Genomic DNA, 57,671 nt, shown 5'->3' on the forward strand with positions numbered 1-57,671 from the left:
GCCGGTGAACTCGATGACATCCTCGGACTCATCACCTCCCACGGCCACGAACAGGTGCTCACCGCCCTGACCAGGGCGGTGGCGTTCCGACGGTTCAAGGCCGCCGATGTGCGCTCGATCCTCGATGCCGGAGCCGGCATCCCCAACCCGCGACCGGCCGGCACAGCACTGCTCGGGCATCTGCCTACCGCGCCCACCCGCTCGCTGGATGCCTACAAACTCGGCGCCGGCGACAAGGAGGTGTCATGACCACCACAACATCGAAACCCGTTGCACCCCAGACAGTGCCACCGCTACCGGCCGACCTTGACCTGGCGCTACGCCGATTGAAACTGGCCTCGATCCGCCGTAGCGCACCCGAGGTCCTACTCACCGCGAAAACTCAGCGATGGACACCCGAAGAAGTGCTGCGAACACTGGTCGAGGCCGAGATCGCCGCCCGTGATGCCTCCAACATCCGCAACCGACTCAAAACTGCCGGGTTCCCAGTCACCAAAACCTTGGAATCGTTCGACGTGGCCGCATCCTCTATCCCGGCCAACACTTTCGACTACCTGTCGTCACTGGAATGGGTTCGGGCTCAACATAACCTGGCCTTGATTGGCCCGGCCGGGACCGGTAAGAGCCACACCCTGATCGGGCTGGGGATCGCCGCAGTGCACGCCGGGCACAAAGTGCGGTACTTCACCGCCGCCGACCTCGTGGAAACCCTGTATCGCGGGCTGGCCGACAACACCGTCGGTAAAACCATCGACACCCTACTGCGCCAAGACCTGATCATCCTCGACGAGATCGGATTCGCCCCACTCGACGACACCGGCACCCAACTGCTGTTCCGACTCGTCGCAGGCGCCTACGAACGCCGATCACTCGCGATCGCCAGCCACTGGCCCTTCGAACAATGGGGACGATTCCTCCCCGAACACACCACCGCCGCCAGCATCCTCGACCGGCTCCTGCACCACGCCACCATCGTCATCACCGACGGCGACTCCTACCGCATGACACACCGAACGGAGGTACCGCCAACCTAAGAACATCCCGCACAGGGTGGGGACTTTCACCTGGCCACCAGCGGGGACATCAAACTGGCCGTTGACACCGCCTGTAAACGCGGCACGATCGCGTGGGGTGGTACTGCGCCATGACTAGATTCAACCGATCGACTGAAGCGCTCACTCTGTAGAAGGCTTCAAAAAGCTCGGGGTCGGTGCAGCGAAATTCTTCGCCAGTGCCATCGAAGGCGAGTTCACCGTGTGACCACCACATGTACTCTGCGCCGGACAGTTTCTCTCGGGCCTCGCCGCCCGCCCCGCTTGTCAAATCCTTATGGAGTTCACGGGCTTCTATGTCCGTAGAAGCGCGCACGTTCACCAGCCAAACTGCGAAAGCCACCAAGCCAGAACTGCATAGGCCGATTACACCGCTCGCTATTAAGGTCGCGAAGTCACTCACAGAGTCGCTCCAGTCTGTGAGCTGTTCTGACGCAAGTCGAGCCAGAACTGTGGACTTTCTCAACGTTCGATGCTTGGTTGCCTGATATAAAACAGCTAGGTCAGCATTTCAGGGAGTCGGTGCGACGAGCCGCTGGCGGACGTCCCGGAAGATCCCGTTGGCCACGCTGGTGCGGCTCACCGCATCGGCCGCCAGGATCACAGCCGCCGAGGTCCAGCAGCTCTTCTCGACCGGCCAGCGTTTGCCGTCGGCGAAAACCAGTCCGGTCCAATACGATCCGTCCGGGTCGCGCAGATGCTGAATCGACGCGATGAGCTCGATGGCATCGGCGGTGTCACCGAGGGCATCGAGTGCCAGTGCCAGCTCACAGGTCTCGGCGCCGGTGACCCAGGGACGATGGTCGACGCAGCGAACACCCTTGCCGGGCACCACGAACTGTTCCCACCGCCGCGCGATGAGTTCCTGCCCGTCGCGTCCGCGGACGGCGCCGCCGAGGATCGGGTAGTACCAGTCCATGGAGTGTTCGGACGGCGGGGTGAAGGTCTGCCACTCGTCACGCGTGACGTCGGCACGGATCGCGTCGCCGAGCACACTGTGCGCCGCGATCCAGTCGGCGTCGGGCTGATCCATCTCACCGGCGATCCGGATTGCGCAGTCCAGCGCTTGGAAGATGCTGGCGTTCCCGGTGATCAGCGCTTCACCGAACATCGCTCCGGTCCGGTGGTCGCCGCCCCAGCGGAACGCACCGTCCTCACGCTGGAAGCGCAGCACGCAGTCGATCGCCGACCAGACCACCGGCCACATCTTCTGCAAGAAGGCGTCGTCACCGGTGATCAGATAGTGATGCCAGACCCCGACCGCGATGTAGGCGCAGAAGTTGCTGTCGGTGCCGGCGTCCTCCACCTTTCCTACGACGGTGCGGATCGGCCACGACCCGTCGTCGCGCTGTTTACGCCGCGACCACTCGTAAGCCGCCTCTGCCTCGGAGTGAAACCCGGTCACGGACAACGCCATCGCCGATTCGATGTGGTCCCATGGGTCGGTCTGCCCGCCCGGGAACCACGGCAACGCACCGTCGGCCTCCTGCATGCCGACGATCGCGGCACCGGTGGCCCGCATCTGCTCGGCCGTGACCACACCGGGGATCGCCGGGACGGCCGTCATGGGGCTCCCGTCCTGGAGGCCCCCGTCATGAAGACGCGGTGGCGGTCTCGGGCTTGCGCAGGTACAGGGCCACCGACTTGCCGATGAGCGGGTTGAGCACCTGCTCGCCGACCCGGGTCAGCCACGGCTTGCTCATCATGTCCCAGACCAACAGCTGGTGGTAGCCCTTCACCAGGACATTGTCGTTGTTCTCGACTCCCACAGCGCATTTCAGCCACCAGTAGGGGGCGTGCAGGGCATGGGCGTGGTCGGTGCCGGTGACCTCGAGTCCGGCTCGCTGCAACTTGCCCGCGAGCTCGGAGGCCTTGTAGATGCGGACGTGTCCGCCCTCGACCTCGTGGTACTCGTCCGACAGGGCCCAGCACACCTTCTCCGGCCAGTACCGGGGCACGGTGACCGCGGCGACGCCACCCGGCTTCAGCACGCGCACCATCTCACTGATCGCGCCCTCGTCGGTCGGGATGTGCTCGAGGATCTCGCTCATCAGGACGACGTCGAAGCTGTTGTCCGCGTACGGGAGTCGAAGCGCATCCCCGACCTCGGCGCGCGCCTTGGCCGACGCGGGCACGTGACCCTCCGCCATCATGGCGTCGAACATCTCACCGACGTCGGACATGTCGCTCTCGGACATGTCGAAGGCGATGACCTCCGCGCCACGACGGAACATCTCGAACGAGTGCCTACCCTGCCCCGCCCCGATGTCGATCGCCTTGGTGCCCGGTCCAACGCCAAGCCGGTCGAAATCAACTGTGAGCACTCGATGTCCCTTCTGTTGCCCGCCGATGTCCGGCGAGCACGGTTTCGTAGTGAGCCGCAGTCTTCGCGGCCACTGCTGCCCAGCTGTAGTGCTCCTCGGCGCGTCGACGACCACCGTCGCCGAGACGCGTCCGCAGATCGGCATCGTCCAGCAGCCGGCCGATCGCCTGCGCCAGGCGTCCGGAATCCCGCGGCGGCACCAGCAACGCCGCCTCCTCAGCGGTGCCGACGACCTCGGGGATCGCACCGGCCCGGGTTGCCACCAGCGGCGTTCCGCAACTCATGGCCTCGACCGCCGGCAGCGAGAACCCCTCGTACAACGAGGGCACACACGCCACCTCGGCGGAGGCGAGCAGGCCGGCGATCTCGGAGTCCTCGAGGCCGGACACCACCGAGACGCGATCGCCGATCGCCAGATCCTCGATCATCTTGGCGGACGGACCGTTCGGGTCCAACTTGGACACCAGTACCAATTCGACATCCCGCTCGGAGGACAGCTTCGCGACCGCCTCGAGCAGGTACGAGACACCCTTCAGCGGCGCGTCGGCACTGGCGACACACACGATACGTCCGGGAACGCGCGTGGCGGCCGGCGTGAAGATCTCGGTGTCCACCCCCAGCGGGATGGTGGTGATCCGACCCGACGGGATGTCGAAGGCCTTGCGAATGTCGACCTCGCTGCTGCGGGAAACGGTGAGCAGCTCGGGGATACGGCGTGAGACGCGCCCCTGCATGCGCAGGAACGAATGCCACCGCCAGGCACTGATCTTGCGCCACCCCTTGGCCGCCTTCACCGCCAGTGTGCGGTCGCGGGTGATGGGGTGGTGGATCGTCGCGATCAGCGGGAACCCGGCCTTCTGGATGTCGAGCAGTCCGTAACCGAGGCACTGGTTGTCGTGCACGATGTCGAAGTCGTCGCGGCGCTCTTTGAGAAGGCGCGCCACCCGGAGGCTGAACGTGAGCGGTTCGCCGAAGCTCGCCGTCCACATCGAGCCGACCTCGAGCACGTCGATCCAATCGCGGTACTCGCCCGGACGAGGCGTCCGGAACGGGTCCGGCTCGTCGTAGAGACCGAGGCTCGGCACTTTGGTGACGGTGACCCCGGCGTCGATGGCCACCTGGTCCAGTTCGGGGTAGGGCTGCCCCGAGAAGATCTCGACGCTGTGCCCCAGCAGTGCCAGTTCGCGGGAGAGGTGGCGGACGTAGACGCCCTGGCCACCGCAGTGCGGCTTGCTTCGGTACGAGAGCAGTGCGATGCGCACGGTCACTGCGCCCCGGCGGTGGCAGCCGCCTCGAACTCGGAGATTCTGACGAACTTCGTGCGGACCCGGCCGGTGGCCCTGCCCGCGGACTTCTCGGCGGCGTCGATCGCCTTCCAGCCCGTGAGGTCGATGCGGTTGGCGCCGCGGTCGGCCACGAGTGCGGCGACGTCGTCCCGCGAGGTCGAGGGGTCGTCGAACGCGGCGGCGACGAAGTCCGCGATGACCGCCTGCGCGGTCTCCTGACCGCAGATGCGGTTCATGCCGATACCCCCTGTCGCTCCTCGCTTGATCCAACCCGTGACGTACAGGCCGGGCATCACATCGCCGTCGGCCGCGGTCTGGACCCGCCCCTCGGTGTTGGGGACGACGCCGTGCCCCTCGTCGAACGGTAGGTCGGTGACCGGCACGCCCCGGTAACCGATGGCCCGCAGGACCAGTCCGGTCTCGAGGTCGAACCGATCCTCGGTGGGTGTCACCGCGACTGTCCCGGTCGCGTCGGCGTAGGCGTTGCGCACGCACGTAAGCGTAGCCACTTCCCCGTCACCGGCAATTTCGACGGGAGACGTGAGGAACCGGAACACAATGCGCTTGTTGCCCGGCGTCTGCGGACGCTCGGCGAATTCTCGGGCGAGACGCACCTTGGTGGCGATCGTCGAGTCGAGCGTGTCGTCGGACTGCGCCGCCTCCGAGGCCGGGTCGAGGACCAGCTCGTCGGGGTCGATGACGACGTCGACACCGTCGACGTCACCGAGTGCCAGGAACTCGCTGTTGGTGTATGCCGCCTGCGCCACGCCGCGGCGGCCCAGGAGCACCACCTCGGAGATGTTGGATTCACGCAGCTTCGCGAGGGCGTGGTCGGCGATGTCGGTCTTGGCGAGCTCGTCGGGGTCGGTGACGAGGATGCGCGCGACGTCGAGTGCCACGTTGCCGTTGCCGACCACGACGGCCCGCTCGCCCGACAGATCGACGTCGAGGTCGGCGAAGTCCGGGTGACCGTTGTACCAGGCGACGAACTGGGTCGCGGCGACCGAATTGCGCAGATCCTCGCCTTCGATGCCCAGCCGCTTGTCGGTCGCGGCGCCGACCGCGTAGATCACCGCGTGGTAGCGGGCGACCAGCTCGTCGTGGCTGATGTGCTTGCCGACCTCGACATTGAGGTAGTAGCTGAAGTTCTTCTTCGCCGCGACCGAGGCGAAGGTCTTCTCCACGCCCTTGGTGGCGCTGTGGTCCGGTGCGACTCCGGCGCGCACGAGTCCGTAGGGCGTCGGCAGCCGATCGAACATGTCGACCTTGATGGCCGGTTTGCGGACGAGCTCCTCGGCGGCGTAGAAGGCCGCCGGCCCGGCACCCACGATGGCCACGTGCAGTTCCTTCTCGGGCAGCTTGGGTGCCTTGCGCGGTGGCACGAGGCCGCCCTCGACGTCGTGGTCCTTGTAGTAGTCCGCGTTGATCTGGAGGTACGGCTCGTCACGCTCGTCCAGCTGATCGTCGGGGATGATCGCCTCCACCGGGCACTCGTCGATGCAGGCGCCGCAATCGATGCAGGTCTCCGGATCGATGTAGAGGGCCTCCGCCGTGAGGAACTCCGGCTCGTCGGGCGTGGGGTGGATGCAGTTCACCGGACACACGCTGACGCAACTGGCATCGTTGCAACATGGGCGGGTAATCACATGCGCCATCTGCTGTTTCCTCGTGATCCGACACGTAGAACGTGTTCTATTTTTCCGATTGAATGTATCTTAGCCGCAAAGATACCGGCGACCTATTGGAGGGACTCGAGTGAGCCAGGTTACGCCAGCAGTGTCGGTTGCATCACTCCCGGATCGCAAGCCTGGTGCCCAGTTCTACGAGGTGGGCTATCGCGTCCGCACCGGCGACGTCGATCAGGACATGCGTGTGCGCCTCGATGCGGTGGCCCGCTACCTGCAGGACGTCGCCAACGACAACCTCGAGGCAACCGAGTTCAGCGCGACCGACCCGTTCTGGATCGTTCGGCGGACCATCATCGATGTCATCGAGCCCATCACCTGGCCGGGTACGGTGACCGCGCAGCGCTGGTGCGGTGCCCTGTCGACGCGCTGGACCAACATGCGCGTGCGCCTCACCGCCGAGCACGAGACAAACCGGTTCAACCCCCGACCGCGTCCCGCGGGCCTGATCGAGACCGAGGCGTTCTGGATCAACGTCAACGAGCAGGGCGTGCCGTCACGCCTGTCCGACGACGCCTTCGCGATGCTGTCGGCGATGACCGACGAGCACCGCCTTCGCTGGCGGTCGATGAACCCCGAGAAGGCCCCCGACGCCGCCGACATCGACTTCCCCGACCGTGAACACGTTCTCCGGATCACCGACTTCGACCCGTTCAAGCACCTCAACAATGCCGCCTACCTCGAGGCGATCGAGGACGAACTCGTCGAGCATCCCGACCTGGTCGACGCTCCGCACCGGGTGGTCATCGAGTACCTGCGGCCCATCGTGCCGGGCACGCGGCTGGTCCTGCGCCGGGTGCGCGAGGACGACCGGCTCACCGTGTGGTTGATGATGCCGGGCACCGGCGACGAACTCGTGGTCGCGGCCAGCGTCGTCGTCGGGCCGCTCCCGGGGTGAGCAACTTCTACTGACCGCCCTGGAGCAGCAACTCCATCAGCTTGATCGGCGCCGCGCACGGATCGCCCTGGGGCGCGCCGCGAGGTTCGACGAACCAGGTGAAGATGCCGCGGCTCGGCGCGCGGGCGGTCACACCGCAGACGCCCGGCCGGTCGGGACTGCGCTGGGTGAACGCCGACTGGCTGGCGACCTTGATGTTCTCGGTCTGGAAACCGAGCTTCTTGGCCGTCTCCTTCTCCACGTTGACGTTGCCCCACTCGAACCAGTTGAACGTCACACTCACCACGTCGGTGGTGCCGGAGACCAGCCATCGGCAGATGGCCCCGCTGAACGACCGTTCGGCGAACCCGCCGCCGGCGACGACATCGGCGATCATCGCGTCGGGTAGCACATCGCATTCGAGCAAGAGCCGGTCGAACTGGTCGGTGTCGATGTCGCTGCTGCCGGACTGGTCCGCGGCCCCCAACGGCACCGCCTCACCGTCGACGGTGCGCGCACACCCGGCCAGGGCGGTCAGTCCCAGCAGCACCGCGGCGATCACGATGAGGGCGCGCTTCACGACGCACGCTCTATCGACAGCGTCGCCAGCTCGCGTGCGGCGTCACAGATCTCTTCGATCGGCCGTGGTGTCGCCGCGTCGCCGCGGATCGACCATTCGAAGAAGTCCGCGCCGAAACCGATGCCGACCTCACAGATCTGACCTGATTGCGTGTAACCGATGAATCCCTCGTGGCCGTCGATCTCGAGTCTGTTGGTGACGTCGCGCGACAACTTCACGTTCGCCTCCTCACGACCGATCGGCGATCCGCGATACCAGTTGAACGAGGCGACGGCACCCGTCCTCGAACCGGTCGTGTCCCATTCGCACACCGAGGTGTTGTTCACGGTCTCGGTGAGTCCACCGAACCCGGTGATGCGGACCACCTCCTCGAGGGACACACCGCCGCATTCGCCGAAGAACGGTCCGGAACCGGCCTGGGCGGGCGCCTCGGGCGTGTTCGGAGTGTTTGGATCCGACGTCGGCTCGTCGTCCGAGCAGGCGCCGACGAGAAGCGTGATCGCTGCCAGTACCGCGATGAGCAAGGTGCCGTCGCGCAGCCGATCCAGTTGACGCCGTTCACGTTTCGTCGGCCGACCGGCACCGCGGTCGCGGCGCGGCTGACTCGCGAGGATCTCCTTCGGCGGCGGCGGCGGAGACCGGTCGATGAAGCACTCGGCGGCCATCGGCGCCGACACCCGTTTACTGATCGTCCTGGTGACCTCGACGATGCGCTCGCGTCCGGCGAGCCGTACGCGGACCTCGTCACCCGGCACCACCGGCTGGGCCGGTTTGGCGGTCACCCCATTCACGCGGACGTGCCCGCCCCGACACGCGGCGCCCGCCGCCGATCGGGTCTTGGTCAGACGGATGGCCCAGATGTAGGCATCGACGCGGGTGGACATGGTCAGCCGCCCAGCCGACTCGTCCGCAACCCGGGAGTCCGTCCGGCGCAGGCGCCCCGACCCGGTTCAGTGCCCACGACGCCGACTCCCTTCACCGCGCTTTCAACCCTGCCGGGTGCTCGTTGGGCACCACTGTAGCGGGGTCGCCCAGCCCGCCGCGGGTGCTGAACAGGCGACACCGTCAGCGCTTGCGCGTCAGCAGGTATGCGCCCCCGCCGACGGCCAGGACGAGGAACAGGATCGCCAGGAAGGTCTGGTCGAGCAGCAGCAACGTCACGAACACCGCGATGCCCGGTGACACCGCGACCAGGCTCATCGCCGGGTGCTGACGCACGACCTCCGACACCGCTCTGCTCTTGTCCCGATCGATGGCCATGATGCCCTCCCTGGTCGGTTGCACCCGGACCGGTCCGTGAACGGCCCGGGGTCGTGTGCCCAGGGTAGTCGCGTATCGCGACAGGCCCGGACAATCGCCCCCGTTCCGGTCAGGGACTCTGCGGCCTGACCCCTGCTCTCAGCTCATCGAACTGCCCGCGAAGCGAATAGCCATATCGTCAGCCACACGCTCCGATGTCGGCAGATGTTTCTGCCCGAGGAGTCGGCCGGGACGTCCAACGCGAACGTGTGAGGGCTGGCGAGGATGCCGGTGACCGCGGCGGAGCCGGCACCGATGTCGGGTCCACCCGATCATGTCTACTCCGTCTGACATGTCTATGCCGTTCAGCGGCTTCAATTCTGGTGGAATGTGGAGGGCCGCGGTTTCTACTTCTTGCTTCGCTCCGAAGTCTGGTCTGACCTGGTTCACCTGGGAAGTGATCGACTGCATACTGCATCAGATGAGACGCCTCGGCGTTCTCACAAAGGATGGCCGCGGCAACCCCGTCCGGCGCATAGTCGTGGCATGCTGCGTTTCTGTGCTGACGTCTCAGCCGCGGACTGGATCACACGAAGTCGCGACGCGACCGACGACGTCGCGTCGGGCCAGGCTTGGAAAGCTCTAGCGCTGTTCGGCCCTCCTGAGTTCGAGGCCTACGCGCGGGTCCGTTTCATACCGGATCCAGACCGTCCTCACCAGAGCGTTCCGAGCCAGGACTTCACACAGCCCGCCTATGAGGGCTACGAGCACGCCATCGTCGCCAGGACGTGTAGAGCCCTGGCTGCGGCGACGCGCAGCTCCGACGAGTGCTACTTCGCGATCTGGGCCCGCTATTCAGGTGTCGCGTCCCCTCTACCGGGTGGCCCTCGGATGTACATCCCCAACCGCGGCTACCACCTCTACGTCGGCACACTGTCCGACCTCAAGGCGTGGGAGGAGCCCTTGACACACGAAACGCCTGCGCTATTTCACGACCCGCCGGCCTTTGTATGGCCCGCTGACCATGCCTGGTGCCTGGCAAGCGACACCGATCCTCACTGGGCCGGGATCGGGGCGAACACAGCCACCATCCGCGACCTCACATTGCGAGACGACATCGATGTCGTGACCGCAGACCGCTACGGTCGCCAGCCGTTCTACGACTAACGCACAGAACCGAGGATGGATGAAACAAACGTCGCGGATTCCGACTACTGACCGTAGGTGTATCGCAGGTTGGCGTTGATCAGGTGGCCGATCCGTTGGCACAGATGACGGAGCTGGCGGTCTTCCGAGTCGCGACCCGCTTTCGTCTGCCGATGCGGTGCGACTCGGCTGGGCTCAGGGAACATGCGCGGGCAGTCGGCTGTTTCGTTGCACATCCTCGGCGTTGTACCCGCTCCTGTTGTCGGCTGCGTAGTGGTGATGACAACCCTGTTCGATCAACAGCCTGCGACTGTTGGGGTTTCTGTTCACCACGGTTCACTGCGGTTCACCACTGATGTTCTTGTGACATAGGTTGCCGCACAGCTCGATTCGACGGCAGATAGGTTGTGGACAAACCTCGTCGTCGAACGTTTTGGCGAGTACCTTGGTCTCATGTCCTCGATCACCGAGCTCCGCGACACCCTCATCGGTCTGCAACCCCCACCCGACGACGGGAGTGGTCGCGCGGCGGTCGAGCGACTCGACGAACTACGCGTGCTACGCAACGTCCTCGATCACCAGATCGCCGTCCACATCGCCCTGTTGGAGGATTCGGGAGCACCGGCGCGAGCAGGGTCGACGACCCGATCCTGGCTGATCGAGATGGGCCTACCCCCGACGGCCGCGCACCGCGGTGCACGGATCGCCGCCGGACTGGGATCGTTACCGAAAGTCGCTGACTGCGCCGCCGACGGGTATCTGTCTGCCGAGTGTGTTGACGCGATGGTCCGCGGCATCGCGTCCATCGACAAACAGGCAGCGCCCGCGCTGACCGACGATGACCGGTCGGTGTTCGAGAGCGAGCTGCTCGCGCAGGCGTTCTCCGGGGCCACCCCCGCCGAGATCAACACTCACGCCCGCAGTATCGCCATGCGGGTCGCCGTTGACGATCCGCACGCGGTTGCGGCAGCCGATGATGCGTCGCTGAACACTGTGCACACCAGGGTGACCGACGAAGGCCGGGTCGCGATCACTGCAGACGTAACCGCAGTGATCGGGGAGAAGTTCCTGTCGATGATCGACGAACGCTCCTGCCCGCGCCCCGAACCCGACGGCGCCGACGACCGCCGCGATGCCGGCCAACGCCGCGCGGACGGTCTGGAACTCCTTCTAGACCAGGCTGCGATCGGTGCAGCGATGACCACTGCGGGCGCACCGCGAACGCAGTTACTCATCACCATTCCTGCTGATGGCGTTGGACAGGCAAGGTTGCCGTGGGTCGGAGCAGTGACAGGCTCGACAGCACAACAACTCTCGTGCGACGGCGCGGTGGCCGACATCGTCCTCGACAGTGAGGGGGTGCCGTTGCGGATGGGAACGACGAAGCGGTTGTTCCCGCATCACCTGCGGCAAGCGATCGTCGTGCGGGATATGTGTTGCGTGAAGTGTGGTGCCCCAGCGGCACATACGCAAGTTCACCATCTGATCCCCTGGGCTGATGGTGGCGCTACTGATTTGGACAACGGGTGCCTGCTCTGCCAGCGCTGTCACACCCAGGTCCACCACCACGGCTGGCAGGTCGTGATGGGTCCCGACCGTCATCCCTGGCTCATCCCGCCCGCTGACATCGACCCGAAACGTCTACCCCGGCCGGCCTACAACCGGCGCACCATGCGACTCGACGACGCACTCGCGTAACCGCCTTTGCCCCACAGGCCCTCCGGCATCGACCCCGACGCCACACGACCCTTGACAACTCCACAGTGTTAAAACAAACCCCTGCCCACCGGGGCACTGTCGCGGAAGATGATCAGTAGCAATCTCTTCGCGAGAGATCCCTGGGGTCCCGGGGGGGGATCGAAGCTGCACTTGAGATCAACCGTTCCCGCCTTCACAGCAACCAATAGCCAGGCGGTGAGTCAGCCCCGGCCCGGCCCCCTCCCCTCAGAGCGCAGCGAGCCTGGAACACTTTCGGATCAGGCCGCGGCATCTTCGGAATCGCTGCCGGAATCGGAATCGGCGCTCGAGTCCGAGTCGCTACCGGAGTCGTTGCCATCGGAATCAGAGGTGTCGGGATCAGCGGCGTCGGAGTCCGCGGCGTCGGAACCGGCTCCGTCGGAATCCGAAGTGTCAGGATCCGAGGTGTCGGAGTCCGCGCCGCCGGACTCGGGCGCGTCGGAGTCTCCGGCATCCGAATACTCGACGCCGCTGTCGTCGGAAGCCTCAGGCGCCCGGTGCTTGCCGACGTAGGAATCCTCCGCCGAGCGGTGCTTGCCGACGTAGCTCCCGGCCTCGTCGGCCTTGTCGTCGGTGGCGACCGGCTCCGCAGACGCATCGACGATCGACATGATCGTGCGCGCCACGGTGTTCGACGCCCCGGAGCCGATTGCCTCGTTGCCGATCGGTTCGGTCGCGGGCAGACAGAACGGGAACTCGTAACTCGGGATGCGGATAACGGGGACGAGTTCGCCGGTGTCGAGTTGCCCGAACTCGATGACCGGCAGGCCCAGCCGATTCGGCCGGAGCTCGCCGTTGACCTCGACCAGCGGCCGGAAGGTGACGGTTGAACCCAGCCAGTCGACGGTGATCGGAGCCGTGAATCCGTAATCGCTTGTCAGCCGGAGGAAGTTCCCGCTGAACAGGTCGTAGTCGCCCCCGATGCTCAGGCGGGCGAAGTCCTTGGAAAGCGACATCCAGTCGCCGTCGAAGTCGATTCCGGAACCACTCAGGGCGCCGGCGAGCAGACCCTCGAGAACGTCGGCGCCGAGTCCGCCGAGAACCCCTCCCGGATCGGCGATCAGCGCTGTCGGGTCAGTGAGCGCGAACTGGAGTTCGCCGTTCGGTTGCTGCCACCGGAAGTCGAAGGTGCCCAGCACGTTCGCGCAGGCTCCGACGCCGTCGGCATAGGCACCGGTGAGGCCGCCATAGCAACCCACGCCCTGGACGCCGGGGATCGTCGTGATCGTCTCGCCGAGGACCGTGACGTCGAGCGGCCCGGTGTTCCACGCGTGTGCCATCCCGATCAGTGCGAACGACCTCGCCGTCCGTCCGTCACTCGCCCCCGCGGTCGCGATGCTCAGCGGCAGATACGATGTCGCAGTTGCGTCGCCGCCACGGTATGCGAGCGCGAACTGGAAGCCGTTCCCGGCGACCGTCGCCGAACCCTCGGTGGCGGGGCCGTCGGTCATCGTCGGCGGCAGGTCGATGCCGAGAAAGCGGAGGATGTCGCCGAGGACCGAACCGGACACGGTGTCGAACACCTGCTTGACCGGATCGTAGATCGCGACCGGCACCACCTCGATGCGGTCGGGCAGGACGACGGCGAGTCCGATGCCGCCGAGCTCGGTGCTCGACTGAGAGCAGTCGGCCCCGTCCCGGACGCCGCCCGACATACAGCTCTGGATGCGCCACTGCTCCGCGATGTCGGCAAGCGCGCCGTTGCCGATCGTGGTGACCAGGCTGCCGAGCGGATTGCCACTGTCGAAACCCGTCGACCAGTCGCGCAGATCGTCGATCTCGGACGGGATACCCGGGAGAATGGCCGCCTCAGCCACCGCCGGTTCCGCGACCTGTCCGGCGCCGATCGCGGCTACGGTCGCCAACGCGGCCGCCCCCGCGATCGCACGATGCTGCCGCCGCTGCTTCCGGTTCTCGCGTCGAGCGACCTTCTCCGATCGCTGAATTCCGCTGCGCCCCAACCTGGTCATCCGTCCCACCCTCTTCTCCCCGACCGCCCGAGCTGAGTAAGTGAATCATCACGCTCGGTGAACAGATGGTCGATCGGAGGAAATGGCACGAATCGGCGGTTCTGGTCAGACGTCCCACTCCTACCAGCGGTCGCGGTCGAGACCCTGACCGGAGGCACCGGCGTCGGCGGCGCACCCGAATCCCACGACCCAGCGGGCGGGACCGCTCTCTCCCGCGGCGATCTCGACCTTGCCCAGCATCATCGGCTCGGGCAGGGCGGCCAGGAACTCCCCCAGCGCCGACGGGGCGAGCGTCCACACCTCGCCGCGAATCGCACGGCCGGCCTCGGGATCGCGGATCAGTCCCGGTTTGGGCGGGGTCGTGTCAAGTGCGACCAGACGGTACGACGGGGTCGTGGTGACCTCGCCGGCCCACCGGGCACCCCGTTCGCTCAGCTCGTGCGTCAGAGGCCCACCCCGCATGTGCGCCCCGAAGACCGCGAGTTCGATCGCATCGTCGGGCTCCGCCCAGGAGGACGCCACCGAGTCGTCACCGACGAAGCGACGTGCCACGTCGACGAGCACGGCGTCGGCATGCGCGACGCCCAGGAACGTGACGCCGAACTGTGCTGTGCTGCCGTCGTCTTCGACGACCGTCCCGGCCGGCACCGCGAGTCCGCAGAGGTCGAAGAGGTTGCAGAAGTTGGTGTACGTGCCCATCCGCGAGTTCACGCCCACCGGATCGGCGGCCACCTCGGCGAGCGTCGGGTGCGCCGGCGCGGTCGGGACCATCAGGACCGTCGCATCGCCCCACTGGTCCATCGCCGCCGCACGAAGGTCCGCAAGCCGACGACGGGCGCGCAACAGGTCGACCGCCGAGAAACGGTCCGCCGCACCGATGATGGCCGACACCGTCGGATCGAGGCCGGCGGCGCCGGGATCGGCAACGGAATCGAGGTACTCCCCCACCGCCTCGTATCGCTCGGCGACGAGCGCGTCGTCGTAGAGGAGCCGGGCGGCCTCGAGGAACGGCGACAGGTCGACGGTCTTGATCATGAGCCCCGCCGCCTCGGCACGATGCACCGCGTCGTCGAACGCGGCGCGCCACCTGTCGTCCAGACCGGGCAGCTCGGTGGGCACGGCGACGACCGGGCGTTCGGGCGCGGCGTAGGGCACGGACTTCGGGAAGGGGCGTGTCCCAGCGGCTTTCGCCATCACCGCAACCGATCGGTCCGCCAGCGCGAGGTCGGCGGCGAAGATCGTGAGGACATCGTAGCTCCGACAGGCGGGTACGACTCCGTCGGTGGAGACGACACCGAGGGTCGGCTTGACACCGACGATGCCCTGCAGGCCCGCCGGCACCCGACCCGACCCGGCGGTGTCGGTCCCGATGGCGATGTCGGCGAATCCGAGGGCGACCGCCACCGCCGACCCCGAGCTCGATCCACCCGAGATGCGGTCGGGGCGTCGGGAATCCCGCACCGCACCATAGGGGCTTCGCGTTCCCACCAGTCCGGTCGCGAACTGGTCGAGGTTGGTCTTGCCCAGCACCACCGCGCCGGCCGCACGCAGGGCGGCGACCGCGGGCGCATCGGCCTCGGGGGTGAAAGCGAAACCGGGACACCCGGCGGTGGTCGGCAGACCGCCGACGTCGACGTTGTCCTTGACCGCGAGGAGAATGCCCGCCAGCGGGCCGCCGGTCGCGACGGACCGCTCGTATTCGGCACGCACCTCGGCCTCAGGCCGGAGCGTGATGAACACCTCCGGACGATCCGCCTCGGCGATCCGCGCGTACACCTCGTCGATCCTGCTCATGCCACCCGCTCCTCGTCGTCCGCACTCTTCGACGCTCCGCCGTCGGCCACGCTCACACCGGCCGCTCGCGCAGCGAATTCACCTTGTAACGACCATCTCTCGCGCTCCTCGGCGCGGGCGATCTCCATCGTCTCCCGGCGAGCCGCGATGTCGCCGGCGTGCTCGTCGAGGAAGCGCTGGTGCGCGGCCAGCGAGAACTCACCGTCGACGATCTTCGTGCTGTCGCCGCGCCCGGCGGCGACGTCGGCCCGCATGTCCAGGAGCTCTTCGGCGCTGACCGGATACCAGTGGATTCGATCGAAGAACCGCAGGAGCCACGGGTGTTCGGGATCGAAACCCGGGGCCGGCAACGGATGCCGGTGATTCCACACCTGGGTTGTCCGTCCGACGAACTGATAACCGCCCGGGCCCTCCATGCCGTAGATGCACAGGTAAGCGCCGCCGATACCCACCGCGTTCTCCGGGGTCCAGGTGCGGGCGGGGTTGTACTTGGTCGTGACCAGGCGGTGGCGTGGATCCAGCGGAACGGCCACCGGCGCACCAAGATAGACGTCGCCGAGGCCGAGGACGAGGTAACTGGCGTCGAAGACGGTTCGGTACACGTCGTCGACGGAGTCCAGGCCGTTCATCCGGCGGATGAACTCGATGTTCCACGGACACCACGGGGCGTCGGACCGCACGCCGAGCATGTACCGTTCGATTGCCTCGCGAGTGGCCGGGTCGTCCCATGAGAGCGGCAGGTGCACCGTGCGGCTCGGCACCACGAGGTCTTCGGCGGCCGGCAGTTGGCTCTCGCATTCGGTCAGCCACTCCAGCATCTGCGCCTGCGACCACACGTCCGGGTCCGCCTTCACCTGCAGGGAGCGGATTCCCGGCGTGAGATCGACCAGCCCGCGCGGCTTCTCGGCGGCAATCCGCTCGGCCAGCGCATGCACCCGGGCCCGCAGGGCCAGGTCGAGGTGCATCTCGCCGTACTCGACGAGCACGTTGTCGTCGCCGGACCGGCGATAGGTGACGGTGGTCGATCCGTCGGCGGTCGTCGTGGTGCCCAGGATTCCGTTGTCGGCGTCGCCGCCCGACGACAGGACGTCGACGAAGCACGCCCGCCGGCCCAGCCCGACCTCGGCGGGCGAGGCCGCACGGTCACCGCGCACCGCGACGAACCGGATCGTGTCACCCGGCTTCAGCTGGCCGAGTTTCCAGCGCTGCGCGGTCGTGACCGTCACCGGGCACACGAATCCACCGAGACTCGGGCCGTCCGGGCCGAGCAGGATCGGCGTGTCCCCGGTGAAGTCGAGGGCGCCGACCGAGTACGCGGTGTCGTGGATGTTCGACGGGTGCAGACCGGCCTCGCCACCGTCGTCGCGCGCCCACCGGGGTTTGGGGCCGATCAGCCGGATACCGGTCCGGTCGGAGTTGAAGTGCACCTCGTAGTCGGTCGCGAACAGATCGGCGATGTCGTCCTCGGTGAAGAACTCCGGGGCGCCGTGGGGCCCGACGGTCACCGCCAGTTGCCAGCTGTTGGTGAACGCCGGCTGCTCGTCGGACAGGATGCGCCGGGGCGCGCCGACCGGCGCACCCAGCAACGTGAGATCGTCGCCGGCCACCAGTGCCCGCCCGTCGAGCCCGCCGAACTTGCCCATGGTGAAGGTGGAGCGGCTCCCGAGGTGATCGGCGGCGTCGAACCCGCCCCCCACCGCCAGATACGCCCGCATGCCGAGGGTGCCGATCGATCCGATGTCGAGCACGTCACCTGGTTCGAGTGTCAGCGGAACCCATTGCGGTGCAACCGTTCCGTTGATCGTCACCGGGACCGGCGCCCCGGTGACGGCCACGACCGCGGACCGGTCGAACCGCAGGGCCGGCCCCATCAGCGTGATCTCGAGACCGGCTGCCGTCCCCGGATTGCCGACAGCGATGTTGGCGAGCCGGAAGGACAGGTCGTCCATGGGACCGGAGGGGGGTACGCCGACCTTCCAGTACCCGACCCGGCCGGGCCAGTCCTGGATGGTGGTGAGCGGACCGGACCGCAACACGGTCACCGCGCCCGTGGTGGTGGCAGACATGATGATGGGATCCTCGTCGGAGTCAGGTGACGCCCGGGGGCGTGGAGGTGAACGGATGTCAGGACGGCCGGGTGACGATGACGCGCACCGCCGTCGGATCGAATCCGTTGCAGGGGTTGTTGATCTGCGGGCAATTCGAGATGAGCACCAGGGTGTCGACCTCGGCGCGCAGCGCCAGTCGCTTGCCGGGGGCGGACAACCCGTCGACGATCCCCAGCGAGCCGTCGGGATCGACGGGGACGTTCATGAAGAAGTTGACGTTGCCGACGAGGTCGGCCTTGCCGAGGCCGTGCCGGCTGCCCTCGATGAGGAAGTTCTCGACGCATGCGTGCTGGTGCTTGGTGTGGTGGCCGTAGCGCAGCGTGTTGGACTCCTGCGAGCAGGCGCCGCCGAGGGTGTCGTGGTTGCCGACCTCGTCGGCCACGATCGTCATCAGCGGAGTGGAGTCGTGGTCACGGATCACGCTGCCGGTGGTGAGGAAGATGTTGCCCTGCGCGGCGATCGTCGCCTGGGCCGAATACCGCTGGGCAGTGTCGGCGGCGGCGTAGAACAAAGTGTCGACGGCCTGGTTGCCGTGCAGGTCGACGATGGTCAGCACGTCGCCGGCGGCGACGACGCCCGACCACGGAGCCCGGTCGCCCACATGCGCGTCGTCGACGACGGTGCCGGGGACGAGAGCGAGTTCGGCGGCCGGCGCCGAGGCGAAATCGGTGATGAGTGCGGTGTTTGTCTCGGTCACGATGGGTGGTCCTCTCTGCGGGTCGGCTCAGTGATGAGCCGCGGCCCAGACGTCTTCGGAGTTGGCGACCGCGCGCTGGTACTCGGGGTCGGTGCCGGCGACCTCGGCCAGCAGCGTGTCGAGATCGCTCTTCGCCTGCCACGCCAGCACTTCCAGCGAGGTGGTGTCGAAATGCGGCGACGGGTCGAGCGGATGCGCGGTGTTGGCGATCGCGACCGTGCACGGCAGATGCAGGATCAGATCGACCGAACGCCCGGGGCCCGCGCTGCCCGTCGAGCGCAGTGTCCCGTCGGCGTCGACGGTGACGCCGTGGAAGAACGACAGCGACGGCGCCACATCCGTAGGTGTCAGACCGTGCTTCGCGGCCGCGAGCGTGAACAGCTCACGTCCGGCCGGACTACCCGAATGCACCTCCCCGGCTCCATATCTCGCGGTGTTGCCCGCGAGGGTCGAGGTACCGCACAGGGCGTCGTGGTGACCGGAATCGTCGGCGACCACGGTTGCCAGCACGCGGCCCTGATCGCTGAGGAGCGGATGACCCGCACCCAGGTACGCCTGCCACGGGACCTTCACGGTGTCGGCGACGTTGAGACGCTCCCACGGCGCGTCGGCGCGCCAGAGCAGCAGATGTGCGCAGGCCGCGCCGGCCACATCGGTGAGCCGCAACCGGGTCCCCCGTGCCAGGACCTTGCTGGTGTAGCGGCCACCGGGCACCGCCTCCGCCCAGGTCAGCGAGGTGGCCGGGACGTCGGCGGGCGGGTTGGGCCAGGCCGATGGCGGCACCACCGGCATGCTGTCGGTGATGGCACCGGCCTGCGCACGGGCGTGTTCGCGGGCGCCCGTGGTGGTGCCGGTACCCGCCGCGGTGATCGTGCTCATTCGGAACTCCTTGTTGTAGATGGTGTTCGGGTGCCACCCTGCTCCCCGAGAAGCGAGCTAGCGAACGTCTCCCCCTGCTCCCCGAGAAGCGAGCTAGCGAACGTCTCCCCCTGCTCCCTGAGGAGCGAGCTTGCGAGCGTCTCCCCCTGCTCCCTGAGGAGCGAGCTTGCGAGCGTCTCCCCCTGCTCCCTGAGGAGCGAGCTTGCGAGCGTCTCCCCCTGCTCCCTGAGGAGCGAGCTTGCGAGCGTCACGAAGGGTCTTCGCAACTCGTCTCGCCAGGACCCTTCGTGACGCGCCCTCCGCAAGCTCCGGGCGCTCCTCAGGGAGCAGAGGTTGTGCGGTTCTTTCGGATTAGGGAGCAAGGGGGCATCAGGCGGACGGGGAGGTCGTCACCGGTCGCGGGTGTTCTTTTCCGCGGGGGTAGCAGGCGATGCCGACGAGGACGGTCGCCACGATGCAGATGGGGCCGGCCCAGCGGAGGATCGGCATCTCACCGGACGGGTCGAAGACCTCGGCCCGCGGCCACGCCAGATTGATCACCATCAGGACGCCGTAGAGCACCGCGAGGGCGTTCACCACGATCCCGAATCGGCCCAGGCTGAACAGCTTTCGGCCGCCGGCGTCGACGGCCGGCGTGTCCCGGCCGCCGCGATGCGGCCAGCCCTGGAACCGCCGGTAGAGCATCGGGCCGGTGACGGCCAGGTAGGCGAGGTAGATCAGGATGATGCACACGCTGGCGAGGGTCGCGAAGATCGCCGAGTTGCCGACGTTGACGAGCAGGATGCCGATGCAGAGCACACCGATCAGGATCGACGGCAGGATCGGGGTCCCGGTGCGGCTGTTGACATGTGCCAGTTGCGCCGAGAACGGGAGCCGGCCGTCGCGAGCCATGGAGAACATCAGACGCGAGCAGGCGGTCTGGATGGCGAGGGTGCAGATGAAGATGGCCACCGCCACGTCGGCGAGGAGGACCTTGCCCCAGAAGCTGCCGAGCACGGAATCGAGGACGTACGGCAGACCGCCGGTCGCGAGTTGCTCATCGAGGGTGGGTGCCGCCATCAGGGTGCCGAGCAGCATCAATCCGCCGCCGATGGCCGAGACGGTCAGCGCCATCCGGATAGTGCGCGGTGCGACGCGGCGCGGGTCCCTCGTCTCCTCGGCCAACTCACCCGCCGACCCGAAACCGACCATGACGTACGCGGCCATCAGACCGGAGACGATGAACGCCCAGATGTACCCGGGCTGCTGACCGGGAACGCCGGTGTCGAAGACGACATCGGGACCGCGCTGGGCGTGGGTGAACAGTGCCAGGATCACCGCGACGACACCGACGAGTTCGCAGACGACGCCGATGCTGTTGACCCGGCTCATCCACCGGACGCCGACACAGTTGATGGCGGTCACGACCACGAGCAGAACCGAGCCGAGCAGCACCGCGTTGGCCGCACCGCTCGTGGTGGTGAGGGTCGGGTCGTCGCCGATGATCTGAAAGCCGATCCAGATCGACGGCAGGACGACCTGCAGCGCGATCGCGGCCGCGGCGGCGGTGACGACCTGCGCGATCATCATGAACCAGCCGCCGAACCAGCCGACGACCTCGCCGCCCATCCGGCGGGACCACTGGTAGATCGCGCCCGAGATCGGGTATCGCGCCGCGATTTCGGCGAAGCACAGCGCCACCAGGAACTGGCCGGCGTAGACGATCGGCCAGGTCCAGAAGAAGGCCGGGCCGCCGAAACCGAAACCCAGGCCGAACAACTGAAAGATGGTGGTCAGGATCGAGACGAACGAGAACCCGGCGGCGAAGGACGCGAACTTGCCGAGCGAACGATGGAGTTGCTGGTCGTAGCCGAGTGCCGAGAGGTCGTGAGCGTCGGCATCTCCGGCGCCCGGGCCGGACGATGATCCAGCGGCCGAGGAGGGCGATGCCGCGGGAGCCACTTCGGGGGTGGAGGTCATGCGCGGTCTTCCTTTCCGAGAAGAAGCTCCACGTTGAGCACGGTTGAGGCAGGCACTGTTTCCTGTCACCTGATAGGTAAGCCCTCGCTGATTTCTATCGATTGACAGAATTGTTCCGGTCGTGAAAACTCCCGTTACGTCCGCGTAACGCGCCTGGGATTTCCCCGGTCGGCGGGTCCGCGAACGGCCGAAGCACGCGGCCTGTCGGCTAGGGTCGAGAAATCCGGGTCACAAGATGCCCGGGTTGCGAGATCTGTTGACGCAATTGAGGAGACGACATGCCGTCCGGCTCGAGTACGGCCCCGACGCCGACCGGCCGCGGCCGCCCGCGCCTGGTACAGGCCCGACGCCGCGGGCAGACCGCGCGCGAGGAGATCCTCGACGCCGCTGCCGAATTGTTCACCCGCCACGGGTACACCGGGACGTCGACACGCATGATCGCCGAGGCGGTCGGCATCAGACAGGCGTCGATGTACCACTACTTCGGCACCAAAGACGACATTCTCGCGACCCTGCTGGAGACGACAGTCGTCGCCTCACTCGACCGCGCGCGGGTACTCCTCGACGGGGATGGACCCGCGCTGGCGCGGCTGCTGGAGCTCGCACGCTTCGACGTCGATCAGCTGGCGCAGTCGCGCTGGAACCTCGGTGCCCTGTACCTGCTGCCCGAGGTCGCTGACCAGCGGTTCGTCGAATTCCGTTCGGCGCGCCAGGAATTGGCCGACTCGTATGCCGCCCTGGCGGCCGCGGCACTCGGCGACGCCACCGACAAGCGGACGCTGCTCCCCTTCCGGCTGGTGGAGTCGGTCATCATGATGCGCGCCGACGAACAGCGCGGCGAGCTCGGCGAGCACACGGCTGCCGGTCTCGCCGCCACCGTCGTCGACGCGATCTCGCGAATCCTGTAGCAACAGAGCGCACATGGCCCACGTCGCCAAGGGATTCCCGCGAGCGTGACGGCTAGCAGGTTCCGATCACGCCACCCTGCAGCGCCACCTCCATCTTGCGCACGATGGAGCAGTCCGCCGGACCACTCCCGACACTCCGCATGGGTTCGACCTGCTTCACCGCGGGGGTCGGGGCGAGCTGCCGGCCGACCGGCCCGGTGACCTGCGGTACGACCGGCTCCGGGGCGGCATGCCGCGGCTGATGCGGGACGACGACCCGCTCGGCCGACACCTCGGTGGCGTCCGCGCGCAGGTGTCGCGGCTTGTCGACCGGCACCTTCCAGCCCTTGTCATAGCCGTGCGCGGCGCCGATCGCGACACCGGCGGCGACCGCGGGCAGCGCGACGAGGGTGGCGACCACAGCCGTCCCGACCACGGGTCCGACGACGAGTCCCGTGGGCCACAACGGCAACGTGAGTATCAGACCCAAGGGGGCACCCACCACACCGCCGACCGCGAGGGCGAGGGGTGCTGCCACCCCGGCTCCGATGACGCCACCGACCGCGGCATCACCGACCATCTGCTCGGCCACCCGGTCGGCCCGCGCGACCGGTACCCCGTTGCTCTGCAACACATCCGAGATTCCTTGGACGATCTCACCGGCTCCCGCCGAGATCTGCGCGGCCAGTTGCGGAGACACCGCTCGCGGACGGGTCAGGTCCAGGTTTCCGACCCGAACCCGGTCCCCTGCATCGGCGACCGGCACCGCCACCGAACCGAGTGGCCGTAGGTGCCGCGACCCCGGTGTCGGGACGACCGACGTCACGTCCGGCCATGACCCGACCACCACCGGCGCCGCATCCGAGACCAGCGCGGCGTCGATCTGCGCGATGCGGAAAGCGTTGCCGGGCAGCGTTTGTGCTCCCGGCGTCGATGAGGAGGGAACCACCGGGACGGGCAGGGCCACCCCGGGTGAGGCCGCCTGGGCCACGGCCGGGGCCGTCACCGTGAGCGACGCGGCCAACGCGCAGCCGAGCAGGGCACCCGCCGGGCGGCGACCGCGCGGACGTGGGCAACGGTGTGCGCCGGATTTGCCGTTCTTGTCCATGGACGACCTCATCTCTTGTTGGTGAACCGATCATCGTGAGAAAACGCTAACCCCGAAGCGGCTTTCCGCGAGGCACTTTCGCGCGTCAGATGATCGTCGAGGACGGCCGCGATCTGTCTGATCGCCTCGTCCTCGGTCATCCCGAGGTGGTGGGTGTCGATGTCGACATTCGTGATGCTCCCCCGGACGTACCGCCCCCATCCGTTGGCGCCCAACGCATCCGGCCGTCGATCGCGCACGGCGGTGAAGTAGAGCACGTCGGTGTCGACGACCGGCGGGTCCCAGTCGCCGGTGGCCCGGATCAGCAGGTTGTAGGCGTCGGTCAGCCGCTCGATCGTCGCGGCGTCGATGCCGAACCCGGCGCCGAGGCGCTCGGCGATCTGCTCGGCGGCTTGTTCGGCGGTCGCGTCCGCACTGACGTAGTCGATGCCGAGGACCGGACCGAGGTTGCTGATCAGCTCGCCGGGGGTGACGGTGGTGATCGCCGACGAGTCGACACCGTCGGCCTCGGTGTCGAGCATGGCGAGCAGCGCGACCTCGGAACCGGCGGCCCGCATCTCGGCGGCGATCGCGTGCGCGATCACCCCGCCCAGCGACCATCCGAGCAGGTGATACGGGCCCTCGGGCTGGACCGTCCGGATCTCGTCGGCGTACCTGCGTGCGATCTCGTCGATCGTGGTGGGGCCGGGTGTCTCGCCCCCGATCTGTGGCGCCTGCAGGCCGTACACCGGACGGCCGGGCGGCACCTGCCGGCTCAGGGTCTGGTAGCTCCAGGCCAGGCCGGAGGCCGGGTGGATGCAGAACAGCGGCGGCAGTTCGCCTTCCGGCCGGATCGGGAGCAGGACGTCGAAGCCCACCCCGCCCGGCGCCTCGTCTCCCGGTCCGCGCGCGGCGTCGAACCCGTTGCGCATCCCGTCCTCGATCCGCCTTGCCAGGTCGGCCGGGCTCGAATCGGACAGCATCCACCGGACCGGGATCTCGACGTGCAACTCGGTCTCGAGGTCGTTGACGACCTGTACCGACCGCAGCGAATTGCCGCCGAGCGCGTAGAAGTCGTCGTCGGCGCCGACGCGCGGGACACCGAGCACGTGCTCGAAGGTCCGCGCGATCTCGGTCTCCAGCCACGACGACGGTGCGCGGAACGCCGAGGCGTCACGTGTCGGCTGCGGCAGCCTCGCCCGGTCGAGTTTGCCTGACGCGGTGATCGGCAGCGAGTCGATCACCATCACCGCCGTCGGCATCATGTATCCCGGGAGCGCCGCCGACGCGAACGCGGTGACCTCGGCGGTGTTCACCGACCTGCCCCCGCCGTCCCCCACGCCGGCCCCCGCCGGCACCAGGTAGACGGTGAGATAGTCGACCGCGTCGGTCGAGGTGACCGCGGCCGCCGCGCGGGCGATGTCCGGGTGCGCGGCGAAGACCGCCTCGATCTCACCGAGTTCGATGCGCAGCCCGCGGAGCTTGACCTGGAAGTCGCTGCGTCCCAGATACTCGAGCGCACCGCTTCGGCGACGCCGCACCAGATCACCGGTGCGGTACATCCGGGCGCCGGCCGCGAAGGGATCGGCCACGAAGCGATCGGCGGTCAGACCCGGTCGTCCGTGATAGCCCCGCGCCACCTGAGTCCCGGACAGGTAGAGGTCGCCGGTCACCCCCGCGGGCACCGGACGCAGCCGCGAGTCCAGCACGTACGCACGGGCGTTCCACACCGGCACCCCCATCGGCACCGCGCCGTCGGCGGCCGTCCCCACCGTGGAGGAGGTCGCGTGCACCGTGAACTCCGTCGGCCCGTACAGGTTGTACAACTCCACGTCCGGCAACGCACGGCGGGCGGCGTCCACCACGTCGGGCCCGAAGGCCTCACCCGCGACGAGCAGGGCCCGCAACGACAGCGCCGCGCCGGTGGGCAAGGCGTCGGCGAACACCGCCAGCATCGACGGCACGAACGAGGTGATGGTGACCCGATGTGTGGACATGACCTCGGTCAGGTAGCGCGGATCGGTGTGGCCGTCCGGTCGCGCGATCACCAGTCGGGCACCGACGGCCAGTGTCGCGAACAGTTCCCACACCGACACGTCGAAGGTCGCGGGAGTCTTCTGCAGCACCACGTCCGATCGGCTCAGCCCGTACTCGGCGCTGATCCAGCGAAGCTGGTTGACCACCGAACGATGCGACACGGCAACGCCTTTGGGTCGACCCGTGGAGCCGGAGGTGAACAGCACGTACGCGAGGGCGTCCGGGTTCAGCGGCGTGATCCGGTCATCGTCGGTCAGCGGCGAGTCGTCGAACCCGGAGAGATCGACGGAGTCGAGCGCGGACAGCACCAGCACCGGCTCGGCGCACTCGACCATGTAGTCGATCCGCTCGGCCGGATGGTCCGGGTCGATCGGCACGTAACCACCGCCGGCGGCGTGCACCGCGTACATCGCCGTGAGCTGGTCGAGCGAGCGTCGTATACGGAGCGCGACCAGCGAGTCCGGCCCCACCCCCTGTGCGACCATCCAGCGGGCCAGCCGGTTCACCCGACCGGAGAACTCGGCGTAGGTCTGCGAGACCGCCCCGGAGATCACCGCGGTGTCCTCGGCGTACGCGACCGCGGCCGCGGCGAACATCGAGGCGAGGGTCTCGGCGGAGTCCACCTCGTGCGACGTCGCGTTCGGACCCTGGAGGGCGGCAGACCGTTCGGCGTCGTCGAGCAGGTCCACGTCGTGGACAGGGCGGTCGGCGTCGATCGTCATCGCCTCGAGCATCGCCACCAACCGTTCGACGAACCGCTCCACGGTCGACGCGTCGAAGAGGTCGGACGCGAACGTGACACCACCGGTGATGCCGGCCGGCGCCCCGTGCGCGTCGTAGGAGTCGGCGACCGTCACCTGCAGATCGAACAGGGCGAGTCCGGTGTCCGGTTCGACGGCCCGCACCGACAGATCAGGCAGTTCGATGTCGGTGCTCGAGATGTTCTGGAACGCCAGCATCACCTGGAACAGCGGGTTGTGGGCGTCGGAGCGGACCGGGTTGAGTTCGGAGACGAGTCGTTCGAACGGGACGTCGGCGTGACCGAACGCCGCGAGGTCGGTGGTGCGCACGTCATCGATCAACTCGGCGAACGACATCCCGCTCCGCACCCGGGTGCGCAGGACCAGCGTGTTGACGAACATCCCGACCAGATCGTCGAGAGCACGTTCCCCGCGTCCGGCGTACGGGGTCCCGACGGCGACGTCGTCGGTCGCGGCGAGCCGCGCGAGCAGGGCGGCCAGCGCGGCATGGAAGACCATGAACAGCGTCGTGTTGTGGGCACGGGCGACCCGTTGCAACCCGGCGTGCAGATCGGCGTCGATGGTCAGGCCGACGGACTCCCCGACGTAGGACTGGGTGGCCGGGCGCGGCCGATCGGTGGGCAGCTCGAGCAACGGCGGTGTGCCGGCCAACTGCTCGGCCCAGTAGTCGATCTGCGCACGCAGCAACGAGTTCGGGTCCGATTCGGAGCCCAGGACCGCCCGCTGCCAGATCGCGTAGTCGGCGTACTGCACCGGCAACGGCACCCATCCGGGCGCCTCGCCCTGCAGACGCGCGACGTAGGCCGTCATGATGTCCCGCGCGAGGGGCCCCAACGAGGAGCCGTCACCGCCGATGTGATGCAGGATCACGGCGAGCACCCACGCGTCGCCGCCGAGCTCGAAGAGCACGATCCGGGTCGACGCCCCGGCGGTGAGGTCGAACGGTGCCGCGATCAGCTCCGTGATCGCCTGATCGACATCGGATTCCGCGACCTGGACGACCTCCATCGGGACGGAGTCCGCGGGCAGGATCACCTGAGCCGGTTCGCCTTCGACGAAGGGGTAGACGGTGCGCAGGATCTCGTGGCGGGCGACGACATCACCGATCGCCCGGTGGAGGGCGTCGACATCGAGACTTCCGGACAACCGCACCACGACCGGGATGCTGTACGCCGGCGACTCGGGTTCGATCCGGTTGAGGAACCACATGCGTTGCTGCGCATAGGACAGCGGGATCCGCTCCGGGCGTTCGTGTGCCACCAGGTCGACACGCCCGGTGTCCGTGTGCGACTCGGCGCGGGCGGCCAGCCGCGTCACCGTGGACGCCTCGAAGATCACCGACACCGGGATCGTGGTGTCAAGCGCCGCACCGATTCTCGCCACCACCCGCGTTGCGGCGAGACTGTTGCCGCCGAGGTCGAAGAAGTCGTCGTCGGCACCGACCGCGGCATCGACGGACAGGATGTCGGCGAACACCCCCGCGACGATCTCCTCGACCGGCGTGGCCGGGGCTCGGAAACTCCGGGTGGTGACGACCGGCGCGGGAAGGGCACGCCGGTCGAGCTTCCCACTGGGTGTCAGGGGGATGTCGTCGAGGACCACGACCGCCGCCGGGACCATGTACGTCGGCAACACCTCGCCGAGTTCGGCACGAAGTTTCTCACCGACGAGGGCGACGCCCGGCGCGGGCACGACGTAGGACACCAGGCGCATACCGATGCCGGAGTCGTGCCGCGGGACGGTGACGGCGTAGGCCACCCGAGCGAGTTCTGCCAGCGCGGCGTCGATCTCCCCGAGCTCGACCCGGAAGCCGTGGACCTTCACCTGGAAATCGTTGCGTCCGATGAACTCCAGGTCGCCCGAGTGGTTGCGGCGCACGATGTCCCCCGTGCGGTACGCGCGTTCTCCGGCATCGCCGAAGGGGTGGGCGACGAATCGGGCGGCGGACACCCCGGACCTGTTCAGGTAGCCGCGCGCGAGCGCGGGTCCGGACAGATACAGCTCCCCCGCGACCCCGTCCGGCACGGGCTGCAGACGGGAGTCGAGCACGAGCGTCTGCATCCCGGCGAGCGCCGTGCCGATCGTCGACCGTTCGCCCACCCGCAGCGGAGCGGTGGCGGTGGCGACGATGGTGGTCTCGGTGGGGCCGTATAGCACCCGGAATTCCCGAGCAGCGGCCGGATCGGCACCCACCCACCGGCTCACCAGGTCGGTCGGTACCTCGTCGCCCCCCGACATCACGACCCGCAGGTCGTCGAGCCCGTCCGGGTCCACCGAGGCCAGCGCGGCCGGGGTGACGAACGCATGGGAGACCCGGTGATCGCGAAGGAAGTCGGCCAGTTCGCGACCACCCCGCATCCCGGTGGGCGCCACGACGAGGGTGGCCGCGGCGCTCACGGCGAGCAGGATCTCCAGCAGCGACGCGTCGAACGAGGGAGAGGCGAAATGCAGTACCCGCGGGTAGGTTCCGAGCTCACGGTCGACGTGCAGCGTGGCGAGGTAATCGGCGACGCCGGCATGCGTGACGGCGACGCCCTTCGGCACGCCGGTGGAGCCGGAGGTGAAGACCACCCAGGCGGTGTTCGCGGGCCGGACCGGGCACACCCGATCGGTCTGTCGGATCGGCGACGACGACAGTTCGGCGACCTCGGCGGCGGTGGCGGGGTCGTCGAGCACGACCCAGTCGAGCGTCCCGGACAGCGTCGGCCGGGACCCACGTGTCGTGATCCCCAGTGGCGCAGCTGAATCGGACACCATCTGGTCGATCCGCGCGGCCGGGTAATGCGGGTCCACCGGGACATAGGGAGCACCCGATTTCACGACGGCCCACCACGCGACCAGCGATTCCGCCGACCGCTCCACGGCCACCGCCACCGGCCGCTCCGGTGCCGCACCATTGTCGATGAGATACCGCGCCAGCCGATTCGATCGGCGATCGAGCTCACCATAGGACAGCTCGACTTCGCCGCAGATCACCGCCGCACCGTCCGGGTCGGCCACGACGGCGGCCGCGAAGATCTCCGGCAGCAGCACGGGCTCCGCGACCGCACCCGGTCCCACCACCGACACCAGTTCCGCGCGCTCGGCTCCACCGAGCCAGTCGATGTCACCGACGGGTGTTGTCGCGTCGTCGACGATCGCGTCGAGCACACGGTGCAACCGACTGGCGATGCCGGTCACCGTCCCCGGATCGAACAGGTCGCGGGCGAACATCATGGTTCCCGAAAGACCCTGCGGCGTGCCGTCTTCGGTGTAGGACTCGGCGAGGACCACCTGGAGGTCGAACTGGCAGATGCCGGTGTCGGCCTGCGCGCGGGAGACGCGCAGGTCCGGCAGGTCGAGATGGACGTCGGACAGGTTCTGGAAGGCCAGCGCGACCTGGAACAGCGGATGATGCGCGGTGGACCGTTCCGGGTTGAGTTCGGAGACGATCCGCTCGAACGGGACGTCGGAGTGCTCGAAGGCGTCCAGGTCGACCTCGCGCACGCGGCCGAGCAATCCGGCGAACGACTCCGCGGCGTCGAGGTCGGTCCGGAGCGCGAGGGTGTTGACGAACATGCCGACGAGCGGTTCCAGTCCCGGTTCGCCGCGCCCGGCGACCGGGGTGCCGATCACGACGTCGTCGGCGCCGCTCAACCGGCCGAGCACCGCGGCGAGCGCGGCGTGCACGACCATGAACAACGACGCGCCATGTGCCCGCGCGAGGGCGAGGAGTTGCCCGTGCAGGCGGGCGTCGATCGCCACCGGCACCTGCCCGCCCGCGAGGGTCGCCACCGGCGGACGCGGGCGGTCGGTGGGCAGATCGAGGACGTCCGGGGCACCGGCCATGGTCGACCGCCAGAAATCCAGCTGGGCGTGCATCAACGAGGTCGGGTCGTCCGCGCTCCCCAGCATGTTTCGCTGCCACAGCGCGTAATCGGCGTACTGGACCGCGAGCGGTTCCCAGGCCGGTTCCGCGCCGGCGATGCGGGCGGCGTACGACGTCATCACATCGCGGGCGAGCGGCGCCATGGACTGGCCGTCACCGGCGATGTGATGGACCACGAGGACGAGCAGGAAACGTCCGTGGGTCCCCTCCCGGTCGTCGTGTGCGTCGCGGTTGTCCGGGCCATGGGGATCGTCCACGCCGTCCGGGTCGATCGCCACCACGGCCACACGCATCGGCACCGACGCGGTCACGTCGAAGCCGCGGCGTACGAACCCGGAGACGACGTCCTCGACCTCGCTGGCCGATGCTCGCGTCGACTCCAGGAGCACCGGGGCGTGGTCGAGGACGAGTTGCCACGGCTCGCCGTCGGTGTCGGGGTAGATCGTCCGCAGCACCTCGTGCCGTCCGACCACGTCGTCGAGGGCCTGCCCGAGCGCCGCGAGGTCCAGGTGCCCCGTGAGTTCGAGGACCACCGGGATGTTGTAGGCCGGCGACTCCGGCTCCATCCGATTGAGGAACCACATCCGCTGCTGCGCCAGCGACAACGGGATGCGCTCCGGGCGGACGGTTGCCGTCAACGCGGTGCGCCGGTCGTCGCCCAGCGACCCGACCAGCTCCGCCAGTGCCGCGACGCCGGGCGCGTCGAACACCGACCGCAGCGGAACCCGTACTCCCAGCTCCGCACCCAGCCGCGCCGTCACCACCGAGGCGGTCAGCGAGTCGCCACCCAGGGCGAAGAAGTCATCGTCGGCGCCCACGCGCGGCACGCCGAGGACATCCTGGAAGACGTGCGCCACGGCGGACTCGGCCGGGCCGGACGGTGCACGGAACCCACGCGGGGCAATCACCGGTTCGGGCAGGCGACTTCGATCCAGCTTGCCGGTCGGGGTGAGGGGTATCTCGTCCAGTACGACCACCGCGGCCGGGACCATGTATGCGGGCAGCGATCGCTCCAGCGACGCACGTAGTTCGTCACCGGAGAGCGACGCCCCCGCGGTGGCGGTCACGTAGGAGACCAGACAGTGCGGCGTTCCGTTCCCGCCACGCGGGACGGTCACGGCGTAGGCGACGTCGGCGCGCGATCCGAGGCGCGCGTCGATCTCGCCCACCTCTACCCGGGTGCCGCGCACCTTCACCTGGAAGTCGTTGCGTCCCACGTACTCCAGTGCACCGGACCGGGAGACCCGGACGAGGTCGCCCGTCCGGTACATCCGGGTTCCGGGCGCATCGGCGGGGCAGGCCACGAACCGCGCCGCCGTCGTCGCGGGCCGGCCGACATAACCGTCGGCCAGGCCGGGGCCGACGAGGTACAACTCGCCGACGACGCCCTGCGGAACCGGCCGCATCCACGTGTCGAGCACCATCGTGCCCACCGGTCCCACCGCCGTCCCGATCGTGATCGGATCACCCGCCCGCAGCGGCGTGCCGGCGGTGGCCCAGATGGTCGATTCGGTCGGCCCGTACAGGTTGATCATGTTCCGGCCGTCGGCCCACCGTGAGACCAACTCGGGCCCGACCGGTTCACCCGCGGTCGCCAGTACGCGCAGCGTATCGAGACCGTCGGCCGGCACGGTGGCCAGTGCCGACGGCGTCAGGACGGCATGCGAGACCTGCTCGCGCCGAATCAGATTCGCGAGCGCGGGGCCGCCGTAGACATCGGGTGGCGCCACCACCAGACGTCCTCCGGTCCCGTGGGCCATCAGGAGTTCGAACACGAAGGCGTCGAAGCTCGGTGAGGCCACCTGCAACACATTCGACGACTGGTCGACGCCGAGGACCGCGCGCTGCGCCGCGACCACCTGCGCGAGTCCGCGATGTGAGACGACGACGCCCTTGGGCGTGCCGGTGGAACCGGACGTGTAGATCACGTAGGCGGTGTCCCCGAGCCGGATCGGGCCGCCGGCTTCGTTCGACTGGGGGCCGTCCGTCCGCGGTTCGTCGACGACGAGCCAATCGATGCTGTCGGGCAGTGCGGCCCGGCGCGCGCCGAAGGTGATGCCCAACCCGGCGCCGGCGTCGGCCAGCACGAACTCGATGCGCTCGGCGGGCAGGCTCGGATCCAGCGGCAGGAACGGCACTCCCGCCTTGGCCGCCGCCCAGATCGCGATCGCCGCCTCGACGGACCGCGGCAGTGCGCACGCCACGACGCCGGACTGCGCCCGCTGCGAGATCTGCCGCGCCAGGCGATCGGACTCGGCGTCCAGCTGCCGGTACGACAGCGACCGCTCGCCGCAGGTCACCGCGATCGCATCCGGCGCCTGACCGGCTGCGGCGGTGAGGATGTCGGGCAGGGTGGCCGGTTCCGGCATGTCGTCGATCCGTCCGGCGCCTGCCTCGTGCCCGACGTGACGGAGTGCGCCGAGGCGCGAACCCGGCTCGTCGGCGATGCGGGCGAGACATTCCACGAAGTGGTCGACGATCTCCCGTGCGCGGCTCTCGTCGAACTCGTCGCGATGGAACCGTACGGTGATGCCGAGTCCCGGTTCCCCCTCGCCGCCGTCGATCTTCGGCGCCACGACGACGCTCAGCGGGTAGGGCGTGGCGTCGAGCCCGGTGACGCTGTCGACGTGCAAGCCCGCCGCGGTGACCAGTTGTTGCAGCGCGTCCTCGCGCAGCGGGAACGACTGGAAGGCCAGTGCGGTGTCGAAGAGGTCCGACCGGCCCACCGCGCGGTGGATGGCCGGGAGTCCGACGTAGTGGTGGTCCAGGACCAGCGCATTCGCTTCCTGCACATGGATCAACAGATCGCGCAACGACATCGACGGTTCGAGACGGACCCGGATCGGTACCGTGCTGAGGAACATCCCCAGCGCCCGGTCGACGCCGGGCAGCTCCGGTGGCCGTCCGGCGACCGCGGAGCCCAGGACCACATCGGTGTCGCCGGTGAGGGTTCGCAGGACGAGTGCCCACGCCGCGGACAAGGCGGTCCCGACCGTCACGGCGGACTCCGCGGCGGCCGACCGCAGACGCGCATATTCCTGCCCGGGCAGCTCGGCGATGACCTCACCGGCGTCGAACACGGTGGTCGCGGCGCCGAGCCGGGTCACGCGGGTGGGTCCGTCGACGTCGGCGTAGGCCTGCGCCCACGCGGCCGTCGAGGCGTCGTGATCCTGTTCGCCGAGCCACGCGAGGTAGTTCCGGTACGAGGCTGCCGGCCGGCATGCGCCGATCTGCCCCGGATCGCCGTAGTAGTGGAGGAGTTCGCCGAGCAGCAGGGGCATCGACCAGCCGTCGAGGATCACGTGATGGTTGGTGACGTGCAGGGCGAAGTGGTCGCTGTCGAGCCGCACGAGGGTGAATCGGATCAGCGAGGGTTCGGTCAGATCGAAACCGGCGGCGGCGTCGTCGGCGGCGACCCGCCGGGCGGCCCCGCGGTCCGCGGCAACGGTGAGATCGACGGTCCGGAAGCGCACCTCGACGCCGTCGACGACGACCTGCCGCGGGCCACGCGACGTCTCGACGAAGGCCGTCCGCAAGACGTCGTGGCGGTCCACGAGCGCCTGCGCGGCGCGGCGCAGCAGGCCGGCGTCGACCGGGCCGGAGAGGGCGATCGTCGACTGCACGGTGTAGGTGTCGACCGCATCGGGATCGAGGGTCGAGTGGAAGTGGATACCCGATTGCGTCGGCGACAACGGCCAGACGTCCGACAGCCTGGGGTAGTCGTTCCGCAGCCGGTCGAGATCGTCGTCGGGAAGATCGACGAGCGGCGAATCCTGCTCGGTGACCGCCTGTTCGACGACCGAACCGGTGGCGGGGTCGCCGGTCGCGGAGGCGGTGGTGGCGATCTCGGCGAGCGCGGCGACGGTCTTCGCCTCGAAGACCGCCCGGGGAGTGAGCGATAGTCCGGCGGCCTTCGCCGCCGCGACCAGTTGCATCGAGACGATGCTGTCGCCCCCGAGCGTGAAGAAGTTGTCGTCGGCGGTGACGTCGTCGAGCTCCAGTACCTCGGCGAACAGTGCGGCGATGACGCGCTCGGCCGGTGTCTCCGGCGGGCGGCCGCCTCCGCTCTCGGCACGGAACTCGCACTGCCGCAGCGCTTTCGTGTCGACCTTCCCCGACCGGGTGACCGGCATCGACTCCAGCTCGACGATCGCTGCGGGAACCATGTAATGCGGCAGGGTGTTCGCGAGGTCGTCGTGCAACGCATGCACGTCCATCGGCTCGTCCGGCGTCCCCACGACGTAGGACACGATGACCGGACGACCCGCCGGTCCGCGCTGGAGCACGGTCGCCGCCTGCGCGACGCCGGCGATCCGCGCGAGATGGGCGTCGATGTCCCCGGTCTCGATGCGCAGGCCGTGGACCTTCACCTGCTGGTCGTTGCGCCCCAGATAATCCAGCCGCAGGGCGCCGTCCGTGCGAATCCAGCGCACGGCATCGCCGGTGCGGTAGAGGCGTTCGCCGGCGGAGCGTACGGGATCGGCCACGAACCTCGTCGCGGTGACGCCTGCGCGGTCGAAGTAGCCACGCGCCAGGCCGGGACCACCGAGGTAGAGTTCGCCGACCACTCCGACCGGCACCGGCCGCAACCAGGTGTCGAGCACGAACGCCGAGACTCCCCGGATCGGTTCCCCGATCGTCACCGGCTCCCCGGGCCGGAGATCGTCGGCGCCGGTCGCCCAGATCGTGGTCTCCGTGGGTCCGTAGTGGTTCATCAGCCGACGACCCGGCGACCACCGGGTGACGATGTCCGCGCCCGTCGCCTCGCCGACCACCGCGACGATCCGCAGCTCCGGCAGACGTGACGGGTCCATCGTGTTGAGCACCGTCGGCGTGATGATGGCGTGGGACACCCGCTCGGTCCGCAGCAGGTCCTCGAGGTCGGAACCGCCGTAGATCTCCGGCGGCGCGACGGCCAGGCAGGCGCCGGCGCTGTGCGCGACCAACACCTCCGACACGCAGGCGTCGAAGCCGGGGGACGCGACCTGCAGGACCGTCGAATCAGGTTCCACCGCGAAGGATTCCGCGTACTCGACCACCAGGTCGGCGAGGCCGCGATGGGTGACGTGGACGGCCTTCGGCCGGCCGGTGGAGCCGGACGTGAAGATCAGATAGGCCGCGTTGTCCGGCCGGAGCGGGAGCGGGTCCCCGGTACCGAGCGGGAGCGAGTCGTCGGTACCGAGCGGTGGCGAGTCGTCGGTACCGAGCGGGAGCGAGCCGGGTCCGGTGAGGGTCAGCCACTCGACGCTGTCCGGGAGATTCGGGACGACGGCGTCGACTGTCACCCCGATCGTGGACCGCGCGTCGGCGAGCAGTTCGGCGATGCGGTAGGCCGGATTGCCCGGGTCGACGGCGACAAAGGCCGCTCCGGTCCGGGCGACCGCCCAGATCGCCACGATGAGCGCGGCCGACCGCGGGATCGCCAGGGCCACCGAGGTCTCCGGTCCGGCGCCGCGGGCGGCGAGCTCGTCGGCGAGCCGGTTGCTGCGGCGCACGAGTTCGCGATATGTCATCGTGACGCCGTCGGCGCGCACCGCCGGTGCCTGGGGGTGTCGTCGCGCGGTGTCGGCGAGGATGTCCCGGAGTAGGCGGGGCGACACGGCGGGCGGACCCTCGATCGGACAGAGGGCGGATCGTTCGGTGTCCCAACAGGATGCCAGCGTGGCGACCTTGCGGCCCGGTTCGGCAGCGATCTGGCGCAGCAGCAGCACGAACCGCTCGAGCAGGACCTCGGCCGACTCCCGGTCGAGGCGGTCGACGGCGTACTTCACCACCAGTTCGTAGGTGCCGGGCCGATCGGCGGCCGGTTGGTCGGCCCGTCCGGGCCGGGGCGGCGTGACCTGGAGGCTGACCGGGTACGGGGTCGCGTCGTGGGCCGCCAGGCCGTTCCATCGCAGTCCCGCGTCGCCGAGCATGCGGTTGATCTCGTCCGGGTCGACCGGGTACGACTCCAGCACCGTGGCGGTGTCGAACATGTCGGCCACCCCGGTCACCCGCTGAAGTTCGGCGAGGCCGATGTCGCGGTGGCCGAGCATCGCCGCCTGCTCGGATTGCGCCCTGGCGAGCAGGTCGATCACCCGCTCGTCCGGGTCGAGCCGGATGCGCACCGGAAGGGTGTTGATGAACAGACCGATCATCCGCTCGATGCCCGGGATGGAGGCGGGACGGTCGGACACCGTGTTGCCGAAGACCACGTCGGACCGGCCCGTCATGATCGAGAGCAGCAACGCCCACGCCACCTGGATCGACGTGTTCGCGGTCACCCCGTGGGCGCGCCCGAGACCCGCGATCGCCTCCGTCGTCGCGATGTCGAGATCGAGCGCCGTCTCGTCGACCTCGGCCGTGGCGTCGCGCTCCGCGGCGCCGGTGAGTCGCGTCGGACTCTCGATGCCGGCGAGGGTCTCCTGCCACGCACGTGTCGTCGCGTCGTGATCGCGGGTGTGCAGCCACTGCAGATAGTCCCGGAACGACCGGGGTGCGGGAAGTCCGGCAGCGCCGTTGGCGTCATCGTCGGCCAGGTACAACTGCAGCAGTTCGGAGATGACGACGGGCATCGACCACCCGTCGAGGACGATGTGGTGGTTGGTGATCGACAGCAGGAACTCGCCGCCGTCCGGGTTCTCGGTGTCGCGCGTCAACCGGACGAGGTGGAAACGGAGCAGCGGCGGCCGAGCCAGGTCGAAGGGGGCCGCCGACCCGGCGATGAGACGACGCAGTGCACGGTCCCGGTCGTCGGCGTCCGCGATCCCGGTGAGGTCGGAGTCCGACCAGTCGACGGTCACGTCGTCGAGCAGGATCTGCCGCGGCCCGGCGCCGGTCTCGACGAATGCGACGCGGAGACTGTCGTGCCGGGCGATCAGCGCCTGCGCCGCCCGACGCATCCGGTCCGGTTCGAGCCGCCCGCCGAGTCGCAGTTCGGCCTGCACCGTGTACCCGTCGACGGCGTCGTCGTAGGTCGCGTGGAACAGCAGTCCGGACTGCAGCGCGGTCAGCGGCCACACGTCGACCATCGACGGATGGGCGGCGGTCCAGTGATCGATGTCGGCCTGGGTGGTCGAGACCAGCGGGAAGTCCGACGGCGTGTGGCCGCCGGCCGTCCCGGACCGGACGTGCTGGGCGAGACCCTTCAGGGCCTGCACCCACAGGCCGGCCAGCTCCTCGACGTCGACCCGGTCGAGCACCAGCGCGGCGTACTCCCAGCCGACGTCGAGTTCGACGCCGGCCGAACCCGGTTCGGCGATCGCATTGATGTCGATGATGGCGGGCAACGCCATCCACGGGTGCCCGGTCCCGACCAACGCGTCGAAATCGCGCGCCGGCATCCATGGACCGGTGTGATCGCCGGTCCCCATCCGGCCCAGGTAGTTGAGGCTGATCTGGGGTGCGGGCCGGTCGCCCAGTTCGTCGCGGCCGGTCGGGTCGAGATATCGGATCATGCCGTAGCCGATCCCGTGGTCGGGTGCCGCCCGCAGCTGTTCCTTGATCTGCTTGATCGCCAGTCCGGCGGACGGACCACCGGTGAGGGCGTCCTCGACGTCGACGCCGTGCAACTCGAGCCGGACCGGGAAGCGAGAGGTGAACCACCCCACCGTCGAGGTGAGGTCCGCGCCGGGTACCGCGGCCTCCTCGCGACCGTGGCCTTCGAGGGCGATCAACTCGCTACCGTCGGCCTGCCCGCACCGACGTCGCCAGTGCGCGAGCGCCAGGGCCAGCGCGGCCAGCAACGAATCGTTGGCACCGCCGTGGAACCGCGCGGGGATGGTGGTGAGCGCCGCCTCGGTCACATCCGCCGGAATCCGTATCCGGATGCGTCCGGCGGTGGCGACGATGTCTCGATCCGGGTCGAGCGCGCGGCGTCCGAGCAACCGGTCGCCGGGCTCGAGGATCTCCGCCCATCGGTCGAGTTCGGCCGCGGCGCGCACGGGTGCCTGCTCGACGAGGCCGTGGACCCAGCGCCGGACCGACGTCGTCGGCAGGCCGAGGTCGGGCACCGCGCCCCCGCGGATCTGGTGCCAGGCGGTGACGAGGTCGGCGAGGAGGATGCGCCAGGAGACCCCGTCGACGGCCAGATGATGGATGACCAGCCACATCAGGTCGGGCGCGGTGCGGTCGGGGTGCTGCATCCACACGAACCGCACGAGGACGCCGGCGCGTGGGTCGAGGCGATCGGCCGCGGCCTGGAGGTGGCGGTCGATCTCGTCGGCGTCCCGTCGGTCGAGCCAGACGTGCTCGAGCGCCTCGTCGGCGTCGACCGCACCGGGTGGGCGGACCACCAGGTGGGGTTGGTCGGCGAGATCGTCGACCAGCGTGGCCCGGAGGATGTCGTGCCGGTCGAGCACCGCGCGCAGTGTGCGCACCAGTTCGTCGCGCCCGGAGGCGTCCGGGAGTTCGACCAGCGCGGCCTGTCCGAAGCGGTCGATGGGACCGCGTTCGAGCATCGCGTGCATGATCGGTGACAGCGGGATGGAGCCGACCGCGCCGCCGGGCAACTCGCGCAGTCCGTCGTCGTCGGAGACGTCGGAAGCCATCGCGGCCAGCGCGGCGACGGTCTTGTGCTCGAACACATCCTGGGTCGTGAACGCGAGCCCGCTCGCCTTCGCCCGCGCCACGAGCTGGATGGACAGGATGCTGTCGCCGCCGAGGACGAAGAAGCTGTCGTCGGCACCCACCTCGACCACCCCGAGTACCTCGGAGAAGAGTTGCGCCAGTCGGTATTCCCGGGGAGTCGACGGCGGCCGCCCCGATCGCGCGGATGCGAACACGGGCGCGGGCAGGGCTCGTCGGTCGACCTTGCCGAACGCATTCAGCGGCAGGGCGTCGAGGATCGTGATGACGGACGGGACCAGGTGCGGCGGCAGGCACTCGCGTGCGAATCGCTCCAGCTCTGCCGGTTCGACCCGCTGTCCCGTCGCCGGCACCACGTACGACGCCAGGACGGTCGCGCCGGCGAGGTTGAGCGCGGGCACGGTGACGGACTGGTCCACCTGGGCGTGCCCGGTGAGAGCGGCGTCGATCTCACCGGGCTCGATCCGGTACCCACGGATCTTCAGCTGGAAGTCGGTGCGGCCCAACAGCTCCAGTGACGGCGCGGTCCCCGCCCCGACCCAGCGGGCGAGATCGCCGGTCCGGTACATCCGTTCGCCCGGCGCGCCGTGCGGGTGGGCCACGAAACGTGCCGCGGTCTGACCGGGCAGGCGCGCGTAGCCGCGGGCCAGCCCCGGGCCGGCAAGGTACAGCTCGCCGGCGGTTCCCATCGGCACCGGCTGCAAGGCGTGGTCGAGGACCATCACCGACGTCCCGCGGATGGGGCCGCCCACGGTGACGTCCGCATCGGGCTCGACCATCGCACTCGCCGCTGTGATCGTCGACTCGGTCGGCCCGTACTCGTTGATCATCGTCGCCGACCGGGTCCACCGTTCGACCACGTGCGGGGCGCATCGGTCGCCGCCGACGACGACGGTCTGCATCCGGGTCAGCGATTCCGGCTCGATGGTCGCCAGCATCGCGGGCGTGAGGGTCAGGTGGGTGACCTCCTCCTCGGCGAGCAACTGGGTGAGCCGCTCGCCGCCGATCACCTCCGGAGGCACAATCACCAGGGCGGATCCGGTTGCGAAGCAGGTCAGCAGCTGTTCCATCGACGCATCGAAGCTCGGGGAGAGCGCGTAGGAGACCCGGGACGCCGGCGCGAGGCCATAGGCGCGGGTGCGATCGGCGATGAGACTCGCCAACCCGGAGTGGGTGACCTGCACGCCCTTCGGCACGCCGGTCGAACCGGAGGTGTAGGTCATGTACGCGACGTTCTCGAGCCGGGCCCGCGACGGAGCCGGCGAGTCGTCGAAGCCGCCGCCCGAGGCGCCGTCGGTGTTCCCGTCGGGCGAGAGGTCGCCGAGGTCGATCCGGACAGCCGACGGGGGCACCCGCTCGGCGAACTCGTCGACGGTGATCGCCGCACGGGCACCGCTGTCGGCGAAGATGTGCTCGATGCGCTTTCGCGGGTATTCCGGATCCACCTGCACGATCGCGGCACCGGTCTTCGCCACCGCCCAGACGGCCACGACGGTGCCCAGGGACCGTCGCAGCAGGATGGCAACCGACTCCTCCGGCGCGCAGCCCGCGGCGAGCAGGCGCCGCGCGAGGCGCGACGAGGCGGCGTCGAGTTCGCGATACGTCATCGAACGCCCGGACGCGCACACCGCGGTAGATTCTCCCTGTCGCGCAACCGTTTCGGCGAGAATGTCGGCGAGTACCCGCGGCGGGGCGCAACGCGCGCCCCGCACGGGGAGCAATGTCGCCCGCTCATGCTCGTCGAGCAACGAGAGCTGTCCCACGCGATCGTCGGACGCCCCGCCGAGGAATGCGTGCAGGAACATCAGGAAGCGACGGTGGTGCCCGGTGAGCTCGTCCGGGGTGTAGATGTTCGGGTTGCCCTGGAAGTCGATGTGCGTGCTGCTCTTTCCCGCGCCCGGGTAGATGTTGACGAACAGATCGGACGTCGGACCCGAGGTCAATACGTGCAGCCGCCCGGTGACCTCACCCAGCACGACCTCGCTGTCGACCATCATGAGGTTCACCGCCGGCCCGAAGGACGCCGACTCGTCTCGGGCCATCCCCATGTCGGCGAAGATGTCCTCCTGCCGGTACCGCTGCCGCCGCAGAGCACTCAGCAACTCCCCCTGCACGGAGGTCACCACGTCGCCGAGCGTGCGGCCGGCGACCGGCACACGCAGCGGCACGACGTTGGCCACCATCCCGCCCGACCGGCGCAGCACGGCGGAGTGGCGACCCGAGACCGGAAGGCTGAGAAGGACTTCGGCACTGCCGGTCATCCGCGCGAGGTACGCGGCGAACGCCGCGACGATCACCGGGGTCACGCCACCTCCCTCCTGCGCGGCCGCATCGAGGAGCGCGGCCGTCTCCGCGGGAATCGGCGCGCTCACGAGGATCGGGTGCAGCGTCGGCTTGCCGTGCCGGCCGGCCAGGGTGACGACCGGCGGGGCGCCGTCGAGATGGTCGCTCCAGTACCTGCGGTCGTTGTCGTGACGAGTCGACCCGGGGTAGGACGCGTCCTGGGCGATGATGTCGGCGATGTCGCTCGCCTTCGACGGCGGCGCGGGATCGCCGCGAACGGCCGCGTTGTACAGCTCGGTGATCCGCCGGACCATCGTCACCGCGGCGAATCCGTCGAGCGCGATGTGGTGCGCCCGCAGGTACCACATGTAGTGCGCGTCCCCGACGCGGTAGACGATGCTCGTCATCAGGTCGTCGGTGAGCAGGTCGAGCGGTCTCGTGTAGTCGAGCAGCATCAGCCGGTGCGCTGTCGCGGTCGGATCGGCCTCGCCGCGCAGATCCACGGTGCTCACCGGAGCGCTCTGGGAGGCGACGTATTGCCGCGGTTCGCCATCGACGACGACCAGGCGCAGGTGCCCCGAGCCGAACTCCCGCCCGGTGGTCAGGCAGACCTCCGTCAGCAACTCGGTGTCCAGTTCGCCGTCGATGTCGACGTACTGTGCCACCGAGATCGGCAGGTCACCGGCCACATGCTGGGCGAACCAGATGCCGCGCTGCGCGGCGGACAACGGAAGTGAGTCCACACCGGGATCCGGTCTCGCCGACGTGGCGGCTCCGGTCGTCTCCGTGGGATGGTCATCGGCCGGCATCCGGGTCGACGAGGAGTGCGCGGACGGGGTGACGAGATCCTTGTCTGAGATGGTCACGTGGCCTCCATGCGTTCGTATCGATCGCACTCGTCCGGGTATCAGGACCACCCGGGCGCCCCCCGCAGACCACGGGATGGACAATTCACAACCCGCGCGAGATCAAGCCAGATAAGCCCCCCTGGAGAGCTGTCGCCCCGTCGACAAATCGGACCATACTCCCGATTAACATTCGCCGACATCCCTTTTCGGCAAAGGTAAAACGTCAGTAAAGGCGAAGTAAAGACCAGCGAAAAAACGTCTCAGAATGGTCACGGAGAATTCGATGGTTCATTCGGATGAGTTTTCCGAAAGGCGTGGATTTTCGCCCGTGTCTCTGATTTTCAGATCAACTCATTCGAAAAGCGGATGTGGATTCATTACTCACACGGAGGCTGTCAAACCACAAGCAGCAGTTGTTCTTTGGGGCGACCGATCAATCGGTCCATCACGCCCTTCTCACGCAAATCGCCCAGAATGGACGGATCATATTTAGGTGTCATTGCTAACGAATCGTTTATCCATGTTCAGCGTTTGGCGCCGAACTGGACTCATCGGAAAATCGACGCCGATGTCGACGACTCGGGACCAGATGATCGTCGACGTCATTCGCTGAGACGACACGACTGATGAACGACAAAAAGCGAACGCAGCTGCCCTGGGTCAGCCACGTTGCGGGGCCGGCCGGTTGCGCGTCAACCGAGCCGAGGCGGTTGCGGTCCCCGGCCCCACGGGGTGCCACCCGACCGCCCGGGCCAGGCCCTGCGGGGGCATCCCGCTCGAGATGGTCTCGTGTTCGCCGATGACGTAGGTCTCGTGCCAGATCCCGACCGAGTCGGTGTCGGCGAGCTCGCGATTGAACCACCGCCACATGGACAGATGCGGGGCGTCGGGGTCGGACGCGAACCGTCGGAGATCGTCGGCGCTGCGCCAGTACGACAACACCATCGGCGAACCGCCCAGATAGAGGCGCGCGTCGAGCATGCCCGCATCCGGTCGGCGACGGAGGTGGATCAGCATCCGGGACATCGACGTCAGCACCGGCAACCAGGCGCGTACCCGCCAGGGTCGCGTCAACCGCATCCCGATCAAGAACAGCGTCGTGCCCGGGGGCGGGGCGTCGTTGGTCATGCGGGCGGCTCGGCGAGCGGACATGAGACCTCCAGACCATTTTGTAACGTCGTTACGAAACGATGTTATGAAACGATTGCGGACATGGCAAGACCCCGATCCCACACCGAAGACGTCCGTGTCCGGCTCCTCGACGAGGCGGTTCGCATGGTGGCCGCCGACGGCATCGGTGCGCTGTCGGTGCGGGAGGTCGCTCGCGCTGCCGACACTTCCACCACCGCCGTCTACTCGCTGTTCGGCAACAAGGAGGGCCTGTCCCGCGCGATCCTGGTGCGGGCCTTCGATTCGTTCGCGCGGGCCCAGCGGTCCGCGAGCGTCGCCGCAACCGACCCGGCGACGCTCGCCGGACTGGGGGTCGCCTACGTCGGGTGGGCGCTCGAGAATCCGCGCCTCTACGAGCTGATGTTCATCGACGTGCTCGCCGGGGTCGAGCGCACCGAGGAGACCCGCTCGGCCGCGACCCGTGCGATCACGCCGTTGCGCGAGGGAGTCGAGCGAGCCATCTCCTCGGGCGCACTCCGCGCCGCGGACATCGACACCGTCGTCGCATCGTTGTGGGCACAGGTGCACGGGACCGCGACGCTGCTCCTGTCCGGCAACTACCCGGCCGGCGCCGACCCGATGGCCGCGGCGACGGCCATCATCGACGGATGGCGAACTCCTGGTGCCTGACCGGCCGGACGAGGGCACGCGCACCGTCGGTACGTCTCGCCTCCTTCGGAGACACCCCACTAGGGTGTCGGTATGGCAGGGCGCAGCATGGATTTCGACCCCATCGCCGAAGCACGGGAGAACTGGACCCAGGCGGGGTGGGGCGAGGTGGCCGACGGCATGGTCGCGGTGACGTCGGTGATGCGCGCCCATCAGATCCTGCTCGCCCGTGTCGAGGCCGCCCTGCGTCCGTTCGATCTCAGCTTCTCCCGCTTCGAACTGCTCCGCCTGCTGGCGTTCTCGCGTCAGGGGTCCCTGCCGATCACCAAGGCCAGTGATCGGCTCCAGGTCCACGTGACCAGCGTGACCCACGCGATCCGTCGCCTCGAGGAGGGCGGGCTCGTCCGCCGCGTCCCGCACCCCACCGATGGACGTACCACGCTCGTCGAGATCACCGACCTCGGCCGCAAGACGGTGGGCGACGCCACGGAGACCCTCAACCGCGAGGTATTCGGCAACGTCGGCATGTCCGACGACGAGATGACCGGCCTCGTCGGCGCCATCCAGTCACTTCGCAAGCACAACGGGGACTTCTGAAACGGCGCGCGGAATCCGTATGACGTCGTGCCCGGAATCCGGGTTCGACGTCATACGGATTCGCTCAGCTGCTCGGCGTTGGAACCGCGCGGTGATCGTCTGCGTCGAAACCCCATGGACCTCGCCGAACTGACCGCCCGCCGAGACGGCGTGTTCTCCACCCGCGAAGCGCGTGATTGCGGTGCGAGCTCGTCGACGATCCAACGCAAAGTCGCTGCCGGCGAGTGGAAAGCGGTAGCACGCGGGGTGTACCTCGTCGCCGGGCACCACCGCACAGCCCGGGCTCAAGCCCGCATCGCGGTCCTGTCGGTGCACAACATGGCGGTACTCGGCGGACCAGCGGCCGCCTGGTGGCTCGGACTGCACGACACCGAACCCCGAAAACACCTCGTCTACACCCCGACCCGCGGCAGCGCCCGACGCTCGTCCGCGACCGCGGTGGTCAGGTTCCGGCGACTACACGACGACGACATCACCGAGCATCAAGGTCTCCGAACAACGAGCGCCGCGCTGACCGTCCTCGACGCCTCCCTCGACCTCGGGATTAGCATCCTCGATTCAGCACTACTCAGCACCCGCGTCACCCTCGACGCTCTCCGCGCCGCCAACGACCGCTACCCCAACCGGCACGGAGCACCGCGCGTCGCTGCCTATCTGAAACTCCTCGGCGACGGAGCACGATCGGAAGCCGAACGACTCACCACCGAACTGCTGACCGCCGCTGGGATCTCCGGCTGGATGCCGAACATGCCCGCCTACGGCTACGTCATCGATTTCGCCTTTCCCGACAGGAAGGTCGCAGTCGAAATCGACGGCTTCTCCTTCCACCGCGACGCCGCGGCCTTCCAGCGCGACCGCACCAAGCGCAACCTGCTCACCGCCAACGGATGGACTGTCCTCAACTTCACGTGGACCGACCTCGTCGACCGGCCCGCCCAGGTCGCCGCGGACGTCAGGGCCGTGCTCCGACGAGCGGCCGCCTGAAACGCGTATGACGTTGTGCCCGGAAACCGGGCACAACGTCATACGGATCTCGTGAGGTCGGCGAACGACCTAGTGCAGCGACGTGATGATCGCGCTGAAGTCGAGGTCCGCGTGCTGTTCGGCGAAGCCGCGGTAGAGCTGTGCGGCGTGGGTGCCCAACGGCGCACGGGCGCCGGTGCTGGCGACGGCGTCCATCGCAAGACCGAGGTCCTTGTTCATCAGGGCGGTCGCGAAGCCCGGCTTGAAGTCGTTGTTCGCCGGCGAGGTCGGGACCGGCCCGGGAACGGGGCAGTTGGTCTCGACAGCCCAGCAGTTGCCGGTGGCGCCGGTGATCACGTCGTAGAGCGCCTGGTCGTCGAGGCCCAGCTTCTGGGCGAGCACGAAGGCCTCCCCCACCGCGATCTGCTGGACGGCGAGCACCATGTTGTTGCACACCTTGGCGGCCTGGCCGGCACCCGCGGCACCGCAGTGGATGATCTTGCCCGCCATCGGATCCAGGGTCGTGCGCGCTGCGGCGAAGGCCTCGTCCTCGCCGCCGACCATGAACGCCAGGGTGCCGGCGACGGCACCCTTCACCCCGCCCGAGACCGGGGCGTCGACCTGTGCGAAGCCGTGCTCGGTGGCGCGCTGGTGGATGTCCCGCGCGTCGTCGACCGAGATCGTCGACGAGTCGATGAACAGGGCTCCGGTTGGTGTTGCCGGCAGGATCTCGTCATACAGCTTCTTCACGATGCCGCCGTTGGGCAGCATCGTCACCACGACCTCGGCGGCGGACACGGCCTCGATGGCGGCCGGGAAGGTCTCGATGCCGTTGTCCTGCGCGGTCTTCACCGCCTCGGGTACCGGATCGAAACCGCGGACGGTGTGACCGGCTTTCACCAGATTGGCGGCCATCGGGCCACCCATGTTGCCGAGGCCGAGGAAGGCGATCGTCGTCATTGTCTCTGCTTCCTACGAAAGTGGTTGTCTAAAGCGAAATGTCAGCTGTCCCGGTAGCGGGTCGCGATCGAACGGCCGAGCACGACCCGCATGATCTCGTTGGTCCCCTCCAGGATGCGGTGCACACGGAGGTCGCGGACGATTTTCTCGATTCCGTACTCGGTGAGATACCCGTATCCGCCGTGCAGCTGTAGCGCCTGGTCGGCGACCTCGTAGCAGGTGTCGGTGACGAAACGCTTCGCCATCGCGCACTGTTCGACCTTGTCGGGCGCGCCGTCGTCGAGCGCCGTCGCCGCCTGCCACAACATCAGCCGGGACGCCTGCAGCGAGGTGGCCATGTCGGCGAGGGTGAACCGGATGGTCGGCTCGTCGATGAGCGCGTTGCCGAACGCGCGGCGACTCGCGACATAGGCCGCCGCCTTGTCGAAGGCGGCTTGCGCCCCACCGAGCGACGACGCCGCGATGTTGATGCGGCCGCCGTTCAGACCGTTCATGGCGATGCCGAACCCGATGCCCTCGGTGCCGCCGAGGAGGTTGCCCGCGGGCACCCGCACCTCGTCGAGGATGACCTGGGCGGTGGGCTGCGCATGCCAGCCCATCTTGTGCTCCTGGGCCCCGAAACTCAGTCCGGGCGAATCCTTCTCGACCAAGAACGTGGAGATGCCCTTGGGTCCGGCGTCACCGGTGCGCGCCATGATGACGTAGAGGTCCGACGACCCGGCCCCGGAGATGAACTGTTTGACCCCGGTGAGCACGTACTCGTCGCCGGCCCGCTCGGCACGCGTGGCGAGCGCCGCCGCGTCGGAGCCGGCACCCGGCTCGGTCAGGCAGTAGCTCGCCACCGTCTCCATCGTGGCCAGGCGCGGCACCCAGGTCGAACGCTGTTCGTCGGTGCCGTACTCGTCGACCATCCACGTGCACATGTTGTGGATGGACAGGAACGACGCGACGGCCGGATCGGCGTACGCCAGTTGCTCGAAGATGCGCACCCCGTCGAGGCGCCGCAGGCCACTGCCGCCGGCGTCCTCCGAACAGTAGATGGCACCCATCCCGAGTTCCGACGCCTCACGCAACTCGTCGACCGGGAAGTGGTTCGTGGCATCCCATTCGAGCGCGAACGGCGCCAGTTTCTTGGCCGCGAAACCCGCCGCGGTCTCGACGATGACACGTTCGTCACCGTCGAGCCGGGCGAGTGCGGCGTCGGCGAAAGTCGTCAACGCCGATCAGTCCATCGTCGGGATGACGAACTCGGCGCCGTCCTTGATGCCCGACGGCCACCGCGTCGTGACCGTCTTGGTCTTGGTGTAGAACTGGATCGACGCCGGGCCGTGCTGGTTGAGGTCGCCGAAGCCCGAGCGCTTCCATCCGCCGAAGGTGTAGTACGCCACCGGAACCGGGATCGGCACGTTCACGCCGACCATGCCGACGTCGACGCGGGCCGTGAAGTCGCGGGCGGCGTCGCCGTCCTGGGTGAAGATCGCGACACCGTTGCCGTACTGGTGGTCCGACGCCAGCGCGAGGGCCTCCTCGTAGTCGCCGGCACGCACGATCGACAGGACCGGTCCGAAGATCTCCTCGGTGTAGATGGTCATGTCCTTGGTGACGTGGTCGAACAGGGTCGGGCCGATGAAGAAGCCCTTCGAGATGTCCTCGTCGCCGAAGGTCTGCTCGTTGTTGGCGCGCTCACGTCCGTCGATGACGACCTCGGCACCTTCCTCGGCACCCTTGTCGATGAACCCGCGGACCCGCTCGAGAGCGGCGGCGGTGACCAGGGGGCCGTAGTCGGCCTTGGGGTCCAGGCTGTGACCGACGCGCAGTGCGTTGACCCGGTCGATCAGCTTGGCGCGCAACCGGTCTGCGGTCTGCTCGCCGACCGGGACCGCGACGCTGATCGCCATGCAGCGCTCACCGGCGCTGCCGTAGCCCGCACCGATCAGCGCGTCGACGACCTGGTCGAGGTTGGCGTCGGGCATGATGATCGCGTGGTTCTTGGCGCCACCGAAGCACTGTGAGCGCTTCCCGTGGGCGGCCGCGGTCGAGTAGATGTACTGCGCGATGTCGGAGCTGCCGACGAAGCCGAGCGCCTTGACGTCCGGGTGGGTCAGCAGCGCGTCGACCGCTTCCTTGTCGCCGTGGACGACCTGGAACACGCCGTCGGGCAGGCCGGCTTCGGTGAACAGCTCGGCGAGACGCACCGGCACGGACGGATCGCGCTCGCTGGGCTTGAGGATGAAGGCGTTGCCGCACGCGAGCGCGGGCCCGGCCTTCCAGAGCGGGATCATCGCCGGGAAGTTGAACGGGGTGATGCCCGCGACGACCCCGAGCGGCTGACGGATGGAGTGCACGTCGATGCCGCCGCCGGCACCCGCGGTGAACTCACCCTTGATGAGGTGCGGGATGCCGATCGCGAACTCGATTACCTCGACGCCGCGCTGGATGTCGCCGAGCGCGTCGGCGTGGGTCTTGCCGTGCTCGAGCGACAGCGTGGTCGCGAGCTCGTCGGCGTTCTTGTTCACCAGGTCGACGAACCGCATGAGGACACGGGCGCGGCGCTGCGGGTTCCAGGCGGCCCACTCCTTCTGCGCGGCCGATGCGGTCGCGATCGCGGCGGCGACCTCGTCGGTGGACGCCAGCGGAACCTGGGACTGCACGGCGCCGGTGCTCGGATTGAAGACGTCGGCGAAGCGACCGCCCTCGGCGGTGACGCGCTTGCCGTTCAGGTAGTGCGGGATCGAGGAGACAGCAGGAGCGGACACGGAGATCACCTTCGACTTCGTTGGGGGTATGGCCGGTATCACCATATAGTAGGACATCCAAGTATTTCTTCCAACCCCTCGCCACCAGCGATTTCGCGCCGACGAGCCGGTTAGGCTACCCTCGCTTAGCGAAAACGCCGACGTCGAGAGGAGTTCACATGTCGGTCGTCATCCTCTACGGAACCGAAACCGGGAACGGTGAGCTCGTCGCCGACGCCATCGCCGACACGCTGGCCTCCGACCACGATCCGTCGATCTACGACATGAGCGAGTACGCGGTCGAGGACCTCGACCCCGAGGACTTCCTCGTCATCGTGTGCTCGACCTACGGCGAAGGCGAGCTGCCGACCGGTGCCGAGCCCTTCGCCGACGAACTCGAGAGCGTGAACCCGGACCTCACCGGTCTCCGCTTCGCGGTCTTCGGTCTCGGGGACTCGATCTACGACACGTTCAACCGCGGCGGCGAGATCGTCGCCGAGATGCTCACCAAGCGCGGCGCGGTCCAGGTCGGCGAGCACGCCCGCCACGACAACTCCTCGCCCATCAAGCCGGCGAAACAGGCCGCCGAGTGGGCCGAGGGAATCTCCCAGGAGATCTGAGCACGCCTGACGTCGACGCGGCCGGTCAACCCGCTGGTCGCGACGTCGCGCCCGCCGCCGGGCCCGCGTCGGCTGCGGCGGACTCCTCCGCCGCCACGGCCTGCTCGTATCCGCGCACGGCCGAGAGTTTCGCGAGTTCACACACGGCGCGCACCATGATCGCGAGCACGATGCCGAGGAACAGCGCGGTCGGTACCGAGACCTTCAGGTTTTCACCGAGCAGCAGCACACCGAGCACCATCGCGACGGCCGGCTCGGCGACGGTCATCGACGGGAACGAGGTCTGCAGATCACCGGCGCCGAACCCCATCTGCTGGGCGAGGATGGCGCAGACCACCACCAGCACGAAGAGATAGATCTCGGGGTGGACGAAGGTACGCCAGAAGTGGTGCGTGATCTGGTAGATCACGGTCTTCACCAGCAACGCCGACACGCCGAACAGGATGCCGGCGACGAGCCCGTAGAACAGTGCCTTGTAGTGCGGACTCGAGCGGTGGGCGAAGATCACCAGCGCGACCACGACGCCGATGACCGCTCCCACGGTGCCCCACAGCAGGAGAGCATCGGGGCGTCGCATCGACGGTTCGGGACGCGCCACGATCAGGAACGTCACCACGCACGCGACGAGAACCCCGCCCCAGGCCCACTCGATGCGGGCCGGGTGCCGATGATCGGCCCACGCCTCGAGCGGAAGGGCGAACAGCACGGCGAGCACGACGAGCGGTTGCACGAGCAGGATGGAGCCGAGACCCAGTGCCGAGGCCTGCAAACCGAAGCCGCACAGCGCGATCGCCGCACCGGCCCACCATCCCGGGGTGATCGCACCGTTGACCCGGGAGGCGCGCTGACGCAACACGGTACCGGCGGCGATCATCAACGCGGCCAGCACCGCGAGGAGCGCGGGTACCCAGGTGTGCACGATCCCCAGGGTAACGGCGGTGAGCCGCGGTCGCGGTCCCGGCCGGGGTCGTCCCGGGCGACATCGACGGTGTCGTAACACCAACGGCCTGCCCGGACACCGTAGATTCGAACCCATGCGTTATCGGTCAGATCTGGAACGACTGGCCACCCTCGACGCCGCCGCGATCGAGGTGGCCTGCACCGACTGCACCTCGGTGGGTGAGCTCATCGACTGTGCCGTGGACGAGTACCTGGAGTTCGACGTCGCCGCCGACGAGGCCGAGGCCCGCGGTCACGACGAACACGCGGCCTACCTCCGCCAGGAGGCCGCCGCCTGGCGCGCGACCGTGCGGGTCCTGCGGATGATCGGCGCCGAGTCGGGGTCCGAATCCGACGCCCGGGACCGCGGCCGGCACGGCGCCGCATGAGCCGGACCCGCACGCTGGTCCTGATGCGGCACGGCAAGTCGGGTTATCCGCCCGCGACGCCCGATCACGACCGTCCGCTGGCCGAGCGCGGCGATCGGCAGGCCGCCCTCGCCGGACGCTGGATGGCCGATGAGGGCCTGCGGATCGACGCGGTGCTGTGCTCGACATCGACGCGAACGCGGCAGACGCTCGCCCGAACCGGCATCGATGCGCCCGTGACCTTCGTCGAGGACATCTACGGCGGCGCGCCCGAGGAGATCCTGGAGGCCATCCGCGTCCACGCGCCCGCCGACGCGCGGACGGTCCTCGTCGTCGGCCACGAGCCCGGGATGCCGTCGACCGCGCTGACGCTCGATCCGCACGGCTACATCGAACGCTTCCCCACCTCGGCTTATGCGGTCGTCGGCATCTCCCACGAGTGGGACCGGATCGGGTTGGCCCCGGACCCCGAGGCCCACCTCGTCGGCGTGCGGATCCCACGCGAGGGGTGACCGGTGGCGCACACTGGGATCATGCGTGAGATCCAGCGAACCATCATCGACGCCCTCGCCGTGAAGTCTTCGATCGACCCCGGCGAGGAGGTGGAGCGGCGGGTCGGATTCCTCGTCGACTACCTCCGCGCCACCGGCGCCAAGGGTTACGTACTCGGCATCTCCGGCGGCGTCGACTCCAGCCTGGCCGGGAAGCTCGCCCAGCTCGCCGCCGAACGCATCCGGTCCGACGGCGGTGACGCGACCTTCATGGGCGTGCGGCTGCCCTACCGCGTGCAGCACGACGAGGACGACGCGGCCGCGGCCCTCGAGTTCATCGGCGCCGACGAGGTCGTGACCGTCAACGTGGCACCCGGCGTGGATGCCCTCGACGACGAGATCGAACAGGCCACCGGCACCCGGCTCACCGACTTCACCAAGGGCAACGCCAAGGCGCGGCACCGCATGGTCGCGCAGTACGCCCTCGCCGGTGACCGCGGGCTGCTGGTGATCGGCTCCGATCATGCGTCCGAGAACGTCACCGGCTTCTTCACCAAACACGGCGACGGTGCGGCCGACGTGCTGCCGCTCTCCGGCCTGAACAAGCGGCAGGGGCGTGCCCTCCTGCGCCACCTGGATGCGCCGCAGCAGCTGTGGGAAAAGGTCCCGACCGCCGACCTGCTGGACGAGAAGGCCGGACAGACCGACGAGGACGAACTCGGCCTGCGCTACGACGACATCGACGACTACCTCGAGGGGCGCGAGATCCCCGAGGACGCGGCCGAGAAGATCGAGGCCGCCTGGCACCGCAACCGGCACAAGCGCACCACCCCCGTCGAGGTCGACGACACGTGGTGGCGGTCCTAGCGCTGCACCCGGCCGGCGCGTTCGGCGGACCCCACACGACGGCCTGTCCGCGATTAGGGTGTCGGAGTGTCTGTCTACGCAAACGGATTCGCCCGCGTCGCCGGAGCCGTACCCGTCCTGACGCTCGCCGAACCCGCGGTCAACGCCGCGCGCACCGTCGAACTCGCGACGCGGGCCGCTGACGACGGCGCCTGCCTGGTCGTGTTCCCCGAACTCGGGCTGTGCGGGTACAGCGTCGACGACCTCTTCCACCAGGACGCCCTCCTCGACGGTTGCCGCACCGCACTCGACGACATCGTGACGGCCAGTGCCGGGCTCAAGCCGGTTCTCTGCGTCGGACTACCGATGCGCGTGGGTGACGGCCTGTACAACTGCGCCGCCGTGATCCACGACGGCGCGGTCCTGGGGGTGGTCCCGAAGTCGTACCTGCCGAACTACCGCGAGTTCTACGAGCAGCGCTTCTTCGCCGCGGCGCGCGACGCGATCCCCACGACCGTGCGGATCGGCGACGACGAGGTCCCGTTCGGTGCCGATCTCGTGTTCGAGGCCCGCGACCTGCCGGGTTTCGCACTGTTCGTCGAGATCTGCGAAGACGGCTGGGTGGCGATCCCACCGAGTACATGGGCAGCTCTCGGCGGCGCGACCGTGCTGGCCAACCTGTCGGGCAGCCCGGTCACCATCGGCAAGGAGAGCTACCGCACCAACCTGTGCACCGGGCATTCCGCGCGGACCATCTCGGCCCACGTGTACGTCGCTGCCGGGTACGGCGAGTCGACCACCGACCTCGCCTGGGACGGCGATGCCCTCATCACCGAGAACGGTTCGCTCCTCGCCCGCAGTGAACAGTTCGCGACGATCGACCAGATCATCACCGCCGACATCGATCTCGACCGCCTGCGGCAGGAACGCATGCGGATGATCAGCCTCCGGGACCAGGTCGGCGATCACTCCGACCGGTTGAAGTCGTTGCGTCGCATCGGTTTCGACTTCGGAGACCTGTCCGACGACGATGTCGTCCGGCGGGTGGTTCCCCGATTCCCTTATGTCCCAGCGGATTCCGCCGACCGCGACGAACGCTGCGCGGAGGTCCGCTCCATCCAGGTCCAGGGACTGGCCCAACGACTGCGCTCGACGGGTCTGGAGAAGATCGTCATCGGGGTGTCCGGCGGGCTGGACTCGACGCTCGCACTCTTGGTCGCGGTCGACACCTTCGATCGACTCGGTCTGCCGCGCACCAACATCCTCGGTTACACGATGCCCGGCTTCGCGACCGGCGGCCCGACACTGCGGCGCGCCCACGCGCTGATGAACTCGCTCGGGGTGAGCGGCGCGGAGATCGACATCCGGCCGTCCTGTGAGCAGATGCTCGCCGACCTCGACCATCCGTACGCGCGCGGCGAGAAGGTCTACGACGTCACCTTCGAGAACGTGCAGGCCGGTGAGCGGACCTCACACCTGTTCCGGCTCGCCAACGCCAACGGCGCCATCGTGCTCGGGACCGGCGATCTCTCCGAACTCGCGCTCGGATGGTGCACCTACGGCGTCGGCGACCAGATGTCGCACTACAACGTGAACGGGTCGGTGCCGAAAACGCTGATCCAGCACCTGATCCGGTGGATGATCACCAGCGGGCACCATTCCGCCGAGACCACCGAGACGCTCGTCGAGATCCTCGACGACGTCATCTCTCCCGAACTCGTCCCCGCCGGCGACGACGGCCGGATCCAGAGCACCGAGGACACGGTCGGCCCCTACGAGCTGCACGATTTCTTCCTCTATCACCTGACGCGCTTCGGTTATCGCCCGAGCAAGATCGCCTATCTCGCGCGCCAGGCGTGGGGTGACCGCAGCCGTGGCCCGTGGTCGGATCTGCTGGCCGAGGACAAGCGCAACGAGTACGACACCGCGACCATCGAGCACTGGCTCTCGGTGTTCCTGAAGCGGTTCATGGGCAACCAGTTCAAGCGCTCGGCGATGCCCAACGGCCCCAAGATCGGGTCGGGCGGGTCGCTGTCCCCACGCGGCGACTGGCGTTCACCCTCGGATGCGTCGGCGCGGGTCTGGCTGGACGAACTCGCCGGGGGCTAGTGCGGCGGGTGGTCGCGCCCTGCGCAAGCTCCGGCCGCTCCTCAGTACCTGCGGCCAGGCGGCCGTCGTGGACTACGAAGAACCCTCTTGAGGGTCCACATCTCTGCTCCCTGAGGTGCGAGCGAAGCGAGCCACGAAGGGCTCCGCAACCTGTCTCACCAGGCCCTTCGTGCCTCGTCGCTATCGCTCCTCGCACCTCAGGGAGCAATGGTTATGTCGTTCTTTCGGATCAGGGAGCAGGGTGGTCGCGCCCTCCGCAAGCTCCGGGAGCAGAACGGGACCAGGGGGCATGCGGTTCTTGCGGATCAGTCGCAGGCGGCCAGCAACTGCTTGATCTCGTCGTCGAAGGCGTTCGCGATGGCCCACGGGTCCGGGGTCTGATCGGTACAGCCGACGATGCCGATGTTGAGGTTGCCGTCGGCGGAGAAGACCGTGATGTTGAGTCCCAGGCCGTGCATGATCGGGCCCAGTGGGTACACGCCGGTCACGCGCGCGCCGAGGAAGTACAGCGGGAAATCCGGGCCGGCGACGTTGGACACCAGGACGTTGAACACCGGCGGATGCGCCGACGCCCAGTTGCGGTCGCCGTAGATCTTCATCGCGGTGGACAGTGTCGTACCGGGAGCGAACTGCGCCCAGGACCGCAGGATGTTCGCGTCGATCTCGGCGTGGTGCTCCTTCGAGGTCCGGCTCAGCTCGGCCTGCTTCCGCAGCCGCGCGACCGGGTCGGGCTCGTCGGAGGACAGCAGGGTGAACATGCCGGTCACCTTGTTGGTGCCCTCGACGACGAGGTCCTTCTCCTCGGCGCCGTGCACCGAGACCGGGACCATCCCGACCAGCGGACGATCGGGGAGCTCGTCGTGGCCGAGCAGGTAGGTGCGCAGCGCCCCGCCGACCATCGCGAGCACGACGTCGTTGAGTTTTACCTCGAAGTGGTTCTTCACGCGCTTCACATCGTCGAGCGAGAGCTGGGTGACGGCGATGCTGCGGTGCGGTGTGATGGGCGCGTTGAACCGGGTGCGTGGGGCACGGAACGGTGCGGGCATCGCCGAATCCTGTTGTGCCCGACGGAACCAGCCGACGGGTACGCCAAGCGTGCGGGGTAGCAGTTTGGCCATGGCGAGGGGCCGCTGCACGAAATAGTTGACCGCGCCGCCCGCGGCCATCGCGACGCGCGACGACGGGCCGGCCGACTCCCCCACCTTCTCGGCGTCGAGATCCGGCGGTTCGGGCGTGAGCGTGCACATCTGGGCGAGCATCTCGGCGCCCGTCACACCGTCGGTCCCGGCGTGGTGCATGCGCAGCATCGCGCAGACCCGGCCGTCGGCGAGACCCTCGATGATCCACAGCTCCCACAGCGGCTTGCCCCGGTCGAGCGTCTGCCCGGCGAGATGACCGCACAGTTCGGCGACCTCGCCGGCGCCGCCGGGGGCCGGCACGCCGACCCGGTGCACGTGCCTCTCGATGTCGAAGTCCTCGTCCTCGATCCACACCGGGTGGTCGATGTTGAACAGCGAGTTGTCGAGTTTCCGCCGGAACGCGGGTATGGCAGCGATGCGTCGCTCCATCTCGGCGCGGAGTTTGTCGAAGCGGTAGCCGCCCGGCATGGTGCTCGGATCGATCTCGAACAGACCGATGACATGCATCAGTTGCGAGCGTGTCTCGAGGTAGAGAAACGATGCGTCCAGTCCGCTCAAGCGCTGCATGGGATTCGCCTTCCCTCGACGTCGGGCACCCGACCCCGTGGGCACCCCACGCCATCATGCCGCACGTGACGACCCCGGCGGGGTCGGTTCCGGCACAGCCGTGACGACGTCGAGATGCCAGATGATCCCCGCTCAGAGCGGCAGCGAGTCGACCATGTCCAGAATGTCCTGTCCATCCGTTTCGAGCACGACGATCATGGCCAGCTCGCGCGACGGGTCGTCGGTGATCTTGAAGACCCCGCGTCCGTTCTCGTCGATCAACCCCGTCCCGTGCCGCCATCGCACCGGCCGCGACGTCTCCGAGGAACGCGAGTACTCCGCGTTCAGCGCATCTCGGGATGCGAACCAGAACACCCCGAAGGGGCGATCGACCGAGCCCGCGGCACATCGGACGACGAACACGGTGCGCACCTGACCCGCTCCGGTCTCCGACGGCCCGACCTCGTCCCGTCCGCCGGAGTAGCGGCGGATGCACTCGGTGTTCATCCACTGCGCCGCGGTGTCGGGGGCCTGCGGGAGCAGCTCCGGGAACTGCGCCACCAGCGGCGCGAACTCCCCCCAGCTCGCGCCCGTCCGGACCCGCTGCACGGGCCCGGACTCGGAGTACACACCCGCGCGGATCGCGATGACCCGGTAATCATGTTCTCCGGCAGGCACACTCACGTCCTCGGCGGAGGTCTCGGGTCCCTGGTGGACGACGTAGCCGTCGCCGCGGAGCAGCTGATAGGCCGACGCCCCGGACACCGGGTCCCACGACGCGACCACCCGTCCCGGTCGCGCCTGCAGGGTCAGGCCGCCGGGGGTGTCCGGCGCGTCGGGCGCGGTCACCGACCGGACCACGACGAAGCCGCCGACCGCGACCACCGCGGCGACGAGCACGATCAGCCCGATCAGCCACGGCCCCGACTCCAATCGGCGCGGCGAGCTCGGTGGCGTGGTGGGGGACGCCGAGGGTGTCGGTGAAGTCATCAGATCGGCAGCCTTCTCAGGACGTCGCCGGCTGCGGCGGCGGGCTCACCCGGGACGACCACCCACACCACCGACCGGGCATGGTCGCCGTCGTCGAAGGTGAGGATCGCCTGCCCCTGATCCCGCTGCTTGTCCGACAGGTACAGCGTGCCGGTGTGCCCCTGCGCGGTGGTGTAGTCGACGCCGCGGAGGTCGTGGGCGGTCACCTTCGCCGCCGCGACCGCTTCCTCCGGGGTCTCGTAGGTGTCGACGATCACCTGATACGCCGCCACACCCGGGTCCGACGGCCGCCCGCTGTCGTCGCCGGTCGCGGCGTCGGCGTCGCGGGTACACGACACGGTGCGTTTGCTCGACGAGAACGCGAGATCGCCGTCCTCGCCCCAGCAGCGCATCGCGTCGAAGCCGTTGGTGCTCAACGGCGTGGCCGGGATCAGGTCGTGGTACAGGTCGGCGATGGGTTGCAACTCGCCCCATGTCATGAAGACATCGACCTGTTCGGAGTTCCGGGAGAAGTCCGACACCCGGCCGCCGTCGTGCGCCGCGACCTGATACGTGTACATGCCGGGAACCGGCCGGGGCGCCGTGAACTCGGTGGCGGGCCCGGAATAGATCACGTCCTCGTTCTGGGTCACCACGTAGTCGGTGGCCCCGGCCACGCCGTTCCAGGTCAGTTCGACCGCGGTGGTCGTGACCTCCACGTCCGGGGGATCGGGGGTGTCCAGGGAGGTGGCCGACATGCGTGCGAAACCGATTCCGGCGCCGAGGATCCCGGCGACGAGCACCGCCACGATGCCGATCGCGGCGAGGTGGCGAGGCCGACGGACCGAAGTGGGTTGCGTCGCATCGTCATCGGGTGGCCAGATCTGCGACGGACCCGGTTGCACGGGCGGTGGCGTGTACCCCGTGCTCCCCGCGACGCCG

General features: G+C 68.5%; 37 protein-coding genes and 1 pseudogene (1 of these 38 running past the window's edge). 14 read left to right on the forward strand and 24 right to left on the reverse strand.

The genetic code is table 11. The features are described from left to right. Both FFS52_RS16350 and istB read left to right on the forward strand, forming a co-directional pair. Positions 1–249, forward strand: a pseudogene (locus tag FFS52_RS16350) (IS21 family transposase); the annotation flags it as partial. Next, positions 246–1,034 (forward strand): IS21-like element helper ATPase IstB, encoded by a 789-nt coding sequence (istB, locus tag FFS52_RS16355; protein WP_137810296.1) that lies wholly within the window; start codon positions 246–248, stop codon positions 1,032–1,034. The pseudogene FFS52_RS16350 and the gene istB, both read left to right, overlap by 4 nt. A gap of 529 nt (positions 1,035–1,563) precedes the next feature. Here istB and FFS52_RS16360 read toward each other — a convergent pair. Genes FFS52_RS16360 through FFS52_RS16375 form a run of 4 tightly spaced genes read right to left on the reverse strand, consistent with a single transcriptional unit; the run spans position 1,564 to position 6,316 of the window. Next, positions 1,564–2,619, reverse strand: coding sequence for a prenyltransferase (locus FFS52_RS16360; protein WP_068971116.1), 1,056 nt, complete (start codon positions 2,617–2,619; stop codon positions 1,564–1,566). Positions 2,620–2,644: 25 nt separating this feature from the next. Next, positions 2,645–3,376: a class I SAM-dependent methyltransferase gene (locus FFS52_RS16365; protein ID WP_058252426.1), complete on the reverse strand. Its 732-nt coding sequence runs from the start codon at positions 3,374–3,376 to the stop codon at positions 2,645–2,647. Further along, on the reverse strand, positions 3,363–4,637 hold the full coding sequence (locus FFS52_RS16370; protein ID WP_058252447.1) for a glycosyltransferase family 4 protein: 1,275 nt from the start codon (positions 4,635–4,637) through the stop codon (positions 3,363–3,365). The genes FFS52_RS16365 and FFS52_RS16370 overlap by 14 nt, the downstream gene beginning before the upstream one ends. Positions 4,638–4,639: 2 nt before the next feature. Continuing rightward, the gene (locus FFS52_RS16375) at positions 4,640–6,316 is read right to left on the reverse strand and encodes an FAD-dependent oxidoreductase (RefSeq protein ID WP_078114127.1); all 1,677 of its coding nucleotides are present in this window, start codon (positions 6,314–6,316) and stop codon (positions 4,640–4,642) included. A 100-nt stretch (positions 6,317–6,416) separates the two neighbouring features. Between FFS52_RS16375 and FFS52_RS16380 the strand changes: the two genes are divergently transcribed. Beyond that, the gene (locus FFS52_RS16380; RefSeq protein ID WP_068971118.1) at positions 6,417–7,244 is read left to right on the forward strand and encodes an acyl-ACP thioesterase domain-containing protein; all 828 of its coding nucleotides are present in this window, start codon (positions 6,417–6,419) and stop codon (positions 7,242–7,244) included. 7 nt (positions 7,245–7,251) lie between these two features. On the opposite strand, the gene FFS52_RS16385 is transcribed toward FFS52_RS16380, so the two are convergent. The 3 genes from FFS52_RS16385 to FFS52_RS16395 form a co-directional block, all read right to left on the reverse strand. Then, positions 7,252–7,803 carry a DUF3558 domain-containing protein gene (locus tag FFS52_RS16385; protein WP_137810297.1) on the reverse strand — a complete coding sequence of 184 codons (552 nt, stop codon included), beginning with the start codon at positions 7,801–7,803 and terminating at the stop codon, positions 7,252–7,254. Continuing rightward, positions 7,800–8,687, reverse strand: a complete 888-nt coding sequence (locus FFS52_RS16390; protein ID WP_068971125.1) for a DUF3558 family protein — start codon at positions 8,685–8,687, stop codon at positions 7,800–7,802. The genes FFS52_RS16385 and FFS52_RS16390 overlap by 4 nt, the downstream gene beginning before the upstream one ends. Before the next feature lie 181 nt (positions 8,688–8,868). After that, positions 8,869–9,063, reverse strand: coding sequence for a hypothetical protein (locus tag FFS52_RS16395; protein ID WP_058252431.1), 195 nt, complete (start codon positions 9,061–9,063; stop codon positions 8,869–8,871). Between the two features lie 525 nt (positions 9,064–9,588). Between FFS52_RS16395 and FFS52_RS23925 the strand changes: the two genes are divergently transcribed. Continuing rightward, positions 9,589–10,209 carry a hypothetical protein gene (locus FFS52_RS23925; RefSeq protein WP_240199135.1) on the forward strand — a complete coding sequence of 207 codons (621 nt, stop codon included), beginning with the start codon at positions 9,589–9,591 and terminating at the stop codon, positions 10,207–10,209. A gap of 432 nt (positions 10,210–10,641) precedes the next feature. Beyond that, entirely contained in the window at positions 10,642–11,886 is a 1,245-nt protein-coding gene (locus tag FFS52_RS16405; RefSeq protein WP_137810298.1) for an HNH endonuclease signature motif containing protein, read from the forward strand. Between the two features lie 278 nt (positions 11,887–12,164). Here the strand turns inward: FFS52_RS16405 and FFS52_RS16410 are convergent, their stop codons facing one another. The 7 genes from FFS52_RS16410 to FFS52_RS16440 all read right to left on the reverse strand — a co-directional run bounded on the left by FFS52_RS16410 (position 12,165) and on the right by FFS52_RS16440 (position 21,332). Then, positions 12,165–13,895, reverse strand: coding sequence for a hypothetical protein (locus FFS52_RS16410; RefSeq protein WP_137810299.1), 1,731 nt, complete (start codon positions 13,893–13,895; stop codon positions 12,165–12,167). Between the two features lie 120 nt (positions 13,896–14,015). Beyond that, entirely contained in the window at positions 14,016–15,689 is a 1,674-nt protein-coding gene (atzF, locus tag FFS52_RS16415) for an allophanate hydrolase (RefSeq protein WP_137810300.1), read from the reverse strand. After that, a complete protein-coding gene (locus FFS52_RS16420; RefSeq protein ID WP_137810301.1) occupies positions 15,686–17,755 on the reverse strand; it encodes a 5-oxoprolinase/urea amidolyase family protein in 2,070 nt (689 codons plus the stop codon). Before FFS52_RS16420 ends, atzF begins: the two co-directional genes overlap by 4 nt. 58 nt (positions 17,756–17,813) lie before the next feature. Next, positions 17,814–18,494 carry an urea amidolyase associated protein UAAP2 gene (locus tag FFS52_RS16425; protein ID WP_068971122.1) on the reverse strand — a complete coding sequence of 227 codons (681 nt, stop codon included), beginning with the start codon at positions 18,492–18,494 and terminating at the stop codon, positions 17,814–17,816. A 27-nt stretch (positions 18,495–18,521) separates the two neighbouring features. Continuing rightward, positions 18,522–19,373 (reverse strand): urea amidolyase associated protein UAAP1, encoded by an 852-nt coding sequence (locus tag FFS52_RS16430; RefSeq protein WP_137810302.1) that lies wholly within the window; start codon positions 19,371–19,373, stop codon positions 18,522–18,524. After that, positions 19,370–19,624, reverse strand: coding sequence for a hypothetical protein (locus FFS52_RS16435; RefSeq protein WP_137810303.1), 255 nt, complete (start codon positions 19,622–19,624; stop codon positions 19,370–19,372). Before FFS52_RS16435 ends, FFS52_RS16430 begins: the two co-directional genes overlap by 4 nt. Before the next feature lie 118 nt (positions 19,625–19,742). Beyond that, entirely contained in the window at positions 19,743–21,332 is a 1,590-nt protein-coding gene (locus FFS52_RS16440; RefSeq protein ID WP_068970462.1) for an amino acid permease, read from the reverse strand. A 278-nt stretch (positions 21,333–21,610) separates the two neighbouring features. Between FFS52_RS16440 and FFS52_RS16445 the strand changes: the two genes are divergently transcribed. Then, complete coding sequence (locus tag FFS52_RS16445; protein WP_137810304.1) at positions 21,611–22,240, forward strand: TetR/AcrR family transcriptional regulator; 630 nt, start codon at positions 21,611–21,613, stop codon at positions 22,238–22,240. Between the two features lie 52 nt (positions 22,241–22,292). Here FFS52_RS16445 and FFS52_RS16450 read toward each other — a convergent pair whose 3' ends face one another. From FFS52_RS16450 to FFS52_RS16460, 3 genes are all read right to left on the reverse strand, one after another. Further along, positions 22,293–23,327 (reverse strand): hypothetical protein, encoded by a 1,035-nt coding sequence (locus tag FFS52_RS16450; protein WP_137810305.1) that lies wholly within the window; start codon positions 23,325–23,327, stop codon positions 22,293–22,295. Between the two features lie 8 nt (positions 23,328–23,335). Further along, positions 23,336–41,686 carry a non-ribosomal peptide synthetase gene (locus tag FFS52_RS16455; protein WP_137810306.1) on the reverse strand — a complete coding sequence of 6,117 codons (18,351 nt, stop codon included), beginning with the start codon at positions 41,684–41,686 and terminating at the stop codon, positions 23,336–23,338. Positions 41,687–42,328: 642 nt separating this feature from the next. Then, the gene (locus tag FFS52_RS16460) at positions 42,329–42,820 is read right to left on the reverse strand and encodes a DUF4188 domain-containing protein (protein ID WP_137810307.1); all 492 of its coding nucleotides are present in this window, start codon (positions 42,818–42,820) and stop codon (positions 42,329–42,331) included. 51 nt (positions 42,821–42,871) lie between these two features. On the opposite strand from FFS52_RS16460, the gene FFS52_RS16465 reads away from it, so the two are divergent. The 3 genes from FFS52_RS16465 (at position 42,872) to FFS52_RS16475 (ending at position 45,028) form a co-directional block, all read left to right on the forward strand. Continuing rightward, a complete protein-coding gene (locus FFS52_RS16465) occupies positions 42,872–43,468 on the forward strand; it encodes a TetR/AcrR family transcriptional regulator (RefSeq protein WP_137810320.1) in 597 nt (198 codons plus the stop codon). 72 nt (positions 43,469–43,540) lie between these two features. Further along, positions 43,541–44,044 carry a MarR family transcriptional regulator gene (locus FFS52_RS16470; protein WP_058253826.1) on the forward strand — a complete coding sequence of 168 codons (504 nt, stop codon included), beginning with the start codon at positions 43,541–43,543 and terminating at the stop codon, positions 44,042–44,044. 114 nt (positions 44,045–44,158) lie between these two features. Next, positions 44,159–45,028, forward strand: a complete 870-nt coding sequence (locus tag FFS52_RS16475; protein ID WP_068970984.1) for a DUF559 domain-containing protein — start codon at positions 44,159–44,161, stop codon at positions 45,026–45,028. 69 nt (positions 45,029–45,097) lie between these two features. Here the strand turns inward: FFS52_RS16475 and mmsB are convergent, their stop codons facing one another. Genes mmsB through FFS52_RS16490 form a run of 3 tightly spaced genes read right to left on the reverse strand, consistent with a single transcriptional unit; the run spans position 45,098 to position 48,723 of the window. Further along, positions 45,098–45,967: a 3-hydroxyisobutyrate dehydrogenase gene (mmsB, locus tag FFS52_RS16480; protein ID WP_065629722.1), complete on the reverse strand. Its 870-nt coding sequence runs from the start codon at positions 45,965–45,967 to the stop codon at positions 45,098–45,100. Between the two features lie 41 nt (positions 45,968–46,008). Continuing rightward, positions 46,009–47,184 (reverse strand): acyl-CoA dehydrogenase family protein, encoded by a 1,176-nt coding sequence (locus tag FFS52_RS16485; RefSeq protein ID WP_137810308.1) that lies wholly within the window; start codon positions 47,182–47,184, stop codon positions 46,009–46,011. Positions 47,185–47,190: 6 nt separating this feature from the next. Then, entirely contained in the window at positions 47,191–48,723 is a 1,533-nt protein-coding gene (locus tag FFS52_RS16490; RefSeq protein WP_065629789.1) for a CoA-acylating methylmalonate-semialdehyde dehydrogenase, read from the reverse strand. A gap of 158 nt (positions 48,724–48,881) precedes the next feature. On the opposite strand from FFS52_RS16490, the gene FFS52_RS16495 reads away from it, so the two are divergent. After that, on the forward strand, positions 48,882–49,322 hold the full coding sequence (locus FFS52_RS16495; RefSeq protein ID WP_065629724.1) for a flavodoxin domain-containing protein: 441 nt from the start codon (positions 48,882–48,884) through the stop codon (positions 49,320–49,322). Positions 49,323–49,347: 25 nt separating this feature from the next. Here the strand turns inward: FFS52_RS16495 and FFS52_RS16500 are convergent, their stop codons facing one another. Continuing rightward, positions 49,348–50,241: a DMT family transporter gene (locus FFS52_RS16500; RefSeq protein ID WP_137810309.1), complete on the reverse strand. Its 894-nt coding sequence runs from the start codon at positions 50,239–50,241 to the stop codon at positions 49,348–49,350. A gap of 115 nt (positions 50,242–50,356) precedes the next feature. Here FFS52_RS16500 and FFS52_RS16505 point away from each other — a divergent pair, with 115 nt between their 5' ends. The 4 genes from FFS52_RS16505 to FFS52_RS16520 all read left to right on the forward strand — a co-directional run bounded on the left by FFS52_RS16505 (position 50,357) and on the right by FFS52_RS16520 (position 54,075). Continuing rightward, positions 50,357–50,650, forward strand: a complete 294-nt coding sequence (locus FFS52_RS16505) for a hypothetical protein (protein WP_058253832.1) — start codon at positions 50,357–50,359, stop codon at positions 50,648–50,650. Beyond that, positions 50,647–51,141: a histidine phosphatase family protein gene (locus FFS52_RS16510; RefSeq protein ID WP_078113639.1), complete on the forward strand. Its 495-nt coding sequence runs from the start codon at positions 50,647–50,649 to the stop codon at positions 51,139–51,141. Before FFS52_RS16505 ends, FFS52_RS16510 begins: the two co-directional genes overlap by 4 nt. Positions 51,142–51,162: 21 nt before the next feature. Continuing rightward, positions 51,163–51,987 (forward strand): ammonia-dependent NAD(+) synthetase, encoded by an 825-nt coding sequence (nadE, locus tag FFS52_RS16515; protein ID WP_068970977.1) that lies wholly within the window; start codon positions 51,163–51,165, stop codon positions 51,985–51,987. A gap of 66 nt (positions 51,988–52,053) precedes the next feature. Beyond that, complete coding sequence (locus FFS52_RS16520; protein ID WP_137810310.1) at positions 52,054–54,075, forward strand: NAD(+) synthase; 2,022 nt, start codon at positions 52,054–52,056, stop codon at positions 54,073–54,075. A gap of 305 nt (positions 54,076–54,380) precedes the next feature. On the opposite strand, the gene FFS52_RS16525 is transcribed toward FFS52_RS16520, so the two are convergent. From FFS52_RS16525 to FFS52_RS16535, 3 genes are all read right to left on the reverse strand, one after another. Continuing rightward, positions 54,381–55,781, reverse strand: a complete 1,401-nt coding sequence (locus tag FFS52_RS16525) for a wax ester/triacylglycerol synthase family O-acyltransferase (protein ID WP_137810311.1) — start codon at positions 55,779–55,781, stop codon at positions 54,381–54,383. 132 nt (positions 55,782–55,913) lie between these two features. Next, positions 55,914–56,750 carry a fibronectin type III domain-containing protein gene (locus FFS52_RS16530; protein WP_137810312.1) on the reverse strand — a complete coding sequence of 279 codons (837 nt, stop codon included), beginning with the start codon at positions 56,748–56,750 and terminating at the stop codon, positions 55,914–55,916. Next, a protein-coding gene (locus tag FFS52_RS16535; RefSeq protein WP_137810313.1) for a serine/threonine-protein kinase crosses the window boundary here: on the reverse strand, positions 56,750–57,671 show its 3' portion. Its footprint extends 971 nt past the window's final position; only the last 922 of its 1,893 coding nucleotides appear in the window; its start codon lies beyond the right edge, outside the window; its stop codon occupies positions 56,750–56,752. The genes FFS52_RS16530 and FFS52_RS16535 overlap by 1 nt, the downstream gene beginning before the upstream one ends.

Source organism: Gordonia sp. ALPHA1B1, from assembly GCF_005502615.1.
In the GTDB taxonomy this organism is placed as follows: Bacteria; Actinomycetota; Actinomycetes; order Mycobacteriales; family Mycobacteriaceae; genus Gordonia; species Gordonia hongkongensis.

Coding starts and splice junctions, on each gene's coding strand:
- istB (WP_137810296.1), top strand. CDS start 246: ATGACCACCACAACATCGAAACCCGTTGCACCCCAGACAGTGCCACCG.
- FFS52_RS16360 (WP_068971116.1), bottom strand. CDS start 2,619: ATGACGGCCGTCCCGGCGATCCCCGGTGTGGTCACGGCCGAGCAGATG.
- FFS52_RS16375 (WP_078114127.1), bottom strand. CDS start 6,316: ATGGCGCATGTGATTACCCGCCCATGTTGCAACGATGCCAGTTGCGTC.
- FFS52_RS16390 (WP_068971125.1), bottom strand. CDS start 8,687: ATGTCCACCCGCGTCGATGCCTACATCTGGGCCATCCGTCTGACCAAG.
- FFS52_RS16395 (WP_058252431.1), bottom strand. CDS start 9,063: ATGGCCATCGATCGGGACAAGAGCAGAGCGGTGTCGGAGGTCGTGCGT.
- FFS52_RS23925 (WP_240199135.1), top strand. CDS start 9,589: ATGCTGCGTTTCTGTGCTGACGTCTCAGCCGCGGACTGGATCACACGA.
- FFS52_RS16405 (WP_137810298.1), top strand. CDS start 10,642: ATGTCCTCGATCACCGAGCTCCGCGACACCCTCATCGGTCTGCAACCC.
- FFS52_RS16410 (WP_137810299.1), bottom strand. CDS start 13,895: ATGACCAGGTTGGGGCGCAGCGGAATTCAGCGATCGGAGAAGGTCGCT.
- atzF (WP_137810300.1), bottom strand. CDS start 15,689: ATGAGCAGGATCGACGAGGTGTACGCGCGGATCGCCGAGGCGGATCGT.
- FFS52_RS16420 (WP_137810301.1), bottom strand. CDS start 17,755: ATGTCTGCCACCACCACGGGCGCGGTGACCGTGTTGCGGTCCGGTCCG.
- FFS52_RS16430 (WP_137810302.1), bottom strand. CDS start 19,373: ATGAGCACGATCACCGCGGCGGGTACCGGCACCACCACGGGCGCCCGC.
- FFS52_RS16440 (WP_068970462.1), bottom strand. CDS start 21,332: ATGACCTCCACCCCCGAAGTGGCTCCCGCGGCATCGCCCTCCTCGGCC.
- FFS52_RS16445 (WP_137810304.1), top strand. CDS start 21,611: ATGCCGTCCGGCTCGAGTACGGCCCCGACGCCGACCGGCCGCGGCCGC.
- FFS52_RS16450 (WP_137810305.1), bottom strand. CDS start 23,327: ATGGACAAGAACGGCAAATCCGGCGCACACCGTTGCCCACGTCCGCGC.
- FFS52_RS16460 (WP_137810307.1), bottom strand. CDS start 42,820: ATGTCCGCTCGCCGAGCCGCCCGCATGACCAACGACGCCCCGCCCCCG.
- FFS52_RS16470 (WP_058253826.1), top strand. CDS start 43,541: ATGGCAGGGCGCAGCATGGATTTCGACCCCATCGCCGAAGCACGGGAG.
- FFS52_RS16475 (WP_068970984.1), top strand. CDS start 44,159: ATGGACCTCGCCGAACTGACCGCCCGCCGAGACGGCGTGTTCTCCACC.
- mmsB (WP_065629722.1), bottom strand. CDS start 45,967: ATGACGACGATCGCCTTCCTCGGCCTCGGCAACATGGGTGGCCCGATG.
- FFS52_RS16495 (WP_065629724.1), top strand. CDS start 48,882: ATGTCGGTCGTCATCCTCTACGGAACCGAAACCGGGAACGGTGAGCTC.
- FFS52_RS16505 (WP_058253832.1), top strand. CDS start 50,357: ATGCGTTATCGGTCAGATCTGGAACGACTGGCCACCCTCGACGCCGCC.
- FFS52_RS16510 (WP_078113639.1), top strand. CDS start 50,647: ATGAGCCGGACCCGCACGCTGGTCCTGATGCGGCACGGCAAGTCGGGT.
- nadE (WP_068970977.1), top strand. CDS start 51,163: ATGCGTGAGATCCAGCGAACCATCATCGACGCCCTCGCCGTGAAGTCT.
- FFS52_RS16525 (WP_137810311.1), bottom strand. CDS start 55,781: ATGCAGCGCTTGAGCGGACTGGACGCATCGTTTCTCTACCTCGAGACA.
- FFS52_RS16530 (WP_137810312.1), bottom strand. CDS start 56,750: ATGACTTCACCGACACCCTCGGCGTCCCCCACCACGCCACCGAGCTCG.